This is a genomic window from Candidatus Hydrogenedens sp. (genome assembly GCA_035378955.1).
Taxonomy (GTDB): domain Bacteria; phylum Hydrogenedentota; class Hydrogenedentia; order Hydrogenedentales; family Hydrogenedentaceae; genus Hydrogenedens.
In genome coordinates, this window is the sequence record DAOSUS010000023.1 from 1 (window position 1) to 43238 (window position 43238).

The 43238-nt window shown below is 38.8% G+C and carries 28 protein-coding genes and 1 pseudogene; 18 read left to right on the forward strand and 11 right to left on the reverse strand.

Annotated elements, in window-relative coordinates; genetic code table 11:
• Together PLA12_06605 and PLA12_06610 are read left to right on the forward strand one after the other, a co-directional pair.
• The coding region (locus PLA12_06605; protein ID HOQ32164.1) for a gfo/Idh/MocA family oxidoreductase at positions 1-789 on the forward strand (789 nt) is incomplete at its 5' end.
• A 101-nt stretch (positions 790-890) separates the two neighbouring features.
• On the forward strand, positions 891-1844 hold the full coding sequence (locus PLA12_06610; GenBank protein HOQ32165.1) for an MBL fold metallo-hydrolase: 954 nt from the start codon (positions 891-893) through the stop codon (positions 1842-1844).
• 23 nt (positions 1845-1867) lie between these two features.
• Here PLA12_06610 and PLA12_06615 read toward each other — a convergent pair whose 3' ends face one another.
• Positions 1868-2995 carry a DUF5009 domain-containing protein gene (locus tag PLA12_06615; protein ID HOQ32166.1) on the reverse strand — a complete coding sequence of 376 codons (1128 nt, stop codon included), beginning with the start codon at positions 2993-2995 and terminating at the stop codon, positions 1868-1870.
• Positions 2996-3123: 128 nt separating this feature from the next.
• Positions 3124-5361, reverse strand: a complete 2238-nt coding sequence (locus PLA12_06620) for a DUF6259 domain-containing protein (GenBank protein HOQ32167.1) — start codon at positions 5359-5361, stop codon at positions 3124-3126.
• A gap of 89 nt (positions 5362-5450) precedes the next feature.
• On the opposite strand from PLA12_06620, the gene PLA12_06625 reads away from it, so the two are divergent.
• The 5 genes from PLA12_06625 (at position 5451) to PLA12_06645 (ending at position 9134) form a co-directional block, all read left to right on the forward strand.
• Positions 5451-6185: an SDR family NAD(P)-dependent oxidoreductase gene (locus tag PLA12_06625; protein ID HOQ32168.1), complete on the forward strand. Its 735-nt coding sequence runs from the start codon at positions 5451-5453 to the stop codon at positions 6183-6185.
• A gap of 104 nt (positions 6186-6289) precedes the next feature.
• A complete protein-coding gene (locus PLA12_06630; GenBank protein HOQ32169.1) occupies positions 6290-6559 on the forward strand; it encodes a CopG family transcriptional regulator in 270 nt (89 codons plus the stop codon).
• A gap of 16 nt (positions 6560-6575) precedes the next feature.
• Complete coding sequence (locus PLA12_06635; GenBank protein ID HOQ32170.1) at positions 6576-7463, forward strand: zinc ABC transporter substrate-binding protein; 888 nt, start codon at positions 6576-6578, stop codon at positions 7461-7463.
• Between the two features lie 23 nt (positions 7464-7486).
• Positions 7487-8293 (forward strand): ABC transporter ATP-binding protein, encoded by an 807-nt coding sequence (locus PLA12_06640; GenBank protein ID HOQ32171.1) that lies wholly within the window; start codon positions 7487-7489, stop codon positions 8291-8293.
• Positions 8286-9134, forward strand: a complete 849-nt coding sequence (locus PLA12_06645) for a metal ABC transporter permease (GenBank protein ID HOQ32172.1) — start codon at positions 8286-8288, stop codon at positions 9132-9134. The genes PLA12_06640 and PLA12_06645 overlap by 8 nt, the downstream gene beginning before the upstream one ends.
• Positions 9135-9170: 36 nt before the next feature.
• Here the strand turns inward: PLA12_06645 and PLA12_06650 are convergent, their stop codons facing one another.
• From PLA12_06650 to PLA12_06670, 5 genes are all read right to left on the reverse strand, one after another.
• The gene (locus PLA12_06650; GenBank protein HOQ32173.1) at positions 9171-9965 is read right to left on the reverse strand and encodes a glucose 1-dehydrogenase; all 795 of its coding nucleotides are present in this window, start codon (positions 9963-9965) and stop codon (positions 9171-9173) included.
• Positions 9966-10165: 200 nt separating this feature from the next.
• Entirely contained in the window at positions 10166-11458 is a 1293-nt protein-coding gene (locus PLA12_06655) for an ATP-binding protein (protein ID HOQ32174.1), read from the reverse strand.
• 104 nt (positions 11459-11562) lie between these two features.
• Positions 11563-13197: a hypothetical protein gene (locus PLA12_06660; protein HOQ32175.1), complete on the reverse strand. Its 1635-nt coding sequence runs from the start codon at positions 13195-13197 to the stop codon at positions 11563-11565.
• Between the two features lie 11 nt (positions 13198-13208).
• Positions 13209-14366: a hypothetical protein gene (locus PLA12_06665; GenBank protein ID HOQ32176.1), complete on the reverse strand. Its 1158-nt coding sequence runs from the start codon at positions 14364-14366 to the stop codon at positions 13209-13211.
• Between the two features lie 86 nt (positions 14367-14452).
• Positions 14453-17134, reverse strand: coding sequence for an alkaline phosphatase D family protein (locus PLA12_06670; GenBank protein HOQ32177.1), 2682 nt, complete (start codon positions 17132-17134; stop codon positions 14453-14455).
• Between the two features lie 195 nt (positions 17135-17329).
• On the opposite strand from PLA12_06670, the gene PLA12_06675 reads away from it, so the two are divergent.
• On the forward strand, positions 17330-20653 hold the full coding sequence (locus tag PLA12_06675) for a DUF4397 domain-containing protein (GenBank protein HOQ32178.1): 3324 nt from the start codon (positions 17330-17332) through the stop codon (positions 20651-20653).
• 738 nt (positions 20654-21391) lie between these two features.
• Here the strand turns inward: PLA12_06675 and PLA12_06680 are convergent.
• From PLA12_06680 to PLA12_06690, 3 genes are all read right to left on the reverse strand, one after another.
• Positions 21392-22318 carry a DUF1559 domain-containing protein gene (locus PLA12_06680; GenBank protein HOQ32179.1) on the reverse strand — a complete coding sequence of 309 codons (927 nt, stop codon included), beginning with the start codon at positions 22316-22318 and terminating at the stop codon, positions 21392-21394.
• A gap of 174 nt (positions 22319-22492) precedes the next feature.
• The gene (locus tag PLA12_06685; protein HOQ32180.1) at positions 22493-26200 is read right to left on the reverse strand and encodes a HEAT repeat domain-containing protein; all 3708 of its coding nucleotides are present in this window, start codon (positions 26198-26200) and stop codon (positions 22493-22495) included.
• A gap of 41 nt (positions 26201-26241) precedes the next feature.
• A complete protein-coding gene (locus PLA12_06690; protein ID HOQ32181.1) occupies positions 26242-27567 on the reverse strand; it encodes a Gfo/Idh/MocA family oxidoreductase in 1326 nt (441 codons plus the stop codon).
• 251 nt (positions 27568-27818) lie between these two features.
• Here PLA12_06690 and PLA12_06695 point away from each other — a divergent pair, with 251 nt between their 5' ends.
• The 10 genes and pseudogenes from PLA12_06695 to PLA12_06740 all read left to right on the forward strand — a co-directional run bounded on the left by PLA12_06695 (position 27819) and on the right by PLA12_06740 (position 41325).
• On the forward strand, positions 27819-29267 hold the full coding sequence (locus tag PLA12_06695) for a hypothetical protein (protein HOQ32182.1): 1449 nt from the start codon (positions 27819-27821) through the stop codon (positions 29265-29267).
• A 327-nt stretch (positions 29268-29594) separates the two neighbouring features.
• Positions 29595-30599, forward strand: coding sequence for a DUF1559 domain-containing protein (locus tag PLA12_06700; protein HOQ32183.1), 1005 nt, complete (start codon positions 29595-29597; stop codon positions 30597-30599).
• A 361-nt stretch (positions 30600-30960) separates the two neighbouring features.
• Entirely contained in the window at positions 30961-31971 is a 1011-nt protein-coding gene (locus PLA12_06705; protein HOQ32184.1) for a DUF1559 domain-containing protein, read from the forward strand.
• A 172-nt stretch (positions 31972-32143) separates the two neighbouring features.
• Positions 32144-33409: a putative DNA modification/repair radical SAM protein gene (locus tag PLA12_06710; GenBank protein ID HOQ32185.1), complete on the forward strand. Its 1266-nt coding sequence runs from the start codon at positions 32144-32146 to the stop codon at positions 33407-33409.
• Positions 33390-34079 (forward strand): annotated as a pseudogene (locus PLA12_06715) (TIGR03915 family putative DNA repair protein). The gene PLA12_06710 and the pseudogene PLA12_06715 overlap by 20 nt, the downstream one beginning before the upstream one ends.
• Before the next feature lie 225 nt (positions 34080-34304).
• Positions 34305-35234, forward strand: coding sequence for a 4-hydroxy-3-methylbut-2-enyl diphosphate reductase (gene ispH / locus PLA12_06720; GenBank protein ID HOQ32186.1), 930 nt, complete (start codon positions 34305-34307; stop codon positions 35232-35234).
• A gap of 33 nt (positions 35235-35267) precedes the next feature.
• Positions 35268-38096 carry an FAD-linked oxidase C-terminal domain-containing protein gene (locus PLA12_06725; protein HOQ32187.1) on the forward strand — a complete coding sequence of 943 codons (2829 nt, stop codon included), beginning with the start codon at positions 35268-35270 and terminating at the stop codon, positions 38094-38096.
• A gap of 12 nt (positions 38097-38108) precedes the next feature.
• Positions 38109-39050 (forward strand): endonuclease/exonuclease/phosphatase family protein, encoded by a 942-nt coding sequence (locus PLA12_06730; GenBank protein HOQ32188.1) that lies wholly within the window; start codon positions 38109-38111, stop codon positions 39048-39050.
• Between the two features lie 20 nt (positions 39051-39070).
• On the forward strand, positions 39071-39820 hold the full coding sequence (locus tag PLA12_06735) for a hypothetical protein (protein HOQ32189.1): 750 nt from the start codon (positions 39071-39073) through the stop codon (positions 39818-39820).
• 212 nt (positions 39821-40032) lie between these two features.
• Positions 40033-41325 carry a 4Fe-4S binding protein gene (locus tag PLA12_06740; GenBank protein HOQ32190.1) on the forward strand — a complete coding sequence of 431 codons (1293 nt, stop codon included), beginning with the start codon at positions 40033-40035 and terminating at the stop codon, positions 41323-41325.
• A gap of 1063 nt (positions 41326-42388) precedes the next feature.
• Here PLA12_06740 and PLA12_06745 read toward each other — a convergent pair.
• The coding region (locus PLA12_06745; GenBank protein ID HOQ32191.1) for a site-specific DNA-methyltransferase at positions 42389-43238 on the reverse strand (850 nt) is incomplete at its 5' end.

The following is a 43238-nucleotide window of genomic DNA, read 5'->3' on the forward strand; positions in this document are numbered from 1 at the left end:
ATAGAAGTACTGAAACATGGGAAACATGTAGCCTCAGCGGTTCCTGCTTCTTTTGGTTCTCTCGAAGATGCTCATGCCTTGTATGAAACGGTGAAGTCAACAGGGCTTAATTATATGCTGATGGAAACCAGTGCTTTTCGTGATGATTGCTATGCCATGCGGACTTTGTATAAAGCCGGGGCTCTCGGTGAGTTGGTTTATTGTGAAGGAGAGTATTATCACTATATGGAGACTCCTCTGGATTCTTACAAAGGGTGGAGAATAGGTCTTCCACCCCAGTGGTATCCCACCCATTCTAACGCTTACTATATCTGCGTGAATGGAGGATATTTTACGGAAGTTTCATGTATGGGTATGCCCTCGAAAGTTCAGCATTTGATGAAGGAAAACAATGTTTATCAAAATTCCTTCGGGACAGAAATAGCCCTATTCCGCACAAAAGAAGGAGGCATGGCACGCATGGCGGTTAGTTGGGATACCCCGGGATTTGAAGGAGAAATAGGTCGTGTTCGGGGTCAAAAAGGTTCGGTGAGAGGAGTGGACTATGAAGGTGTGGAAGATGTCTCTAAAATCAATATTAAGAAACCACCCTTACCACCGACTGTGCATGCGGGGGGACATGGTGGTTCGCATGGTTATTTAACAGATGAGTTTATCCGTTCCATCATAGAAAATCGGCGTCCACTTATTGATATAGCAATGGCTTTGAATTTATCTGTTTCGGGTTTTGTTGCTCATCAATCCGCTCTCAAAGACGGAGAATTACTTAAAGTCCCCCTATTTGAGTAGGGTCTTTATTTTCAGGCTTGTTATTGCTATTATAATGTTCGGGATGGGAAATTCTTTGCGGTTAGTAGATGTTAAATTATTAAAAAAGAAAGGGAATAAAAATGTCAAAAGTTCTTTCTGAAATATTGGTCCCAATTGATTGTCATTATCAGGTACCGTTAAGGGCATGTTCATTTATGTTGATAGAAGGCAATCGAGCAAGTTTTGTAGATAATAATACCGTATTTGCTGTCCCCTATATTTTAAAAGCGTTAGAAGAATATAAGATACCTATGGAAAATGTAGATTATCTAATTGTTACTCATGTTCACCTTGACCATGCGGGGGGTACTTTTGCTTTATTAAAGCATTGTCCGAATGCAAAGGTAATAGCCCATCCCAAAACAGCGAAATTCCTTGCAAAACCCGAACGGTTGATTGAAGGGGCTCGGGCTGTTTATGGTGAGCCATTATTTACACAACTTTTTGGCGAAATTGAACCTGTGCCCGAAGATAGAATACAGATTGTAGCCGATGAGGAAACGCTGGAATGGGGTGAACGCAGATTGCGTTTTATGCACACTTTAGGACACGCAACACATCATATTTGTATATATGATGATAAAACAAATGGCGTTTTCACGGGGGACTCATTCGGGTTGGGACAATCTGACCCGCAATCTTATGAAACACAATTTATGGTTGTAAGCACAGCCCCTGCTGATTTTGACCCAATAGAGGCGGAGAAAACTATACAGCGGATTGTATCGTTGAACCCGGATTATGTGTTTTTACCTCATTACGGTATTCACCGAAATCCAGCCCATTGTTCCACTCTTTTACTTCGTTCTTTATCAGCGATGAATGTGATTATGCAGACAGCCCTTGACAAAAATATAGCGGATGAGGAATTATTGGATTGGTTGCACCCGAGAGTTGTTGAAGCAACAAGGGAACAGGTTATATGGTGTGGTGTAAAGGATGTCGAGGCAGCAATGAATTGGCTGGGCGACGACCCGCGTATTAATGCGATGGGTTTGATGGTTGCTATCCAGAAAAAGCGGACCAGAAAATAATCCGATTTTGCATTTATATAGGGTTATACACGAAGGAACCATTTTTTGCGGTAGAGTAGGTATAAAATGCTCCATGTTATAATCAGAACGGAAACAGGGACAATGTGGTGATGAACAAAGGGAGGAAGCCGATTTCCTGCAATCCATAATATGCCTTCTTCAATAAATGGTGCCCCCATATATGCGATAATTGCATTTGAACCTATTACCATAAATGGGAAAGCCCATATCGTTAAGCCGACTATTTCCATTATTAGATAGAATAAAGCCAGTAGTAAGAACGACCATCCCGCAGACCATAATACCATAGAACTACTCCATATATGCTTGATAATTGGGAAATGGAATGACCATAACCAGCCTAAGCATAGGCATAAAATCCCGATACCGACTAAAGCCCCGAAGGTTTTCCATCGGCTTGGGTAGTTTCGCAAAATAAAACCGGCGTGTGTTCCCAACATGACGGTAGCACCAAATCCTAAACTACTTAATATCCATGTATAGTGCGTGCCATCACGAAATCTACCTAAAATAAGTTCGTCTATATACATAGCCCAGTTTTGTTCGGGTTGGAGAACGCCTGTACCGACACCCGGTAAAGGAATAAACATCATCCATATCCAATATATCACAAGTAAAGATGCCGTGATAAATATATGAAAACGCAATGGCACATATAAAAGCACAAGCGATGCTATAAAATAACCTACAGCAATGGCTTGTAGGGTATTACTGAATAGGTGGAGTTTGTTGATGTCAAACGAAAGCAGGTTTCCCTGGGCAATCATGCCTAATATCCAGAGCAGAATAACTCTACGGAATAATCGTATATAAAATTTTTTATGACTTTCTTGACCCTGTATATATTTGTTCATAGAGATGGGTATAGTGACACCTGTGATGAAGAGAAATAGAGGCATAATCATATCCCATGCGGAAAAACCTTCCCATTCTGGGTGTGATAATTGATACTGTAACCACGGAGGAACACTGCCCAGTATTAATATAATTAAACTGACAATGACTTCTTTGCCTTGCATAATCCAGAACATATCAAAACCGCGGAGTGCATCAACAGATAGTATCCGAGGAACAGAAATTACAACATTATTTTTTTGAGGTGGAGTATGGTTTTCATTGGATTGGCTCATAAGAATTTCTCTTTTAGATAGTTTTTTATAGGGTTGAGAAAAAACTGTTTGATTATACTGAAAGAATACGGGGTGAATAAAATGTAATGAGGTCGGGCAAATTAGGTGGGTATCCTATGTTGGAGATACTATTGAAATTCAAAGAGTGCGGCATCTTGTTTTCCAATTACCTGTGAGAAATGAATCATTCCTTTGGAAAAGGAACCTGCAATAACAGAGTTGTTAACATCGTGCTTTATAATTTTGCCTTCATCAGGAAGCATCCAGTCTTTAGAAGAGATGGTAAACTCTAATAGTCGTTCCTTGTCATCTGCGTTTGCAACGGCTAATGCTGTTTTCCCGCTGTCCGTGCGCCAGGGCATAGTCAATAGAAGATTTCCACAACGATTAAAAATCTTTCCCCCTTCTTTACGATACGCATATACAGATAAACAGATTTCATCCCAGTTATCCGTCATTTCTTCGGGTAAAGGTTTTAATAGTTCCCCTTGCAGAAAATAATCACGGAATTTATAACGAAGCGTTGCAAGTTTCAGGACAAATTCTAATTCTTCTTTTCGTTCATTCCATAGTTCTTTTTTGTAATTGGCAATCATAGGTTGTTGTCCCCATACAAAAGCACATGCTTGTTCATAGCGAAATTGAGTATTCCATTTTTTATCCAATGTGCGTAAAGGCTCTGATGGGGCAAATTCTTTTGGCCAGAGGGTATCATAAGGAGGTTCTGTCAGAGAGGCATAATTACCAAATTGTATGGATATGGGGTGATATACCGCCTGGAAAAGAGGAACCGGTCGCCAGCCATCTCCACCCGAATATCGTCCCTTACTAACCTGCAAACTTAAAAATAGGTCGAGGTAAGGAAGCCATGCCTCCCCACAACCTTCACCGGCCAGAACTACCGTTTCACTATTACGGGGTTTACATTCCGTCCGCAATTGAGATGTTAATTGTTGAAAACCTTTCATCCAGAAATCTTTCGCACCGGGGATGTGTCCGTGACTGGTTGCAAAGCAAGGAAGCGAAGCACATGCCTGGTCCAGATAGAAACCTGCAACTACGGTATCCTGCCATGTGGGTACCATTATATCAAGTAGAGTTTTATGCCAGAATTCTGTTCCCATACACATAGGCACACAGGGAAAAGGTTGAAAGATATTATATACTTCCGGATGTATATGACCATCTTTGTTGATTACCGCGTAGCGTTCCGCCTCTTGTTCTTTCCAAGAACGGGTATTCGTCCCCCATAGTCGTTGATTTACATATATCAGGGCATGGACACCTTCTTTATTTGCATTTTCCAGAGCAGTGGTGAAAGATACATTCCCTTCGCGAGGGGGTAGATATTCTGGGAAACCGATGTCGTAGGCACAGCCATGCCACCAATGCCACAAAACAGATACAGGGAGTTGTAATCGTTTTGCCAAATCCATAGCAGGCCATAGCACTTTTTCGGATTCCATACGGTTCCAGACCCATAAAGCGGTGTCCTCAACCCAGGGTGCCGTTTGTTTCTGTTTTTTTCGGCTTTCCTCTGCCCATATTTGTTTTCGTGCCCATTGACGATATAATAGAGCCATATTGTACCAATTCCCTTGGACAGCGGTTATGCATACAGGATAAGATAAATGATGTTCGCCATCTTTATCTTCCTGAAATAGATGTGTCCAACCCATACCTCCTTTTTCGCTGTCACCATGAATGTATGCAGACTTAAAGTTTTGTTGTGTGTCCTTCGTCCATAGACAGAGACCCAAATCGGAGGAATTGTATATTCCTATCCATTGCATAGATAATGTGCCGGGATACTCCCATCGGCGTTCACCCTTAAACCCTTTATTTCTATCCCTATAAACACGGCTGTCATAAATTTCACCCATCCAGTAGGGAATAACAAGATACGCATCAGGTCCCATAGATACATTATTAATTTTAGGAAGGGTCAGTTCATCAAATAAGGATTGTGTCGTTTTACAGGTAAATAATAATTCTAATGTATATCCATCTGTGTATTTCATTTGTAATGAAACTTCCCATGGGGCATTATCCTTGTTTTTATTATCGGGTATCAGCATCCAGCGAAAGGTTTTGAAATTGTTTTCAGAGGAAAAAGAAAATAAGATATTTTTTCCCTCTGCGTTGAGAAGTAAATCGTTTCCTTTAAGTTCCCAGAGGGAACAAGGCGGGTCAAAGACAAAATTCTTTTTAGGAGAATCAAAGGAACGAATTTCTTTTAACAATCCGTGTTCGGATTCAAATATCCATTGGATGGAACCACTATCCAGGACAATTTCTTCTGCATAAATTGTTGGATAGTTCCAGATTATCAGCAGGAATAGGAAAAATTTAAAATATTTATTCATGAATAAACCTCATAGAGATTGTGCTTTAAATTTTTAGTGTTCTTTTCAGTATAATTTACGACATAAAACAATATAAAGAAGGAATGGGTATGAAAACAATGTCATTGCAAGGAAAAGTAGCCTTAATAACGGGTGCAGGCAGAGGAATTGGTAGGGCTATAGCCTTAACATTAGCCCAGGAAGATGTCGCCGTAGCCGTTCTTGCACGAACGGAAAAAGAAGTGCAGGAAACCGTTAAGGAAATAGAAAAACAAAAAGGAAGAGCCCTTCCATTTATTGCAGATATAACCCAAGCTGAAGAAATAAGACGATGTGTAGAAACAATCCTTCAAAAATGGAATCAAATAGATATATTAATTAATAATGCAGGATTTGCAAAATTCAAACCCTTTGAGGAGTTATCTCTGGAAGAGTGGAAACAGACAATAGATGTAAATCTTACAGGCACTTTTATAGTAACTCAATCCGTTCTGCCGAATATGATACAGCGGAAGAGCGGAACTATCATTAATATTTCCAGTGTTTCTGGTTTACGCCCTATCCCCAAACAGTCTGCATATTGTGCCTCCAAACATGGAGTTATTGGATTAACCACCACTCTTGCAATGGAAATGAAACCGTATAACATTCGCGTGCATGCCATATGCCCCGGTGGTATTGTTACACGACTTAGTCAGGAAAACATGTCGGAGCGGGATATGAGTGACTGGATGATGCCCGAAGATGTAGCCCATACCGTTCTGTATTTATTAACACAACATCCACGGGCAACAACGGATATAATATATCTACGCCGTTACGGCAGTGTTCCTTTAGGAGGGTAGGGTCGGATAACATTTCCGTAAGTTGACATAGTTTCTCCGTTTATGGTATTATAATGTAATACCATTCAAACCTAAAAAAACTTAATATATAAGGAAATGGAGATATGTCAGCTAATTCTGAACCACAAGTTATTTCATTCAAGGCGGATAAAGCACTCTGGGAAGCTCTGGAAGGAATTACAAACCGCTCGGAATTTATTCGCAATGCTATCTTGATGGCTTTGAACAATGTCTGCCCTCTGTGTGGGGGAACAGGTTTAATTTCTGCTTCACAAAGAAATCATTTACAGAATTTTTTAAAAAATCATGAGGTTGTAATTTGTAAAGAATGTAATCAGCGTCATTTAACCTGCACACAATCCTCAAAGAAATAAAGGGATTCCAAATACGATGAAATTAAGTCTTCCTCCTATAATTTGTTTCTCTGTTTTTTTAAGTTTATTCTATCTGCCTGTATTGTGGGCCATAGAAGAAGGAAATGTCTATTATAGCGGCACTCCTCCTATTGCGGGAATTCTTGACCATCTGGTGCTTCCTAACGAAAAGGTAGAAATTGTTTGCGGTTCTAATGTAAATCCCCATACTTTTGACATATCTCCCTCACAATTACAGAAATTATCATACGCAAAAATATTTTTTCATACACAATTCCCCTATGAATTAAAGATTGTTAACACTTTGATGAAGGTAAAAAGTAATGTGGCTTGTGTAGATGTAACAAATAATGTTCGTTGGCGTAAAGGGCATGTGCCTTCGGAACATGAACATGGGCCTTCTTATGAACATGAAGAGAATAAAGATTTGCACTGCTGGCTCAGTCCTGAAAATTTAAAAATTATTTCATCGAATATATATGCCCGTCTGGTTAAATATAATCCTGCAGGAGAAAAAGAGTACCAGTCGAATTATAAAAAATGGTTAAACGACCTTGAAGAAATGGATACAAAAATAAAACAAATGCTACTGCCTTACAAAGGGAAAAGTTTCTTTGTTTATCATCCTGCCTTTGGTTATTTTGCGGAATATTATGGCATGAATGAAGTTTGTATTGAGATGGAGGGAAAAAGTCCATCGCCGAAACAGATGCAACAGTTATTCGAACAGATGCAAAAAGAAGGGACAAAGGTAATTTTTATTCAACCGCAATTCGACCCCAAACCCGCAGAAATTATCGCAAAAGCCATAGGAGGCCGAGTAGAAGTAATGAATGACCTGGAACGGGATATATTAAAAAACTTTTTATTTGTTGCAGAGAAAATATCCTTATCCTATAAATGAGAAGGTAAAAGACAAAAAAGATTATGACAGAAATATTAGAACAAGACAGAGAGTTAAGCCCCTTCCAAGGAAAAACTTCTCCCCCGGCGGTTTGTATACAGGATTTGTATTTTTCCTATCAGAAGGAATATATCCTGGAAAATGTTAATCTGGATATACATACGCATGAATTTGTTTCCATTATTGGTCCTAATGGTAGTGGGAAAACAACTCTATTGAAACTTATATTAGGGCTCTTACAACCCCAAAAGGGGAGTATTCGTATTTTCGGTGAACAACCGGAGAAAAAGCGGGATAGAATAGGTTATGTGCCGCAGTATTTTCATCTGGACTTATCGTTCCCAGCGACAGTACTGGAGGTTGTTTTGATGGGTCTTATTCACAAACGGCAATGGTTCGGGTTCTCATCTTTAGCGCGTAAAAAAGCCCGAGAAGCATTAGAGATAGTAGGATTGAGTTCATTAGCCCAAGAAATGTTTCGTAGTCTTTCTGGGGGACAACGCCAGCGTGTATTGATTGCGCGTGCTCTGGTAAGCCAACCTGAAATACTTCTTTTTGATGAACCGACAGCCCATGTGGATACCGTGGCAGAAAAAAATCTGATGGACTTATTGAAGCAAATTAGCAGGGAACTCACGGTTATTCTGGTTTCTCATGACCTCGGGTTTGTATCCAATTATGTGGACACCGTAGTTTGTGTTAACAGAACGGTACAGAAACATCCCACAAATAAACTCACCGGTGCGATTATTCGGGAATTGTATGGAAGCCATGTGGAACTGGTTCATCATGGATTTGTTCAAGCGCAGGAGCACCATAACCATGAATGAATTATGGCATGCCTTTATTGACCCTAACTTCCCGTTCTTGCGTTATGCTTTTTTATCGGGGATATTAGCAAGTATTAGCTTTGGAATTGTAGGTTCGTATGTAGTTACAAAAAATATGGTGTCTCTTGTAGGTGCTATTTCACATTCCGTACTTGCGGGTGTGGGTATAGCGTTATTTTTACAGCACCGATACCAGATACATTATATAACTCCCTTTTACGGAGCACTCATTGCAGGGGTCCTTTCTGCATGTTCTATTTCTTTTGTATCTAATTACCTTACAGTGAGACAGGACGCGGTTATTGGTGCTATCTGGGCTGTAGGGATGGCCATCGGGATGGTTTTTCTGGCATACACCCCCGGTTATATTGACCCCATGAGTTATCTTTTTGGTAGCACTTATCTAATTACAAAGAATGAAATAAAAAACCTTATAATCCTGGATGTTGTTATCCTTGCTATTGCTTTTGTATATTATCCGCAATTCTGGGCTTATTGTTTTGATGAAGAATTTGCTCGTGTGCGAAACATTCCCGTAATGTTTTTGAACATACTTTTATTGGTTATGTCTGCTGTTACGGTGGTGATGATGATGCCTATGGTAGGAATTATTCTCGTTCTGGCCCAATTGTCTCTTCCTGTGTTGATTGCAGAGCAACTGGTATCGCGTCTTTCCTTGTTAATGCTGTATTCGGTGGTTCTTTGTATGTTTACCAGCACTGCAGGACTAATAGGTAGTTATAAATTGGACCTGCCGGCTGGACCTATAATCGTCCTTACCTCTATGAGTGTCTATATTCTTGTTGCACTTTTTCGGTGGGTAAAAAACATATACCCCTAATTTTTTCAATTCCTGCTGTGATGAACAATGTAAAATTTATGCAGTTTTTCCGCCATCACAAACAAGAATAGCACCATTGGTGTAGGAGGCACTATCGGATGCTAAATAAATTACGGCCCCTACAATTTCTTCGGGCTGGGCATGTCTTCCTAAGGGAGTGGTCTGAACATATCGTTCTCGAATTTCGGGCGTATCTACCAGAACAGAGGCAAAGCGCGTTTCGGTTAGCCCTGGACATACGGCATTGCAACGAACACCAGCAGGACCCAACTCACGAGCCAGAACTTTGGTCAACATAATTACGGCAGATTTGGTCATGGAATAAATACCCATAAAGGGAGAGGGTTGCAAACCTTCAATAGAGGCCATGTTGATAATCACTCCTTTCCCCTGTGATACCATCATTTTCCCGGCCTGTTGTGACATTAGGAAATAACCCTTGCAATTGACCTCGAAAGTTTTGTCAAATACGGCTTCTGTAGCTTCGAGGATGGGACCAAAGTAGGGATTGGTAGCAGAATTGTTTACCAAAATATCCAGCTTGCCCAAATTGTTCTGAATATATTCAAACAATCTCGCAATATCTTGACTGCGAGCACTATGGCATGTTATCGGCGTTGCTTTCCCTATCGTTGAATTAATTTCCTGTGCTGTTTCCTCTAACGGCTCTGCATTTCTTGCCGTAATAATAACATGAGCTCCGAGCTCTGCCAATCCAAAAGCAATGGCTTTGCCTATCCCACGACTTGCTCCCGTGATAAGGGCAATCTTGTTATCAAAATTTATCTTTTCACGAATAGAATAATTTAAAGGAGTTGTTTGTATTGCCATAGCGTATTCCTTTAATGATATATAAAGTGAAATTAAGTATTGTATATTACATTGTAACAAATAAACAGGGATAATACATATCTCATCTTTTGCCTATGTATTTCATTAGCACGGATAATTGGTTTATTTATTTTATGCACTGGCACTGCATAAAATTTATATATTTTATGCAGTAATATTGTTATTGTAAACCTTGAAAATTATACCGAATTTGTTGGAAGGAGCCATTTCCAGAGAGGGATATAATGAATTTTTTTTCTACTTACCGTTTCTTCTCCTTCGGTATATTCTGTGATGATAAGAAGATTATTACATTTCAATTCCTTACTGGCGGATATAAGTGCATCCAATTCCCGTTTTTGGGTCTCATGACTATCTATGTTATAACAAACCTGAATTAACTGCTTTATTTTTGTTCCTGCTCGTATAACGAAATCAACCTCGCGTTTATAGATATCCTGCCAATAGTAGAATTCCGTATCGTCAAGATACTTTCTTCGCCAAAGTTCCAAAGCCACGACATTCTCATATAATTTTCCTTTATCTGCCGATGTCTTGTAACTTAACGATTGTATGATTCCGGGGTCTATACAGTAGCACTTTCTGTTAGCAAGCAAGCTTTCTTTATATTTATTCGTAAGCCTTCGAACAAAGAAGAACAGGTAGGCTTCTTCCAGAAATAGAGTATAATTCAAAGCCGTGTGAATACTTTTCAGATTGAAGATATTTTTTATCTTATTAAAACTTACAAAGCCTGAATGATGAGTGATAAGATAATTGGCTATGTCCATGATGGTCTTTACATACTTTATCTTGTGTCGCAGTACAACATCCTTCGTGATAAGGGTGGAATACAATGACCGCAAATAGGATTTCGTGTCTATACTTTCTTTAAGGGTCTCAGGAAAACCACCGTTTGCAAGGTATTCATTAAATTTCCTTTTTATCAAGGCGGTATCTCGAGTAGATAGTATCTCTTTGGTTTGTATCCCGTAATAACTTAAATATTCTGCAAAGGAAAAAGGAAACAGTTCTAAGCAGATATGCCGTCCTGTTAAATGGGTGGCTAAATCACGCCCTAATAGTTTCGCATTACTACCTGTTACGATGATATTAAAACCTTGACGGTGAAGACGATTTACAAACAATTCCCATCGGGGTATGTTTTGTATTTCATCAAATATGATGTATTGAAAGTCTCCATATACTTCGAAAAACACCTCGATGATGGTATTCAGGTCTTCGGTTTCTAAAGAGAAAAGTCGTTCATCATCAAAGTTTAGATAGGCTACATGCTTATTCTGGAATAGTTGATGAGCAAATACAGATTTGCCACATCTCCTTATCCCGGTGATAACCTTAATGATTTCCGAATTTGCCTGTTTCTGATAGGCATGTAATAGGGTGCGTTCGACTATTTTATCCCGTTTGTAAAGATAGTCTAATTCCCCTTTCTGGTCTATAACTACTTGTTGTAAGATAACTTTGTTCATAATAGTGCATAAAATTTATATATTTTGTGCATTTCCACTGCATAAATTTTATATACTATATCAGGAATACTATATGGAAATCAAGAGAAAATACCCCTTATTTCTTATTCTTGTAAGCGAATTTCTGCTGATAATAAACCTCTTCCTGAATATAGACTCACCGCAACAATGTTCCCATATTTCCCTGTAAAGAACAACTCTGTAATAACATCCCCGTAATATTGAATCCAACTATCGTAATACAATTCTTCCAGCGGGACAGCTTTGCGAAGCACTATAAACACTCGGGTTGTATCTGAAGGTATTTTCTGAAAGAATGTGTCAAAATCTTTTTTGTTAGGGGGGGTATCCCTAACGGCACCGGGAACAAAACAATAACTACGGCGATTATCACATAGTAAGTGAATATCAAAAGTTGAATCTCCTATAATCCAGTCTCCGGACCGGGTATTGGAACAAATCCATTTCCCACGAGCATCCTCTTTCAAAACGGTAGTAGTAGTATAAAAGGGGGAATTATCAACGGGGTATGCATAACAAAAACATACCCCTGCTAAAACAGAAAGCGGAGCCAAAAGCCAATAGGGAGATGGGATTATTTTTTCAGAGAGAACGGACATTAGAATTATCAAGACTATGCTGAAAGGAAGTAGTAGCCGATGTCCCAGTGTATCTATCTGATAAAAAGAAGCGTATAGCGTTATACTAACAAAATATAAAAGCCCCCAGCCAATAAATACCCGGAGAAAACGGTCGTGAATAAGTGGCTTTATACATGCCCGGTTTTTTCGTATAACGATGAAAAGCAAGTAAATTAGAAACAGAGCAAGAAGAACTTGAATTTGGATTTCTGAGGGAATAATCATCGGAGGGAAAATCTCTCTTGTTAAGGAAACAAGAGCATATTGTATATTCTTGAATATTGGGATATAACTTGAAGGTCTTGATGTTCCCAGAAGGGTTCCTGTGGTTGTAAAATTGCGGATAATAACAGGCAAAGATAGACATGCCCAACCAATAAAATATACAAAACTGTTTAAGATAGATTGTAGCATTCTTATTTTACGAGGGACATTATTCTGATAGAATAATGTAAGTGCAAAAATTATAAAAATACCATAAGGAAATACTATCCCAAGAATATATCGGATGGAAAAAGCAATTCCTGCCAGAATGCCCGCCAGAAACAGTCGTGGTTTATAATAAGGTTTTGGATTTTCCATTATCAGCCATAGCGATATAAGTATCAGAGGAATAACGATACCATCACTCCATACCCAGGAATAGGTATAAAGGATAGGATAGTAAATAGAAAAAAATAAGATTCCCCATATACCTACCTGTAAATTGTAGTTATAAATAAGTAAGAAAAAGAGGGAGATAAAAGTAAGAAGATAAGCTACCCATACACCTACGGCACCTGCAGTAGCAAAGGGAATATTCTTCTCTATACTTTTTATGAGATATATGTATATGGGGAAGCCAGGTGCCCAGTAGCTTACAGGAATATAAGAACTTCCACCTTCCCAATGTTCCAATTCACTGGTAAGAACAAAAGAATGAACAATGCCACGCCCGTGATGGATATTCTGGGCTGTATCGAGATAGATATAGGAATCGGGTGATAGATACAGTCCATAATTAATAATTTTATAAAGACTTACACCTAAAATAACTACAAGGATAAGAATAATAAAGGCTGCTTTAATCCGATTATTGATTTGTTTTGAATTAAACATGCAGAAGAAGGCTATCGCTTCTTTTGAATTTGTTGTAATTTTTTCTCTAATTTAGTATCCGGAATGCCTGAAAGTTCCAGGTATCGTTGGTAATACTCTTTTGCCTTTTCAGGATTTTTCTTTTTATCAACAAGTATATATGCCAGATTGTAATAAACCGTAGGATAGTTTTGTCCTTCGGGGCTTTGGATAACTATTTCGCCTTGTTTAATGGCTTCCTCTATCTTTTTGGCTTTATACAGAGCGACGACAAGAGCATTCCCTCGTTCAGGCTTCTGTTTGTTCATATTCCATGCCTTTTCAAAGAAAGAAATGGCCTGTTTTGCTTTTCGAGCATAGAGTTTTGAAATACCGCAGGAGAAGTAGTAATCTTCGGAAACATCTAATTGCAATGCTCCACACAATTGTGCCACAGATAATTGTATCCCAAAATCTTCTGCTTTTTTGAAATTTTCCCCGTTATTTTCAGTCCACCGTGTTAATGCATTCTTTGACATTGTCAATCGAGGGGAAAACATATTGGATTTAAAAGGATTAAAATAGGTGTTAAAAGATTGGTTTGCTTTAAATTCTATAGTTGGGGTAACGACAAATTCGTCTCTCCACAAAGTTTTTGAGCTTTTTACATCGTAGAGTTTTCCATTCGTACGGAAAAACATTTCCCCTTCCGGGCCATAAATTCCCGCTGTAATTTTAATATCTAATAGGACATCTATCCCTTTGCTGTTGAGTTGGTTCATTCGGTCCTGTTGGGCTTCACGGTCTGTATTATATTTGGCCGTTGAGCCTAAAGGTGGAACTTCAACAAGAGCCGCAGACAATTTTGTTTTTAATGTTTCAAGTAGGGTATCTCGAAATTTTTGTGTTCCATTTAAATCCCCCACGACTGCTTGCAAATCCTTCCGATAATTTTCATTTTGCACCTCTGAAATTAATGCTCCTGCAAGGCGTGCTGAACTATGAATAATTTGTAAAGTCTGTCGAACCGGGGAAACGGATATGACGAATTCATCCGGGAAAGTATCAATAGAGATAGCCACTTTTTTTGCAGATTGAAGCACAGATTTTATTGTGTTCATCTCGTCTGCGTGGGTTGGTAAAACGAGTAATAAAAATACTGTAATGTTGATGAAGAGAAATCCCCCCCTTTGCATATTTTGCCTTTTCATATTCATTCCCTTTCATTCTTTATATAGGAATTGGTTGCTTTATTTTCATTTTATCACAAGAAAACGTCTTACTACACTATAAATTTTTAAAATTGTATATCTAATGTTTTTTCTTCTCCGGAAGGGACTATGTCTACATTATTTATTTCTTGTTTTTTGTTGTTATCCGTGTCTAACACTTCGATGTTGTATTTGCCTTCCTGAAAAACAAACGGCTTGAATGTTGAGGTATTCAATCGAAGAGCATATACAAGGCTTTTATCATCTGCATTTCGGATTTTTATCACGGGTTGTTGTATCCCCTGGATATTTAGTGTCGGCAGATACCCTTTTATTTCACCTTTGTAGTTATCCTGTTGCTGAATGGTAATAGGCCAGCCGACGAAGGGTTTTGCCTTTTCTAAAGCGGGTGATTCCCAACGAGGCCAGCATTCGAAAGTAATTGTGCGGTCGCTCTTTTTTAGGCGAATGATTCCATAACCTGTAGCAGGATTATAAAGTTCTTGGGGTTCTATCCCATAAAGCATAGGGTTAGCAACGGCATGCACGGTAATTTTGTTTCCAAAGCCGTCTTCATATTCGCCTGTGTAGCGTGGGTATCCCTCTTTGTGATTTTTCCCGGGCAGGGGTGGATACCAGCGACGAGGAAACCGAGTTCCCACAGCGGGAACTGCAAACGCATACGAGGAATCGTTCCAATCGTTCACTCCATATTGAACGGTTATTCCTAAATGTTGGTCTCCACAGATATGAACAGCAAAGCATTTTCTCCACAGAGATAAGGCTTCATTCCTGGCAGATGGAGGCCAACCATTGGTATCCGCATCTGCTTTTATGGCATAAAATTCGGGATATTCTTCCGGTGGATAAAGTTCTAACTTGGGTATGACATTGTCTCTTGTCTCATTTGAGGGAAGTGTGCTGGCGCTTGCATACAGGGTTTGAGATAACACTACTTTAAATTGAGTTCCATACGACCAATCTTCTATCCAGGTGTTTAAGAATTTCATCTGCCTATCACCTAACAACACAGCATTCGGAACATCCGCTTGTTTTTTAGGGTCAAAATTGTAATTTTGAAACCAGCCATTTTCGCACTGACTATCGGGTAAGAGTTCTTTGGGAGAGGATTTAAATTTTCGGTCTTCTAAAATAGCCATGCTAATTCCTGCATAGACAAGGTCTGTGTAATACACCGTGATACCTTGCTCAACAGGTGTTAGGTCAAAAGGAGGAGGAAGGTTGGCGGTTTGTGTTTTTTGTGCAACATTAACAAATTCGGGAGAATGAACATAACCACCGTCGTCCTGTTGCTTTGCTGGTCTCCCACCTGCACCCCAGAGATTTCCCTGATATACATCATGGTCATCTGGAATACAAACGGTAGGTCGTTCCTGTGTTAGGTATCGAAAAGACCAGTACCACAGATACCAGCGATAAAGATAATCTAAAATATCCACTTCCTTTTGAGTAGGACTGGCGTGTTCGTATATCTGGTCTCCTGAGAAAAATAGAAAATCTGGATTGTGATATTTAACTTTACTGACAAGGTCGGCATGAGGAAACCAAACTTTTGCAGGTGTCCACTCATAAAAACCTGTATCTACACCTTCCCCTCCTACCATTCTTGAACCTGTAAAAGCCGCTATTACAAAGGTATCTGTTTCTTTCGGTTCTTTACGAATAGTCCCATAATAAGCAAACGACCGCAGCTTTCCGTCTATATCATTTGCCTGTGTAACTACACGGTACTTTATATCTTTATTCTCTTTCCAGTTCGAAACTTCAAACCGTGCTACCCATGCTGTTCGGTCTGTCTTTGTTCGTGCAATCTCAAACCATTTCATACCCCGTTCTACTTCCAGACTGACCTCTTCCCCTTCCCCTACTCCCAACGGAAATAATTGAGTGGAGAGATACAAATTGCCTCGACTTAATGTATAGAGAGCACCTATGATAGGACCCACTTCTTTCTCTTCAGAACTAAGCTCTGTAACTTTGCTTCCTTTCATTTCCATATTTTGAAATAGGAAATTAGCAGGTAGGGAACCTTCTCCCGGATGCGATACCAGAGCGATATTCCCTTCTATTTGTTTTACATTCATTTTTTCAAGGGAAACATCGGATAATAATTCGTTGGTCTCTGCATTAAAAACATACAACCAGAGGTAAATCCATTCTCCTTTCTGGTTTCCTTGAAGTTGAATTCGGTAGGCAGGGCAAAATTTTGACGGCACTTTTCCCGTGCCGATTACAGGGGCATTTTTCTTGGTAAAGTCGCGAAATATGGCTCTGCCATTTTCATCCATTCCACCCATAATTCCCCCATTCACTCCTGGGCTATGGTGAACTAAGGCAGATGATTGAAAATCCATATCCCCTCCAGCACCTATCAAAAAACCTGCAAAACTATCAAAAACCTCTGATGTAGCAAATAAGGGCTTTACTTTTACATTTAACTGAAAATTTCCTTCTTCTTTACCAATACGATGACTGAGTATATGAACGGTGCGATAATCATGTTTTGTATCTTTTGTTACACTTTTAATTCCTTCTGTGGAACAACGCCAATCTTGAAGTCGGTTTGCCCATAAATAAGGACCCAACCAAACCCTTTCTGATGGAAACGAAAATTTATATTTAATTACGGTGCCCGTATCTAAACCATGTATTTCTTGGGCATTAAACAATAAAAGAAATAAACTAATGATAAATGTTAATAGATGTTTGGGACAGCTTTGGGTAATATTTTTTTTAGTTCTACTCATATTAGGTACCTCCAATTCCCATAAAATAAACGCCCTAATAAATAGTTAGTATTATTTATAAAAATATGTTAAAATTATTATATATGACATTTGAGATGATAAAGAAATAGGAAACATTGAATTTGTTTTTTGGCTGTGATAAAAGTATACTAATAATATAACAATCTAAAAAAACAATAACTGGAGGATGGTTATATGTTGAAAGTGAAATGTGTAAGTTTTCTGGTTGCGATTGGTTTAATAGTTTTCCCGTTATTTGCGGGAGCGGAGTCCCTTAATCTGGACTTCTGCGACAGTCTTCAGAAAGTACTTGAAAATTCACTTCTGGAAGGTGTAGACCTTGGGGAATTTCAGTATTTTCTGGATATGTTTCAACCGAATAGCATGGATTTGAACGGAAAGATATATGCAGATTTGCGAACAATACCGATACCTAATGTAGCGGGTTTAACAGAGGAACAAGCTCGCACTGTCTTGAAGGCATGGGGCTTCAATGTTGTAGATACTTTCTATACACCTCATCCTTCTGTACCGGAGGGACAGGTTATTCGCACAGACCCCGGAGCAAATAAGCGGGTAATTGCTGGAAGTAATGTGCGATTACGAGTTTCTACTGGGGCTGGGGATGAACTACAACCCTCTGAGGAAATCCCTGCAGTAGAATTTATTGGTAATCTAAGTGGGAATGGAATTCTGGATATTGCCAATGAATTTGGACTTATTCAGAGAATAGGCAATGATGATACATTTGATAATGGTGTATTAACTCATGAAGAGGTTTACAATGCATGGACTCACAATTTAACCCAATTCCAGACAGATATGGGTCCAACCCTTTCTGCGGTATTACCCGGTTTAATCCCCGGTCTTTTGGAAATCTTTCTTGCTTATCTGACTTTAGGTGATGGGGACTATACGATTTATTCTCAACCTACCCCTAATCAGTTTGAAGGTTATATGAATGGAGGGGTAATTAATCCACCGACACCATCTACGGCAAAGGGCTTTGTTAAGATGACCCAGACTTTAGATGAAGGTAAAACAAATATCACAGGGATTACTTTCAATATGGATATCACGAATATTGAAGGAATAACTTCAATCACTGCAGTAAATGTATCTACATCAGAAACCTGGTGGTCTATTGATTTTGGGAAAACCAATTTATCCATTGAATATACAGTTACACCCGAACAACTTGCTATGATTGATACAACCAAGATATTCCCAAATGATGCCTACTGGAACAATTTTTATATCATTGTTAAAACAATTGCATATCCTAATGGCGAAATTGCAGTCCGATTGGGTGATTTAGAACCAAAGTCTATCCTTGCAGAAGGTGAAGGTTCTTTCGGTATTATTGCAGGATTGATTGCACTTCTTGATGAACAGCTAAGAAAAGCCACGCGTGAACAATTTGGAACAGAAATGGGATTTGATAATCCTTACTTAAAGAAAGAAAATTATGTGGGGTTAAATGATTTACTTCCAGATGCAGACGCCGATGGTGATGGTGCCAGCAATCGCTGTGAATATGAATGGTTTGATAAAGAATATTGTAGAGAACTCATTGCAAAATGTGCCGGAAGTAATGTTATTACTAAGGATGGAGTAGATACGGGTAGTAATAGCACCAAAAAAGGCAGCTTCGTTTTTAGATTATGGAATGACCCCGAAGCAGAGGAATTTTATCTGGATGTTGAAATTACTCCTGGAGTTACATTGAGCAAAATAACTCAAATTGGTATCTTTGATGGTATGAATAATGAGGCCCCATTAATTTACAATTTCCCGGGTCCATTTACTTCTTCACCTTATAAGTACAGAATTACCCAGGCTGAATTGGAATCTATGCCTGAATCAACCAATCCACATTTAATTATTTGCACCAGCAACCAACCGGGTATTACAGACCGTGGTGAAATAGGTGCAGATTTAGTTCAGTATTGCCCTGAATTGTTCTCAAATCCCGGGAAAAAATGGAAACAAGAAAAGGCAGAGATAATCCGGTATACAGAAGCGGCTTTAAATCCAAACCTTCGTCCGGATTACTGCACTATGATGAGCGGTTGCCATATTAATCTACAAAATAACCGTGTAGTTCCTCCTGTTCCGCCTATTTCGAGTGGCACGGTATATGTAGATACTATCTTATATCTTGATACACAGAATATATCTTATAAGATAACTGTGGAACATACGGTAGCCAATCCGATTTCTGCTGGTCTTTATGCGGGTGGTGTCGGAGAAAATGGTGAACTCGTCTTAGACTTAGGTAGTGCTGTTTCCCCTATAGAAAGGGTTTTAACACCAGAGGAAGCACAACTTATTAGTGGTAAGGAACTGTATGTCCTGATTACCAGTAGTGATTATCCCGATGGAGAACTAAGAGCCCAATTAGATTGCACAGCTCAAGTACGATTTGTAAACGCAAGTTTTGATTCACAATCTCTGGATGTGTGCATGAATGGATTGCCGATATTTGTATTGGCTCAATATCCTTCTGCCTCAGAATACAGGCAAGTTCTTTCAAATGAATATAATTTGAGAATATTACCGGGCACAGGAGATTACGATACATGCTCCAACACTCCGGTAATTTCTACAGCATTGGATGTTTTTGGAGATAGCAGTGTAACTCTTGTTGCGACAGGTTGGGTAGATAGTCTGGAATTATTCACATTAGAAGATGATAACCGCGCCCCTGCAGAAGGGTTTGCTAATATACGATTTGTAAACGCTGTTAAAAATGGCTACAGTGTAGATTTTAGTTTCAGTGGTTGGCCACCGGAGTTGACACCCTTATTCTCCAATATTTCTGCTCTTTCCTCGACATCTTATTATGGGATAAGTGCTCCTGATACATTGGATATTGTTATTTCTAAGGCAGGTTTGCCTGAAGAAATAATTGTTACACAGGAAGGTGTCCAGTTCTTGCCCGGTGGTGTATATACGATATTCCTTGTGGGTCCCGTTCCATTAAAGAATGGCTATCAACTCCTTATAACTGAAGACAGACCCGGTGAATTACCTCCGGAAGGCACACCGGAAGGAGTCATAGAGGGTGAAGGCACACCTGAGGGCACTCCCGAAGGTGTTATAGAGGGTGAAGGCACACCTGAGGGCATTCCTGAAGGTGTTATAGAGGGTGAAGGCACACCTGAGGGCACTCCCGAAGGCACACCGGAAGGTATCCCAGAAGGAATTGTTGAAGGTGAAGTTCCAAAACCTCCACATACTGCCGACCAGAATGGAGATTGGCAAATAAACTTATCTGAATTGCTCCGTGTAATTCAGTTCTTCAATTCGGGTGGTTATCATTGCGACCCACAGGGTGAAGATGGCTATAATCCCGGTTTGGAAGGAGATAAGACATGCCAGCCACATGCATCCGACTATCTTCCAGCGGACTGGACAATCTCTTTGAGTGAATTGCTCCGACTCATACAGTTCTTTAATTCAGGTGGCTATCATCCATGCCAAGGTAGCGAAGATGGCTATTGTGCCGGTTTATAAATTGTAAGTTAAATTGATTATGAATGTAGAGATGCGAAATATCGCATCTCTACATTTTTTTTGATAAACAAAACTATTTCTGTAAAACAGTTTTGCTCTTTAATATTGGTAGCACAGGTAAGAACACCTGTGCTACTCTTAAAAACCTTATTAGTAATTAGAAAAAAATCTATCTGGGTTCTTGATAGTAAAAAGAATAAACCATAAAGGTCATGAAGGAAATGTTACACAAAGGACACGGAGGAGATGAGGGCAAAACATGTTTTATCTCTACATTGTGAACTTTGTGTAAATTCTCTGTGCTCTCTATGGTAAAAAAATAACCCACTTAAAAATTCCAGAGCGAGGATGCTTCAGCTACATAAGTAGAAGCATAGATGAAACCTTCTAACTCCAGTGAAAAAACATTCAACAGGATTTACATGTCACGAATGCATGAATGACAAACAAATTTTTAACTGGAGATTGTTAACATCTCTGGATAAAAGAGGTTTTTATTAAACAAAGATTGGTTATTTTACAACAACAAAGGTGTTGCAATTATAGATTTGATTTAATATCTTCTATATTTACATTATCCCTGACAGTAATCTATTATATTTCAATTGCTCTATATCATTAGAGAGGATATTAATAATGCTTCTTAAAAAATGTATACTTGTATGTCTTATTAAATTAAAGAGATGAGGTATTTTCTTGTTAATACCCCATCTCTTTTTTGTGTTGCTAATGATAAAATTATAACCTATTCATAATTTCTTCACTTTGTAAAACCGCCATAGTGCGATTTACAGGCCATTTACCGGGGAAACGAATAAATTCAACATGACCATCCATATACAGGAAATTGCAACCACCAGGGACATGATTGAACTCCTGCCCTATATCTGTGCTAACCCAATCTCCGGACACAGGAATTTCACTTTGGGCTTTGGCACTTGCCGCAGGATTATTAATATCTGTTATCATAAAGCGTTCAATCCCTTCTCTCAAACGATACATAGTAAGATTTTGCGTCCCGTCGAAGAATGTGAAGTCTTCGTCGTTTTTTGACGGGTCACCTAAACGGGGATAAAGATTACCTAACATAATAACCACTTGGGGATTGTTCGCCAGTAACCAGTCTATCATCACATTTACATCCGGGTTTGCCGGTGGATCGGGTCGGTCAATAATCCCCGGAAACCATGTATTCCATGCTAAATATAAATAAGAACAGCTACTATCATCTACTTCGCAGGGATAAAATTCTTTATTAGGCACACCGGCTGTGGGTACTAAATTCCCGGCTCGGTCACCAATAACTTGGGCTAGATTGTCTGCTTTATCAAATACTTTTACCGGGTCATTCCCTGTTGTTGCAGAAGGACATAATAACACCGCAGGGTCATTTAAATATTCCGGATATACTGCCATACAGTCAAGAACAAATTCTCCACTTAATTCGGTGCAATTATAAAGTTTGGAGGGTGGAAATCTTTCACCCTTTGCTTCATTAGAATACATCTTACATGTGAGACCTATCTGTTTTAAGTTATTCTGGCATGAGGAACGGCGTGCTGCTTCACGGGCACGAGCAAGAGCCGGTAAAAGTATGGCTGCAAGGATGCCGATGATAGCAATGACGACAAGTAGTTCGATGAGAGTGAAACCATGCTTTTTCATAAAATTCTCCTTAAAATTGAAGTTTAGTTAATAATTGTAAGAAATACATTGTATTTAGCTATTGTTATTATACAACAAATTTTTGTAAAAGTCAATATATTTTTATTTTTATTAAAAAAACAAGCCCCAACATTTACATGTTGGGGCTTGTTATGTAGGTTATTTCTTATTTTTTTACTTTGGCAATATGGAAGTTTTGGGTTTGGGTTCAAATGGGGAACCATCTGTTTTACGGATACGAGCACAGAATTCCCATTGTCCACTGCCCTGACGGATTTTTGCAAGTATATGGTTCCAACCCTGTTTTAAGTGTATCCCTATTGTATCATCATCAGGCACACAAGGACGATTTGTATTTTTCCCGAATACTTTTGTTCCATTTACCCAGATACGGGCACCGTCATCACTGCCAATTAACAGGTTAACATCTTGTTCGGTATCACTCCATACATAAGTGCTTAAATAAGCGACGCGATTTTCTCCACCTAAGATTTTATGGAGTTCAACAACCATAGGTTTGTTGGGATTTGTTCCTGGTGAAACAGGTTTCCACAATGCCTTTTCAGCTTCTTCGGGTTTCTCTGGAGCGAAAACAAACTCATACAACATGTTTGGGTTAATTTCATCATTTACATAGGGACCTGATACCATCCAGGTAGTGATAAAATCTTCAAATTTGGGAACTATATCCAGAGTTTTTTGTGCTTCTTGTTTTATAAGTTCCATCTGTCCTTGATGAATAACTTTTTCAAGAGCAGGGGTAATGATATCTGGAGCAATACCAATGAGCGTTTTTGAAAGTTTAACCACAGCAACTTCTGCTTCATTTCTTACCTGTTCGTTATCAAGGTATTGAGTTACAATAGACAATGCTTCCGGATAAGATGTATTTTGTAAGGCACCTATGACACCTTTTAATACTTCGGGTTTTGTGCTAATTGCGATTACATCGTTAAACAATTGCATCCGTTGTTCAGAGGTCATATTCCAGATATTATCCGATAATTGGATAACACCTGCAAGAGCCTGCCGACGGATAGATTCGTTCTCCGTTGTGCGTGCAAGTTCCAGTAATGCATTTAAAGGCTCTGCATTTCGCCAGTTGGAAAGAGAACGAATCAAAGATTCTTTTACGGCGTCTTCGGATTCGTGAAGATATTTGAGCAGCAAAGGTAATGAACTATCTACTTTACGCTGGGCTATTTTTTCCAATGCGGCTTTCTTTATTGTTGCAGAAGGATTTAATTCTAATAAAGCAGTAATCCGTTGTACAATTTCTTCATCCGTTGCTGTTGATTTTTGTGCTAAATTCAGACATGTTTCAAGTAAAGTATCTCTCTGGGGCAGTTCTGGATTAGCACGAGCAAACTCAATCAGGACAGGAACGGGCGTATCATCAGGCCAATTATTTAACGCCTGCATCACTATACCCAATTTATCTGCGGGAGTGTTTGCATTTATATATGTGTTCAATTTTTCCCATCCTTTAGCATGACCTGAGCGCGCAAGTACACGAAGTAAAACCGTTTGCACGGGTAATGCAGGATTGGAATCCAGTACGGACGAAATTTTTGCTAATTGTGTTTCTGTTTCTTCTGGTTTCAGCAATGCAATCTTTATAATTAGTTCTTCAAATAATTCCTGTTCCTCTCCTGAACTGGCTCCCGATAATATTTGCAAAACGGTATCGAGCATTTCTGGATTAGGTTGTTCTATCAGGCTTTTTATAGCCGATATTCTACATTCGGGGTCAGCATCCCCGGCGGATTGAAGTATTATAGGTTCACTCCCGGGAACTTTTCTTGCAGCAACTAAAGGTAAAAGAATTTTCTTCAAGGTAGGATTAATATCCGATTTCTTTAAAATGTCTAACATTCCCTGTCCTGCATCATCTCCGGGCATTGAAGCAAGACTTGCCTTTGCTAATTCTGCTTCCGTTCCCTCTCCAAGGGCTTTGGAAATAAGTAATGCTACTTCCGACTTGCCACCTATTACGCCCAGTGCATTTATGCTGGCTTCTCGAATTGACGGATTCTCACTATTGAGACTGTTAACTACATACGGTAGTATATCCTTTCTTTTTTGTGAAGCAAACAGATTGATAAATTGAACCTGATTTTCGGGCGAAGCAAATGCCATTTCTTTGCATACAGCATTCAAAAGAAGTTGTTTATTTTTTATCAGAGGTGTAGCACCAATAACGAGACGAACAAAAGCGGAATCAGGGTCACTCAATGATTTAACCAAAACTTTAACCCCTTCCTCTTCGGAATATTTTAAGAGACTGCGAAGTGATGCTATACGAAGTGAAGGGGGATATGTGTTATCTGCACTTATATCGCGGATAACCGATAAAGCATCCACGGATTTTTTCTTTGCTAATATTTTATCAGCACATGCAAATGCTTGTTGTGTCAATTTCAAGCGTGCTGATTCAACGGCTTGTGAGCGAGCCGTCCATAAGGCAGAAAGAGCACTTTCATCTTCCATCATGCACAAAGCAGAACCTGCCGCAATGACCGTATCTGGTTCATTATTATTCAAGAATACGGCTATAGCAGGTATAGATTTTAAATCTTTTCGTAAACTAAGGGAAGTCATGATTCCAATACGATTTTTACCTTCTGTTGTTTGTAATGCATTTCGTAAGGAACGAGCCGCTAATTCTCCGGGTATTTTTTCGAGAGCAAAACGGGCTGAATCAAATAACTCGGGAACCTGTAATAAATCGGTTAAAACGGGAACAGATATCTGGGTGCCTAATTCTCCTAATTTTGAGCATACATATTTTTTAGCATCTGTTGTTGCATCGGAAAGCAGGAACTTAATCATTTCCTTTTCAACACTTGTCATAGACCTTTTATCCGATGTCATAACACGGAGGTACTCGTTAATCTGAGTTATTGCGGCACGACTATCTAAGGCTTTGTATCCTTTTATCCGTTCCAATAACTCAGCAAGGGGAATATAACGATTTTCTTCCCAGATACGAACCTCATTAGGTCCTGGAAAATCTTCTGGGACCGATTGGGTTACTTTACCTGTTGCACACCATTCAGCCCCACGCAGGAATGTAGTAAGGAAGCCGGCACATTGCAATGCAACAGGAGTATCCTCCTGAGGATGTCCTAAAACGGTCTGGAAAATTCTGCCTTTGCCATATTGAACGGTGAACAGAATAGGCTCATGTTCGCCGGTTCCTTTTTCTTCAGGACTGGAATATGCAGTTGCGAGAACCGTTAAGTTTTCCGCTGGACCGCGTAGACGGTCGTACAACTCATCTTTTGCATGGAGCCATATCGGAGGAAGTCCTTTTGTGATGGGATGGTTGCGGTCGCGTATAACAACCTGGAAGGTGTGCTGTGTTCCATGGCTACCGCCAGGTCCCGGAGTATTATCTTTTATCACCTTACCATCACGCCAGCGGACATACGGACCCCAGCGTTCATCACGGTTGCCCCAACCACCAAGACCGATAATCTTATTAAATTCAGGCCATTCAGGAAAGGCATTATTAGCGGCATGATAAACAACAACGCCCCCACCATTTTCGACATAAGATACAAAAGATTGTTTTACCTTCTCAGGCCAGGGGTCTCCGTTGTAATCTAAAATGACCACCTGATAATTTTGGAATTCCGGCTGAAAGGTGGAAAAATCACCGCCCTGAGCAGGTGCTTGTAATACATCTACTTGAAATAGCCCCGTTTTCTCCAGAGCATCTTTCAAAATGGGGGAACTGATGTCCCAGCGATGGTTATTTTGTCCTGTTACTATTAGGGCTTTTATGGTAGGTTCGGCAATAAGGTTTATGGGGATAAAGGTGAACATAAGGGCTACAAGGAGTATTCCCATAATCATTTGTTTTGTTCTATAACTCATATTATTTCTCCTATGTATGAAAAAAGGTTCATAAGTAATTACTATATATTTAGGTGCCACGGCTCACGCATAGGTCTGCAGAGCATACGATTGGCTTCTGAATCATTTATAAAGGTTTCTGAATCGGGGTCAAATTTTAAGGGTCTGCCTAATTTCAGGGCTATAAGTCCCAGATGACCAATCATGATAGAATGATGTGCTACTTCAGCAGGAGTAATCGTTTTTTTGCGTGTGCGGACGCATTCTAAAAAGTTTCCAATATGATTGGAAGAACGGTATAAATGTAATTCATGCGGTTTAATTTCCGTTTGAACCAGAGACCGCGGGAAAGCATCGAAGGCACCCCGGTCTACATGTATCCAGCCTTCTGAACCTTTAAATAAAACGCCACCTTTTTGCCGTGCCGTTACTAACATATCAAAACCTTCTTTAAATTTGCACAGGAATTCATAATCTTCTACAGTGTCAAAAAGCCCATCTTCTGCTTTAGGCCAATGCCCACCTCTTGGGATAATTTCGACAGGGCCTGTAAGTTCCGTTCCCATTCCCCATTGAGCTATATCACAATGATGTCCAGCCCAATCGGTTAATTGTCCCCCAGCATAATCACTAATCCAGCGGAAATTCCAATGACAACGGGCTTCACAATAAGGAGCATACGGAGCGGGACCTAACCACATATCATAATCGAACCATGGAGGTGGGTCTGATGGAGTCGTGCTACCTTTATTAATTGAATTTTTAGAAGGGAGACCTACAACAACATATTTCACTTCGCCGATGTATCCGTTACGAACAAGTTCGCATGCTTGACGAAAATGTTCCTGAGACCTCTGCCAACTACCGGTTTGCCAGATTCTGCCGTATTGTTCCACGGCATCTACAATGGCTCTACCTTCCTTAATAGAGCCTGCTAATGGCTTTTCTCCATAAATATCCTTTCCTGCTTTTGCTGCCATGATTGCAGGGATTGCATGCCATTGGTCTGGTAATGCCAACGACACCGCATCAATATCTTCCCGAGCAATTAATTCACGGAAATCGTTATAACCTGCACAGTCCTGGTTGCCATAACGGTCATTGACTTTTTTCATTGCTGATTCACGATGCTTTCCATCTACATCACATACCGCTACGACTTGTGCAGATGGTTGGTCAAGGAAACCTTCCATATTGGATGTTCCCATACCGCCGACACCGATACAACCGATTGTAATTCGTTCACTGGGAGGAACTGCTCCATCAAGTCCTAATGCTCTACCCGGAATGATATACGGGAATGCAACGGTTGCCAATGAAGCAAGCCCTGTCCTTTTTAAGAATTCCCTTCGATTTATGGATTCCTTTTTTTGCCTTTTCCGTTTCATAAAAATTACCTCCATAGATTGGGTTTTGCTATATCAATAAAAAGATTTTTCTATCATATCAGACTATCAAAACAAAAAACGAGTTTTAATTGCAAGGGAAAAAATAAATTTTTTCTTTTACCTATAGCAATGAGATTTTGAAAAGTCTAAAAATTATAATTTCTTTTGTTTTATTTGATTTTCTAAAATATGAATTGTTATGGTAATTTTTATAAAACTTTTGACAATCTTGTATTATAAGGAGACAAGCAATGAGTCATAAAACCTTGTTTGGAATACCTCTTTCGGATAAAACCATAAAGAAAGGAGAGAAATTAAAGAAGAAGTTTGCCAAAAAGTTTGGATACACAGGTACCGATGAGTTCCCTCTAATTGCTAAACCCAATGATATATTATCTCCTTTTATTAATTTGCATGATGTTTTTTCCGAGAAAGAAGGTGTTCCTCTTGACCCCAATAAAGGTATGGCTATTGGAACAATTCGTATGGGATATGGTCATTATCGCATTGGAATGGCAATAGCCTCCGCTGTTAATTACGCGGGTTATATTCCTTATTGGTTTGATTTATTGAATTTTAATAGTGCCGGGGCACGAATGATTCGTTATCTGGATTATTGGTATTCCCTGGGTTCGCGTATATCCCAAAAATCAAAGCTATTTAACCGTTTCTTTTGGGACCCCTTGATGGGCAAATGGTATCGAGGGTTGGAAAAGAATTATCCCGTGATGGCAACTGCAGAAATATTATCGGATGTATATCGTCAACTCGATTCTAATATTCCTGTTTTGGCGACACATCCCTTTAATGCACAGGGTGCAAGTTTTGCAGGGATAAAACGAGTGTTAAATCTTATTCCAGATAATTGTCCATTAGGTTTTCATCTTTCACCGCATGCGTTGCAGATAGTACAGGGGCCTTCTGAATATTTTGGTTTCCGAACATTACGAGGAATGATTCCACCAGGTATCGGGAAGGGAATTCCACAAAACCAAATAAAAGCAGTTGGACACTATGTTGACCATGAATTATTGGCTCCCTTAGAGGAAGATGTGCAAAATCGTATATCCCGTATGGATAAAAAAGAACCTCGTCGATTTTTAATTTCCATTGGAGGAGCCGGGGCACAGCAAGATTTGCTCGTAAATATTGTGAAGTTTTTATGGAAATGGATAAAAGAGGGGAAATTGATTCTATTTGTGAATTTTGGAGACCATGCAAATGCATTAGAATACTTTAAGAAAAATATTCCACAGTTTGAGGACTTGCTTATTTTGCACAATCAGTGGGAGGAAACAAAGCAGTTTGTAAAGAAAGCAATAAACAACGAGATAACAGGGACACTTCATGGTTTCCTTCACGAAAATACCTATTCTGCTGTTTATACAACAAATTTATTGATGCGTCCAAGCGATTTATTAATGACTAAACCGAGTGAACTTGCCTTTTATCCGATACCCAAACTATTATTAGAACGAGTTGGCGGCCATGAGGCATGGGGCGCCATTCGTGCCAGTGAAATTGGTGATAGTACCCCGGAATGTGTGGGGCTTGATTTTACATTGCAGGTGCTAAACATGCTCGTTGAGGAAGATGATTTGCTGAAAATGTATAATGAACAAATCCTACTACTTAAAAAGATTGGCATTTATGATGGGGCATACAAAGCAGTAGAAATTGCTTTGGAGAAGAAATTATAAAAGGGCTATTCTTACTTTTATAGAATTTTATAGAATTTTAATAGAAGCTACTATAGAAAATATCCATCAACTACACTTTATTTTTGAACTATGCCAATATAATGATATGAAATAGTAGATTTTTAATCAAAACAATAAAGAATTTTTATATAAAAAAATACCCTAAAAGTATTTGACATTATTAGTTTAATCTTGTATTATATTAATATAATAGTTGTTAATGTTAATTTAAAATTTAATATAACAACAATTCTTAAAGTTATCCGTGCTACTTGTGAGGGCTAATACATACAAAGTTCGGATAACAAAAAAGAAAGGAGAAGGGTTATGAAAAAACAGGGTTTCACACTTATTGAACTACTCGTCGTCATTGCCATTATTGGTATTCTTGCGGCAATTTTGCTGCCGGCACTCGCTCGAGCGCGAGAAGCAGCACGTCGTTCCTCCTGCCAGAATAATCTGAAACAATGGGGAACTGTCTTCAAAATGTATTGTAACGAGGCGAAAGGTGAAAGATTTCCGCCGTTACAGATTGTAAAAAGTGCTCAAGCTTCAGAACCTTATAAGGTTGCTTTGGCTGCTGCTCCAGCTGTTGAGACCATTTATCCTGAGTATCTCACAGACCCATCTATTGCCGTTTGCCCATCAGATGCCCGTGATACCACTCAGTATTTAAAGAAACAAGACGGAACTACCTGGTTGATTGATGAGCCAGAACGCTTGGATGCCAGTTATGCTTATGTTGGTTGGGTATTAGACCGTTGCAAAGAGGCTGGAATTAGTAATGTGGGTAGTTATCCAACATTGAATTCGTTGATGTCTCTTTTAGGGGGACAGGCTCCGGACCCCAGTGCACCTGTTCCCAGACAATTTGCTGCAGCAGTAGATAAACTGCTCAATGATTCACTTACTTACATTGGAGCATGTTTAAATCCAGGAAATGCTGCGGCAGCACAAGAATTGAAACGGATTGTAGATAGTGATATTTCGGTTCCAGTACCTCTCGGCAATGGAGGTAGCAGTACGATATACCGCCTCCGTGAAGGTATTGAAAGATTCTTAATTACGGATATTAATAATCCAGCCGCATCCAATAACGCTCAGAGTGAAGTCTATATTATGGTAGACCAATTCTCTGCCTATGGTGCTATAGATTTCTTCAATCACCTTCCGGGCGGTTGCAATGTGCTTTACATGGATGGTCATGTTGAGTTTATCCGTTACATCGGTTCTAACGATACAACCAATCCAGACCTCAATGCTACGGAACCCATTCTACCGAGTTTTGGTGTAGTAATCGGTGTTATCGCTCAAGCAGGTGGTTATCAATAACAAATTAATTTATAGCCCTCACAAGAAATTTCATGGGGACAGCAAAAGCTGTCCCCATTTTATAGTTTTTCCGAAAAAGTTGTATTTTTGAGTCTTTTCTGCTGGTATTTTATAAGACAGGCAATAAAACAATCTATGATTGTAAGAAAAACAGGAATATTTAAGATAGCCTTTATTTTTTATTTTAAGCTTGATAAAAATTTGACTTTTGACTTGTAACTATGTATTATTAATATTGTAGTTATTAAGTGTTCTTTAATAATTTAACAAACAATTAAACCCGAATGTTATCCGGGCGACTTGCGAGGGCTTAGATAAAAAATGTCTCGGGTAACAGAAGAAAAAGGAAAGGAGTAGGGTTATGAAAAAACAAGGTTTCACACTCATTGAACTACTCGTCGTCATCGCCATTATTGGTATTCTCGCCGCAATATTGTTGCCGGCACTTGCCCGTGCACGAGAAGCGGCACGTCGTTCCTCCTGTCAGAATAACCTGAAACAGTGGGGTGTCGTATTGAAGATGTATTGCAACGAAGCAAAAGGTGAAAGATTTCCGCCGTTGCAAGTTGTCAGAACAAAGTGCGAAAATCCAGCAGAAAATTACAAATTTGCAATTGCAGCAGCACCTGCCGTAGATACTATTTATCCTGAATATCTGACAGATCCCTCCATTGCCATCTGTCCGTCGGATGCACGGGATACCGCACAGTACCTGAAAAAACAGGATGGTACCACATACTTAACATGTGAACCAGAACGCATTGATGCCAGTTATGCTTATTTAGGTTGGGTCTTCGACCGTAATAAAGAATTAGGAACAGCGCCACTGAGTAACTACTCCGTATTGAATAGTCTCATTTCATTAATGGGTGGTCAGGCAGTCAGTAGTTCTTCCCCTGTTCCAATTCAATTAGCAGAAGCCGTCAGCAAATTAATCACTGACTCACTTACACCTATAGGTGCTTGCATTAGCAGTCCTAACCAAGCAGCTGCAACTCAATTAATGGCAATTGCTGACAGAGATATCTCTGTTCCAGCAGGCACAGGAAATGGTGGAAGTAGCACAGTATACAGACTTCGTGAAGGTATTGAAAGATTCTTGATTACGGATATTAATAATCCAGCCGCATCAAATAATGCTCAGAGTGAAGTCTATATCATGTTAGACCAATTCTCTGCCTATGGTGCCATTGATTTCTTCAATCACCTTCCGGGCGGTTGCAATGTGCTTTACATGGATGGTCATGTTGAGTTTATTCGTTACATCGGTTCTAACGATACAACCAATCCGGATGTAAATGCTACAGAACCTATATTGCCCAGTGTTGGTGTTGTTATTGGTATCATATCTCAAGCAGCTGGTTATCAATAATATTTAACTTTTTCCGCCCTCGCAAGGAATTCCATGGGGACAGTAGATGCTGTCCCCATTCTTTTTTTAAATACATAAAAACTGTACAAATCATTTATATAGTGAAAAAATTTGCAGTATATTAATTTTTGTGGTATGATAGTTCTACTATTACAAATGTGGTTTCATTTTTATGTTAGTAAAAAAGTCTCCAGACATAATACAAAAATTGGATATACTTACTCGTGGGGCAAAATACGATGTTTCTTGTGCATCCAGTGGTGTAGAAAGAAAATCATCAACCGGAAAACTGGGAAATACTTTGTCAGGGGGGCTTTGCCATAGTTGGTCATCAGATGGAAGATGTATTTCCCTTCTAAAAACACTTCAAACTAATTATTGCCATAACAATTGTGCCTATTGTATTAATCGTTGCAAAAATGACATAAAACGGACAACAGTGGCTCCTGAGGAATTGGCAAATATAACTTATGAATTTTACCGCAGAAATTATATCGAGGGGCTTTTCTTGAGTTCAGGAATATTTAACAATGCTAATCGCACTATGGAACTTATGTTAGACACGGTAAAGATATTAAGGAAACGCTATGGATTTAATGGATATATTCATATGAAGATACTTCCGGGAGCCGAAGAAAACGCCATCGAAGAGGCTATTTTGTGGGCAGATAGGGTAAGTATTAATGTGGAATTACCAACAACATCCTCTTTGCAATTACTTGCTCCACAAAAAGATTTGAAACAAATTATTGCTACAATGCGTAAAATAAATGTAATTCGAGAAAAGTTGCTTTCTTCCTCACAGGGAAATGGTTTTTACGCCAAGAGCGGTCAAAGCACCCAGATGATTATCGGTGCTACCCCAGAAACGGATTGGCAAATTTTACGACTTTCGGAATATCTGTATAGAAATATTCAATTAAAGCGAGTATATTACTCTGCCTATGTTCCATTAAATCAAGACCCTATTTTACCTTCTTTTACGAACCCACCTTTGCGACGCGAACATCGTTTATATCAAGCGGATTGGCTTCTTAGGTTTTACAAATTTTCATTAGATGAACTTCTTACAGAAAAAAATCCTAATCTTGACGAGCGTTTTGACCCTAAAGTCTCTTGGGCATTGAGACATTTACAGTTTTTTCCTGTGGAAATTATGCGAGCGGATATATTCCAGTTGCTCCGTGTTCCTGGGATAGGTCCTACATCAGCCCGAAGGATTATACAGGCAAGGAAAACCGGGACATTGAATATGGATATCCTGAAAAAATTAGGGGTTGTCGTTAAAAGGGCTATTTATTTTATAACTATACAGGGAAGATATTTTGGTAGCATTTCTTTAGACCATCCTCTATTGCCTGAAAAACTTTTAGAACGAGAATTTCCTAATGATGTAGAAGTCGGAGATTTGTTTAATCATGAACAACAACTTGCCTGAAAAGCAGCCTCCAGAAAAAACTGACTGGCTATTGTTTCCCCAAGAAATAAGCCGCGATGATATTGAAAAAGAGATTAAGAAAACCCCGATTGCTATACAAAAAATATTAAATTACTATCTTTTAACAGACTTTGAAAGCAAATATGAAGAAATTCATCTTTTTTTAAAGCATTTCAATGAAAACAAGAAAATACCGATTGCAAAAATAAATAACCCTGTTATTTATAAAATAATAAAAACAGCGAGAAGTATCCAGAGACAAATTCATAAATTGATGGGATTACTTCGTTTCCGAGAAATTGAAGGCGGGTATCTCTATGCGTCATTTACTTCTGATTTCAATATAATAGGTCCTCTTTCTTTGCATTTTTCACGAAGGTTCCCCGAGGAAAAACTTATAATTCACGATACAAAACGGAGGAAAGCCTTATTCGTAGAAAAAGGAAAGTTATATGAAGTAGTTTCTCTTAATACATTGCCATCGGATACAGATGAGGAAAGTTTTTTTCGATAATTATGGCAAAGGTATCATCAAAATATCTCTATTACAGAGAGAGAAAACAAGAAACTTCAGAGGCAAAATATTCCTCTTAAATTTCAACATTGGTTAACGGAATTTAAGGGTTCCTGTGCTCTCCCCCAATTAGATGGGAATAGGGAAAATATTTAAATAGAAATATTTTTAAGAGACATTATTACTTTCTTACCTACCGAGATGGAATAGGAATTGCAAATAGGTTAGGTAGTAAGAATGTTTCTGTTATAGGGATTGAAGATACAACCTTTTTCAATATTTAGATTTCGATATAGACCTTATTCAATTAAGAAATCCCTATTGGAGAATAATTATAATAAATGCACTTGTTTTAATTATAAATAGTTTAGGGAAGAATAGATGCATATTATATTAGCAAAACCTCGTGGATTTTGTGCGGGTGTTGAAAGGGCAATTCATTGCGTCAAACGCGCCCTGGAATTATTTGGAAAACCGGTATATGTCCTGAACCATATTGTTCATAATACTCATGTTGTAGAAATGCTAAAAAAACAGGGGGCTATTTTTGTGCGGAATATAGAAGATGTTCCGACAAATTCTATTTTACTATTCAGTGCCCATGGGGTTGGACCGGAACAATGGGAAAAAGCACGGAAAAGAAATTTAAAAATAATTGATGCTACTTGCCCATTAGTAGAGCGTGTTCATCGTTTAGCAAAGAAATACGCAGAACAGGGTTATACGATATTACTTATAGGAGATGCAGGGCATGATGAAACTATCGGGACAATGGGCTGGGCAAAAGGGAATGTATTTTTAGTTCAAAATGTCCGCGATGCAGAAACAATCGAAATTCCAGAAACCAATCGTATCGCTTATATAACTCAAACAACTTTGAGTGTAGAGGATTGCAAAAAAATTGTGGATATTCTCCAACAGCGTTTTCCTAATTTACAATCTCCATCCCGCGGAAATATATGTTATGCAACAACGAACCGCCAAAAAGCCGTGCTATCTTTAGCGGAAAAAGCAGATATTGTAATTGTTGTAGGAGATTCGGAAAGTGCAAACAGTCGCCGACTTGTAGACATAGCCAAAAGTGCAGGTAAAATTGCCTATTTGGTTCTCGATGCCACAGAAATTCAACCGAAGTTTTTAGAAGGGGTAAAAACCGTTTTAATCACTTCTGGAGCATCTGTTCCTGAGGAACATGTTCAGGGAGTTATCCAGTTTTTATCTTCTATTGAAACCTGCACAATCGAAGAAATTTGTGTTGCATCGGAAAATGTTCATTTTCAAATTCCAAAAGAAATAAAAGATAACCATTAATTTCATGTATTTCGGTTTTGGAGAAAAAAATCAATGGATTGGAACAAATCACTTGAAAAAATAGCAAAAACAAATCCAACATTAGATATACGCACAGACCGACTATCTCGCTGGTTATATGCTACAGATGCTTCTATATATGAACTTATGCCTGCGGGTGTGGCTTTTCCAAGAAATACTGATGAGGTTCAGCAATTAGTTGTTCTATGTGCTAACGAAGGTATACCCCTCATACCGAGAGGAGCCGGCTCGGGTTTAGGGGGTGGTGCTATTGGCGAAGGTTTGATTATTGACCTTTCTCGTTATATGCGAAACACTTCCAGAGTTAACAAAGAAGAACAATCGATATGGGTTGATGCGGGGACAGTACTGGATAATCTGAATGATTTTGTCAAACCTGTTGGATTGATGTTTGGTCCGGATGTAGCAACGAGTTCCCGAGCGACGATTGGCGGAATGATTGCGAATAACTCCTCCGGTGCTTTTGTGCATCATTATGGAGTTACAATAGACCATATTCATGCTATTGAAATAATTACATCTACCGGAGAAAGACAAATCCTGGATAAAGATACACCTGAAACATGGAAGAAATTAGAAATTATTGCAGATTTGGTAAAACCGCATATATCGGAGATACAAGCCCTATTTCACGATGGTATAAAAAAGCGCTGGCCTGGATATGCATTAGACCGTTACTGTAAAATTCTCCCCTGTCCCATTCCTCTCTTCGGTGGAAGTGAAGGGACTTTAGGAATTATTACACGAGCCAAATTAAATCTCGTTCCCATTCCCGGACAGCGGACTTCGATTGTTTTTATGTTTCATACGATAGAAGAAGCCATGAATGCCATTGTCCCTTTGATGAATTTCCAGCCTGCAAGCATTGAACATATTGATGATATTCTTTTCAATCAAACACGGGGACAACGCAATTTTGAACCTGTTCGTCAATTATTAGGTCTGGATAGTGCTCAATATAAATCGTTGCTTTTTGTGGAATTCTTCGACCCCCCTCAGGACCTTATCAATGAAGTGCTAAACCTAAAATTAGGGCAAAATTTCCTTTACTGCAAAGATGTTCAGCAACGCAATATGCTCTGGGAATTCCGTAAAGCAGGGTTATCATTACTCACAGGAATGAAAGGTTCTGCCAAACCTGCCACAGGTGTTGAGGATACAGCGGTTCGTCCTGAAGATTTACATTTGTATGTTCAGGAATTGTCGGAAATTATGAACCGCTACGAGGTGCAGGCTTCTTTTTATGGACATGCTTCTGCGGGGCTTTTGCATGTCCGCCCTGTATTAGATTTGCATAAACCTACGGATATTAAAAAATTTCGCAAATTAGCGGAGGATGTTTTTACCCTGGTTCGAAAATATCGGGGAACTTTTACCGGGGAACATGGAGTAGGAATGGCTCATTCCGAATTTATGAAAGAGCAAATCGGAGAGAATCTTTTCCGACTCATGGCACAAATCAAGCATACCCTTGACCCTCAATGCTTGATGAACCCCGGTAAAATAACAGATGTGTCTCGTTTCCGTTTTGATGAAAACCTGCGATGGCGGAAATTAACCCTTCCCTTTGAACCTTGTTTAGCCTTTTCTGCAAAAGATAACTCTTTTATTGGTAATTTAGAACAATGTAATGGATGTGGAGCCTGCCGAAAAGAAACCCCTACTATGTGTCCTACTTTTATTGCTCGCGGCGAAGAAATTCTCTCCACACGAGGTAGAGCCAATATTATCCGCCATATAATCGAGGAATCTGCACATAATCCGAATATATTATATTCCTCGGAACTTGAACAAGCCCTAAAATATTGCCTTGCCTGCCGTGCCTGCACTGTGGAATGTCCCTCTAATGTAAATATGTCCCTCTTAAAAGCGGAATTGCTCCATGCTCTGAACTCAAAATACCTACCCCGATTTACAAAATTCCTGCTAAGTAATATAGATACATTTGGCAAAATAGCAAGTTTGACACCTTCATTGGCAAATTTTAGTCTAAATAACAAGTGGTTGCGGAATATCTTGGAGCATTTCTCCGGAATTATAGCAAAGCGACCTTTGCCCTTGTATGCTCGTGAACCTTTCCACCGCTGGTTTTATAAAACCTATAACGGTTGGAAAACTCCTAAGGGAATACGAGGAACTATTTTACTATGGGATGATTGCTTCACACGCTACCATGAACCCGAAATCGGGAAGGATGCCGTAAAAGTATTGACATCCGCAGGATTTCGAGTAGAGATTTTGCCTGACAGAAGTTGTTGTGGTAGACCGTCATTCAGTGTCGGAAACCTCGAAAATGCACGAAAAAAAGGTGAACAAAATTTAAATATCTTAAAGGATAGAAAAGAACCTATCCTATTTTTAGAACCTTCATGCTTTACCATGTTTTATGAGGATTATAAAGAATTAAAACTGGAATCAGCGGAAATGATTGCAGAAAAATCCATGCTTTTAGAAGAATTTCTGGTAAATCTACTGGATAGCGATTCTTCTGCTTTATCTTTTTCTCGAAATAAATCTATGCAGATTGCAGTACATACTCATTGTCATACAAAAGCAACTCGTGGAAGCATACCTATGAAAAGACTCTTATCTCGCATTCCGAATGCGCAGGTTCAAATACTACCTTCTGCCTGTTGTGGAATGGCAGGTGCCTACGGAATAATGAAAGATACTTATGAACTATCTATGGATGTAGGTAAACACCTAAAAGAATTGATAGAAAAATTACCCAATAGTACAAAAGTAGTCGCTTCTGGCACCAGTTGTAGACAACAAATCTCCTATATAACTAATCGGAAAGCAGAACATTTTATACAGGTTCTTGCACAAACAATAAATTAAAAGGAGACTACAATGTTAACAGGGAGAAAACGAAAATTATTATTTTGGAGTTTTTTCATTTTAGCCCCTATCTTATTTCCTGTTATTACATTCTTTGCTCTGGCACATTATAGTGCCTATCACAATCCCATGCCCCAAGATTTCAGACAAAGCATATACAAAGATACGGAACGAAAACCTCTTGCCCAACCTATAACACTAAAAATCGTAACCTACAACATTCAAGATACCTGGGTTGTAGGCAGATATCGTCCTGAACGAATGTATGCCTTATCTCAAAAATTAGCGGAATTCGACCCGGATATTGTTGGTTTTCAAGAATCTTTTATAAAGAAAGACCGTGATATTCTTATAAAAGAACTTACATCCAAAAGCAGACTAAAATATTATCAATATTATCCGAGTGGTCTATTAGGTAGTGGTAAATTTACGATGAGTGCCTTTCCTATTCGCGAAAATTTCTTTTACCGTTATAAAGTTACGGGTGACTGGTATCGTTTCTGGGAAGGGGACTGGTGGGCAGGTAAAGGCTCGGGACTGGCTCGAATTGAAATCCCCGGAGTAGGTTTCCTCGATTTTTATAACACACACTTACAGGCAGGCTACGGAAACCCTCGTTATCGTGCTGTAAAAGAAGCACAGGCAAAAGAATTAGCAGATTTTATTAATACATCCTGCTGGACAGAGTTCCCCGTGATTTTGGTCGGAGACCTAAACACACGAAGAGGTGAAGATGCTCATGACAGTTTGGTAGTTATTGCTAATCTGGTGCGGATAATAAATATTGACTCAAGCATTGACCACATTTATGCAAGAAAAAGTCCCTATTATCAATTTGAAGTATTAGAAACCGTAGAACTTCAAGAAGGAATAAGTGCTACAGGGAAACCTATTCGATTAAGTGACCATAATGGCTATATGACAACGGTAAAAATAACCCCAATTGGAAACTAAACCTATAAGGAGAATAAAAAATGTTAAAAAACTTTAACAAAATTCACTGCTTAACGCTTATTTTATTATGTTCTTTCTCTATATGGACCTTTGCAGAAGCGTCTCTGGATGAAGTTTCCGCAAAGTTAATATCTGCATGGGAAAAACAAAAAACCATTAAAGCCGATGTAGGAGCAGATGCTAATATCCCCATAAATAATACCAATAGTATGAAGTTAAAGGGAATTGGGGAATTATTCATCAAGCGTGATGGTGATAATGATAAATTCGCCCAGAAACTTTCTGCCTTCCCCGCTTCAGCAGTAGAATCCGGAAATTCAGCACTTATGAATACTCCTGTTGCAAAAGCCACAGTTATCTTCGATGGCAAAGAATTTTTCGTTACATATCAATTACTTGCTGTTACTGATACCATCAAAACATCGCCCGACATTACTAAAGGGGCAATTCCTATCGGAGGGAAAAAAATGTTTGATACCGTTAAGGAAAAGATGAATATCACTGTAGGACCTGAAACGGAATGGGATGGGAAAAAGATGGTAGCCTTAAAACTTGAACCGAAAGAAGGACCCGGTGGTGATTTTTCTTCTGCCCATGTGCTGATGGACCCCGATTTAGGAATTATCCGCAGATTGGAAATTATCGGCAAGGACCAAACACCCATGTTCCTTCTCAAATATAAAAATGTTAAAACAGGTATTGATATTCCCGATGAAACATTTCAGATACCGGCACAAACTACACCTACTCCTCCCACAAACGGGAAATAAAAACTTTCAAATATGCAGGAAATAATTAGGAGGGGTATATTTTTATATACCCCTGATTTTTTTACTCATTAATTGCAACAATTTTGTTAGAAACCCTATTAATTATATTCCTGGGAACCTGAACACAAATATAGTCATAAATCTTTTTTTATATTTCAAAAATAAGTTATACTTATTCAAAAAAGAATTACACCTTATTTAGAGACAAACTTATGGGACATATCGTCAATCCAGAACGGGAATATCGGTTATTGCAACAGCAAATGGATAACTCTATAACCACAGTCCCTCCATCGCCCATATTAACAGAAATTTTAAAGATTTTATTTACTCCAGAAGAAGCACAACTTGCCCGACATTTACCCACACGACCTATATCAATAAAAAAATTAGCAAAACAATTAGATATGGAACAAATGGCTTTGGAGGATAAACTTTGTGATTTAGCCCTTCGTGGACTTGTGGTAGATGTTAAAAAAGGAGATGAACATTTCTTTTCACTGTCCCCAGTGTTAGGTGGTATTTTTGAATTTATCATGATGCGTACCCGTGATAATTTGCCTATATCTGAATTAGCCAAACTTTTTGATGAATACTTAAAAAAGAATAAAGAATTTATATATAGTGCTTTTGATACGGACTATCCTTTTGCTCGAACTTTTATTCGTGAGGAAACATTAGAAATAGCAGTAGCAGATAGCACGGAGATATTGGATTGGGAACGAGTCTCAAAGATTATTGAAACGGCTACAAATTTGAGTTTGGGATTGTGTGCCTGTCGTCATAACAATCACCACCTTGGTAAAGCATGCTCTGCACCTTTGGAAACCTGTATATCTATAAATGGTGGTGCAGATGCCATGATACAAATGCAAATCTCAAAGCCAATCACAGCGAAAGATGCATTGAAAATTGTGGAGGAATGCAAATCTCAACAATTAGTCCAGATAGGCGATAATGTTCAACAACAGGTTACCTTTTTATGCAATTGCTGCTCCTGTTGTTGCTCTTTATTGAATGCAATACGCACATGTAATATTAAACACGCTATCAAAACTTCGAATTGGATAATGTCGGTTAATACGGAGCAATGCAAAGGATGTGGAAAATGTTCCCAGGTCTGTCCTGTCAATGCAATTGATATAAAAAGCCCGATAAACACAGATGGAACAAATACTCATAAAACTGCCCAAGTAGATGAGACACTATGCTTGGGGTGTGGAGTATGTGCGACGGTGTGCAAATCGGGAGCCATTACTATGAAACCCCGTCCTCAACGAGTATTCCCTCCTGAAACGGCCTTTGACCGCATGGTTCAACGGGCTATTGAAAGAGGAAAACTCGCCGATTTAATTTTAGAAAATCCTGAAAAATTGTCCTATCGTGCCTTTGCTCGTATATTATCTATTCTTGAAAAAACAACTCCCGGTAAAGCATTATTGGCAATAAAACCTCTCCAATCCATCTTTTTCCAGCAAGCCATTAAAATCCTAAGTAAAACATAAATATAGTTCAGCATAAATTTTCTCTAATACATTTTATAAGGATACTTTGTGAAAGAAAACCGAAACAACTATTTCTGCTTAATTATAAATATCTTCATTCTCTCTACTTTATTTTCTTTTATGTGTTTACCACAAGGGCATTCTGAAGAAGCCCCCGTTTCATATCAAACAAAGGACCTTGTCCCTCTCTGGACAGCCACAAATGGGTATATCTCAATAAATAATTCAGAAGAACTGCAATTAGAACCCAAAGGAAATCGCATAACCTATGCATTTCCCATCTTTAATCAACCTATAAACATTCTAACCTGGGAAGTTACTTTTCGAATTAGGAAGAAATACAATGAAGACTTTCGTGCCGGGTTAGGACTTGCCGAAATGAATTTGAACAATCCTAAAACTTCCGTAGAAATAGGGATATTAAAAGGAAACGAAATAAGAGCAAATCCTATTGGTTTTTCCCCTAAAATGCTTTTTACTGTTTCAGAGGACCAAGATGTAAAAATATCTATACAAAAAGGAAAAATAACATACGGAATTTCAGTAAACAATGAAAATTTCTCTACTATCCCCGTTACTCATCTCCCTCCCCATCTTTATCCTGTGATATACATTCAATCTTGTTCCGCAGTTTTTAAAGATATGAAATTATCATTGATAGAACAAGAACAGAAAAAGACTGCTTCCGAACTCCATCTATCCCAGCTTTCTACTGGGAAAATAGAGAAACAAAATCTTAAAACACTTCCCCGTATTCGGTTGGGAGAAAGAAATGGGAAAAAAGTTTTTATAATAGATAGCAATAATGAATTATTTGTTCCACGGGGATTTAATCATGTAGTTTTAGAACATGGCAATTCTGGTTGGCACGCTTTATTTAATACAAATGTTTACCAATCCGATAAAATGGATTCTGTATTGAGACAAATATCAGTCTGTGGTGTGTATTTGAAAAAATCCGAACCGATTTTATTAATGGGCTCGGCGGGCGGAATTCCCCCCGAACCCCCCTTCCGCCCGCCTCGCCAAAAAGCGGAAGCGGAAAGGACGATTTCAAGTTTTTCTAATCCCGCCCTGCGGGATTGCGAGGCTGTGCCTCGCTTGGCGGCAAATTCTTTTCAGAAAATAATGTGGTTTGTTCTTGTAAAAATTCTTTTATTCTTTTTTCTGCTAAATCACAATATTTTTTATCAATATCATAAGCAACATATTTTCTTTTTGTTTTTAACGCCGCGATACAAGTTGTCCCACTGCCAACAAATGGATCTAAAACAATTTCATCCTCAAATGTGTAAAGCTGAATTAAACGATATGGTAATTCGACTGGAAAAGGCGCAGGGTGGCCCACTTTTGAAGCTCGCTCTGCGGCGAATTTCCAAACGCTTTTTGTAAACTCTAAAAATTCCTCTTTTGAAATAGTGCTTTTTCTCTTTTGCGGATTTAATCTAGTAAAGGTATCTTTACAAAAAACAAGAATATATTCGTGAATATCCCGCAACACCGGATTGTTAGCTTTTAAGTATGTCCCCCAGGCGGTTGAAGGGCTGGCACTACTTCCTTTATCCCATAGGATTTCCCCCCTCATCAAAAAACCTATAGACTGCATGTCTTCAATAATATAGCTATGAAGCGGTATATAGGGCTTTCTACCTAAATTCGCAACATTTATACAAGATCTACCGCCGGGGACTAAAACTCTGTATGTCTCTTTGAATACGCGTTTTAGTAATTCTCTATATTCTTTAAGAGATAAATTCTCGTCATATTCTTTACCAACATTGTAGGGCGGCGAAGTAACCATCAAATGGACGCTATTATCTGGAAGCTCTGACATAGCTTCACTACTTTTACAAAAAACTTTATTTATATTTTGGGGCTCAATCTGATTTTCTACATACTCAACATCTTTTCCG

Excerpts from the sequence above, each read along its gene's own strand:
- PLA12_06610 (HOQ32165.1), top strand. The coding sequence starts at position 891 with ATGTCAAAAGTTCTTTCTGAAATATTGGTCCCAATTGATTGTCATTAT.
- PLA12_06615 (HOQ32166.1), bottom strand. The coding sequence starts at position 2,995 with ATGAGCCAATCCAATGAAAACCATACTCCACCTCAAAAAAATAATGTT.
- PLA12_06620 (HOQ32167.1), bottom strand. The coding sequence starts at position 5,361 with ATGAATAAATATTTTAAATTTTTCCTATTCCTGCTGATAATCTGGAAC.
- PLA12_06625 (HOQ32168.1), top strand. The coding sequence starts at position 5,451 with ATGAAAACAATGTCATTGCAAGGAAAAGTAGCCTTAATAACGGGTGCA.
- PLA12_06630 (HOQ32169.1), top strand. The coding sequence starts at position 6,290 with ATGTCAGCTAATTCTGAACCACAAGTTATTTCATTCAAGGCGGATAAA.
- PLA12_06635 (HOQ32170.1), top strand. The coding sequence starts at position 6,576 with ATGAAATTAAGTCTTCCTCCTATAATTTGTTTCTCTGTTTTTTTAAGT.
- PLA12_06640 (HOQ32171.1), top strand. The coding sequence starts at position 7,487 with ATGACAGAAATATTAGAACAAGACAGAGAGTTAAGCCCCTTCCAAGGA.
- PLA12_06645 (HOQ32172.1), top strand. The coding sequence starts at position 8,286 with ATGAATGAATTATGGCATGCCTTTATTGACCCTAACTTCCCGTTCTTG.
- PLA12_06650 (HOQ32173.1), bottom strand. The coding sequence starts at position 9,965 with ATGGCAATACAAACAACTCCTTTAAATTATTCTATTCGTGAAAAGATA.
- PLA12_06655 (HOQ32174.1), bottom strand. The coding sequence starts at position 11,458 with ATGAACAAAGTTATCTTACAACAAGTAGTTATAGACCAGAAAGGGGAA.
- PLA12_06660 (HOQ32175.1), bottom strand. The coding sequence starts at position 13,197 with ATGTTTAATTCAAAACAAATCAATAATCGGATTAAAGCAGCCTTTATT.
- PLA12_06665 (HOQ32176.1), bottom strand. The coding sequence starts at position 14,366 with ATGAAAAGGCAAAATATGCAAAGGGGGGGATTTCTCTTCATCAACATT.
- PLA12_06670 (HOQ32177.1), bottom strand. The coding sequence starts at position 17,134 with ATGAGTAGAACTAAAAAAAATATTACCCAAAGCTGTCCCAAACATCTA.
- PLA12_06675 (HOQ32178.1), top strand. The coding sequence starts at position 17,330 with ATGTTGAAAGTGAAATGTGTAAGTTTTCTGGTTGCGATTGGTTTAATA.
- PLA12_06680 (HOQ32179.1), bottom strand. The coding sequence starts at position 22,318 with ATGAAAAAGCATGGTTTCACTCTCATCGAACTACTTGTCGTCATTGCT.
- PLA12_06685 (HOQ32180.1), bottom strand. The coding sequence starts at position 26,200 with ATGAGTTATAGAACAAAACAAATGATTATGGGAATACTCCTTGTAGCC.
- PLA12_06690 (HOQ32181.1), bottom strand. The coding sequence starts at position 27,567 with ATGAAACGGAAAAGGCAAAAAAAGGAATCCATAAATCGAAGGGAATTC.
- PLA12_06695 (HOQ32182.1), top strand. The coding sequence starts at position 27,819 with ATGAGTCATAAAACCTTGTTTGGAATACCTCTTTCGGATAAAACCATA.
- PLA12_06700 (HOQ32183.1), top strand. The coding sequence starts at position 29,595 with ATGAAAAAACAGGGTTTCACACTTATTGAACTACTCGTCGTCATTGCC.
- PLA12_06705 (HOQ32184.1), top strand. The coding sequence starts at position 30,961 with ATGAAAAAACAAGGTTTCACACTCATTGAACTACTCGTCGTCATCGCC.
- PLA12_06710 (HOQ32185.1), top strand. The coding sequence starts at position 32,144 with ATGTTAGTAAAAAAGTCTCCAGACATAATACAAAAATTGGATATACTT.
- ispH (HOQ32186.1), top strand. The coding sequence starts at position 34,305 with ATGCATATTATATTAGCAAAACCTCGTGGATTTTGTGCGGGTGTTGAA.
- PLA12_06725 (HOQ32187.1), top strand. The coding sequence starts at position 35,268 with ATGGATTGGAACAAATCACTTGAAAAAATAGCAAAAACAAATCCAACA.
- PLA12_06730 (HOQ32188.1), top strand. The coding sequence starts at position 38,109 with ATGTTAACAGGGAGAAAACGAAAATTATTATTTTGGAGTTTTTTCATT.
- PLA12_06735 (HOQ32189.1), top strand. The coding sequence starts at position 39,071 with ATGTTAAAAAACTTTAACAAAATTCACTGCTTAACGCTTATTTTATTA.
- PLA12_06740 (HOQ32190.1), top strand. The coding sequence starts at position 40,033 with ATGGGACATATCGTCAATCCAGAACGGGAATATCGGTTATTGCAACAG.